The organism is Legionella navarrensis (assembly GCF_052527415.1).
This window is the reverse complement of sequence record NZ_JBNVZR010000011.1, coordinates 57672-101057: the sequence shown is the minus strand read 5'-3', so window position 1 is coordinate 101057 and position 43386 is coordinate 57672. Positions and strand designations below refer to the sequence as shown.

Sequence of the window (43386 nt, the reverse complement as noted above, 5' to 3'; positions counted from 1 at the left end):
GAGTGTGTGAGTGTTGATGCGTAGCCCGGATTAGCGCAGCGTAATCCGGGGTTGGGCAAGATCTGTTGTTACCACGCTGATGAGTGGTATCATGGTTGTCAGGTTGTTAGAACAAAATAAAGGCTGTACGATGGATTTACTGGAAAAAGTATTTAATCTTGAGCGAGAAGCGGATAACTTTGGTTTTCGCTGGGAAAATACCAGCCAGATTATGGCCCAGATAACCAGCGAATGCGCGGAAATTGATGAGCATTTAACATCCGATCCGGCCTCCCTGTCCCGGGCGCATTTGCAGGAGGAAATCGGCGACTTGCTGCATGCCGCGTTCTCCCTGTGTGTGTTTTGTCAGTTTGATCCGACTGAAACACTGACGAAAACGCTGGGTAAATTTGAGCGGCGCCTTAAAGCGGTTAAAAGCCTGGCTGCCGAACGCGGTTTAAGCGACCTGAATGGGCATTCGTTTGAGGAACTGATGGCCATTTGGGCACAGGCCAAATCGATTGTCGGGTAGTGAAAGCTGCTGCGAGGCTAAAGGATTGGCTTAACCTGTTTGACTCATGGAAAGGAGCATACCATGCCTGTGTACCCTGTAACGAGTATCTGCAGTTCTCTCCTGGCTCTGGCCTACATTTATCTGTCGGTCAAGGTCGTTTCCCTTCGTCACAGACATCGCGTCTCTATTGGTGACAAAGGGCATCACGATCTGAACCTTGCTATCAGAGCACATGGAAATTTTGCTGAATATGTACCCATCACGCTGATCCTGCTGCTTTGCGCCGAGGCCAACAGCGTGAATGTCATATTGCTGTCTGTGCTGGCTCTGATCTTCATGTTGGGTCGTTTGTCCCATGCCTACACATTTCTGGCAGACAGGAAGGATTTTCTCTTCCGTGTTATTGGGATGATGCTCACATTCACGGCTATCACCGTCTTGTCTGCTTTAAATCTTATCAGCATGTTCTGGTAGACTGAGACTCGGCCCAACATGGAATTTGCATCCAGGCTGATTGTTGGGCCAAGGCCCAACCTACAGATTCCGGCAGAATTCGTGGATTCCGGCCAGCGGGATCATTTGAATGTCGTCGCTGTTACGCGCCTTGTATTCCAATGCGTCCTGCTGCAAATGGCGTTCGCTGACCACCAGCCGATGAGGAATGCCGATCAGTTCGTTATCCGCAAATAAGACGCCTGGACGCTCGTTACGATCGTCAAGCAGAACATCCATGCCCTGCGCCAGTAATTCCCTGTAAAGCGTTTCAGCAGCTTCCTGTACGGCAGGGCAGCGATGGCCATTGATGGGGATAATCACCAGTTGGAACGGGGCTATTGCCTGTGGCCAGAGAATACCGCGTTCATCGTGATGTTGTTCAATCGCGGCAGCAACCACCCGGCTGATGCCGAGCCCATAGCAGCCCATCAGCATGGTCTGCAGCTGGCCTTCTTCGTTAATGACCGCCGCACCCATGGCTTTGGCGTATTTGTCGCCCAGCTGGAAAACATGGCCGACTTCAATGCCGCGTGCCGACTGCAGATGCCCATGGCCGTCTGGACTGGGATCACCTTCTTTGACATTACGCAGGTCGAAGCTGTCCTGATAGTGCGCGTCACGATCCCAGACCACCTGAATAAAGTGCTTGTCAGCCAGATTGGCACCGCAGACGAAAGAGGGCATGGCGAGAGCGTGGTGGTCAGCGATAACCGGAATCGATAAACCAACCGGTCCCAAAGAACCAACCGGTGCGCCAAGACTTTTCAGAATGACCTCGTCTTTGGCAAAGGTCAGTGGCGAGCGCACCAGGGGATGTCTGGCAGCCTTTATTTCGTTCAGCTCATCGTCACCACGTAAGACCAAAGCGACCAGCGGGTGTTCACGACCTTCAACAATCAGGGTTTTGACCAGCCTGTCTTCGGCGATTCCCAGACCTTTGGCCACCTCTGAGATGGTTTTTTGATTAGGAGTTGCCACCAGAGCTTTCTCAGGCTGATTATGCTGACTGGATTTGGCCGGTATCAGACTGGTTGCCTGTTCAATGTTAGCTGCGTACTGGCTTTTATCGCTGAAGAAAATCAAATCTTCTCCAGATTCAGCCAGAACCTGAAATTCGTGTGAGGCGGAACCACCGATGGCGCCGGTGTCGGCTTCAACAGCACGGTAGCGCAGGCCCAGTCTGTCGAAAATACGGCAATAGGTCTGATACATCGTATCGTAGCCTGCCTGCAGGGATTCTTGAGTCAGATGGAAGGAATAGGCGTCTTTCATGAGGAATTCACGTGCCCGCATCACGCCGAAACGTGGACGGATTTCATCGCGGAATTTGGTCTGGATCTGATAAAAATTAACAGGCAGCTGCTTGTAGGAGCGCAACTCGTTGCGCATCAGGTCTGTGATGACCTCTTCGTGCGTAGGGCCAAAGCAATAATCACGTTTGTTGCTGTCAGTCATGGTGAGCAGCAGACCGCCAAAACTTTCCCAGCGACCCGTTTCCTGCCAGAGCTCAGCGGGCTGTACGGCGGGCATCAGGACTTCAAGCGCATGCGCTCTGTTCATTTCTTCGCGTACGATCTGCTCAACCTTGCGCAGTACCTTCAGGCCCAGTGGCAGCCAGGTATAAAGTCCAGAGCCCAGTTTACGGATAAGGCCTGCGCGCAGCATCAATTGATGCGAAACCACCTCAGCATCATTAGGAGTTTCTTTGAGGGTGGCAACAAACCATTGTGACGCGCGCATAATATATCCTGATGTTCAAAATATGGGAACCGGATTATATACCAGACTTCAGGTGGATGTAAGGAGGGGGAGGAGTAGGCCGGGACGGGATCAGGCGGGGATCTATGGTCAAATCAGGCGGGAAGCCAGCACCTGGCTGGCTCCCCGCCTCCTCTCGACCGCAGCGTTACCTGGGCGCCAGTTTATTCTGCTCCAGCAGGCCTGACAGCTTGGCAGACAGATTATTAACCGGGGTATGGTTGCACAACACCGCCAGATCATCCGAGTAATCATCAAACGCCACTTTACCACTTTCGACATTATATAATGCCCCCACCATGGCGATTTCATCCTGATCAAGCATGATTTTAAGAATCTCGCTGCGCTGATAAATCTGCTGCAGGGTGTTGGCCACGTTCAGCGACGTTACCCGCGAAACAAAGGATTCATTTTCGCCCGCACGCTTACCCTGAATGTTGATTTCCGCGTTAACAGCGGGCTTTATTTTTGCCAGCAACTGGGTGATATGACCTTTTTCCACGCCGTTACAGGCCGCCTGAATGGCGCCGCAGCGGGTATGACCCAGCACGACTATCAGCTTGGCGCCTACCACGTGACAGGCGTATTCAATACTGGCCAGCACGTCGTCGTTAACCACGTTACCGGCCACCCGAACACAGAAGAGATCACCAAAGCTCATGTCAAAAATCGTTTCAACCGGAACCCGGGAATCAATGCAACCCAGCACAACCGCAATCGGGTGTTGAGTCTGAGCTGTGTACTGGATGTCGATTTTCGGACTGCGATGAATGCGGGTATCGTTCAGAAAACGCTGATTTCCTTCACGCAGCACAGTCAATACTTCAGATGGTGTCAACGTGGTCTGCACATCGTAGGTAGTCACGTTGATGAAGTCTATATAGTTGTGGATGTCGTAATGATCCTTGAAACCAATCAGATTCAGAGCAATCTGTTTGTTTGGCGCCTGGTCCTGCTGGAACTCCTTGATTAACTCAACAATTTCCTTATCAATGTAATGCGAGTAGCGTGCATCAATAATCAACTGCGATTTAGGCGGTATGGAGTTTAATTCTGCTACCAGCGACGCTTTGTTCAAAAAGGTAATCTGTTGCGGCAGAACGAGGCGGTTGGTTGCACCATTGGGATAAATTTCCTTGATAATGTCCAGTCGCGCCTGGCTGTTGCTCTTCAGGATATAAAACAGACTGATAGCAAGCCCCAGCAGGATTCCAGCCAGCAGATTAAAGATGACAATGCTGATGACAGTCGCAATGAAGGGAATGAAGCGATCCAGACCCTGCTGATAGATGGACGTGTAAATCGAGGGCTTGGTTAATTTGTAACCTGTGTATATCAGGATGGCTGCCAGAGACGACAGGGGAATTTTATTTAACCACGAAGGAATAGTCAGTACCGCAAAAAACAGAAGCATGCCATGCAATATAGTGGACATTTTGCTGCGTGCGCCTGCCTGAATATTGACCGAGGTACGAACAATCACGGATGTAACGGGAATACCACCCAGCAGACCTGCTGTGAGGTTACCCATGCCCTGAGCAACCAGCTCCCTGTCTTTTGAGCAGTTGCGGTGTTTTTTATCCAGTTTTTCACCAGCCTTGACGTTCAGCAGACTCTCCAGTGAGGCCACGATGGCGATGATGGCGGCGTACAAATACACTTTGGGATTGGTCCATGAAGCCCAGTTCGGGAATTGGAACTGACCCAGAAAATCATTCCAGCCGTCATGCTCCGGAATATTGACGAGATGAGCCCCGTTTTGAGCGAACAGTGAATCAGCCCGGATAAATGATTCATTGATAACGATCCCTATCAATACGACCAGAATCGACGCAGGGATACCGCGCAGACGGGGAATATTGGTTTTATCGCAGAAAATAAGCAGAGAAAAAGACACCAGAGAAATAATGGTAGCACCTGCGTTGATATGCTGAGTAAAGGCATATAAGGGGGCAAAGGTGAAGCCTTCGGTTGTTTCGAGCAGGTGCGTCTGCAGCTCCTCGCTTGTGTACGACAGAGAGAATGCCAGCGGCAGCTGCTTAACTATCAGTAGAATCCCGATGGCACAGAGCAGACCCTGAACCACGTTCGATGGAACGTATTCAACGATAAACCCGGCGCGAAGGCTGCCAACCAGAATCTGTAACAAACCAGCCAGCGTCAGGGCAAGCAAAAATGTGTTGAAATCACCCAGCTGGCTGATTGCTGCGAGCACCACCGCCGCCATACCTGCGGCAGGTCCGCTGACGCTGACCGATGAGCCGCTGATAGACCCAACCACCACACCGCCGATAACACCACTTAATATACCTGAAAACAAAGGTGCGCCTGAAGCGAGGGCAATACCCAGACAGAGTGGGATGGCAACGAGAAAAACAACAACAGCAGCGACAAAATCAAATTTTAATTGTCTCTGTCGATAAATATTAAACTTGCGCAGGGCCTGTAAATAAGCTTCATTCATCGTTATTTCTCAAGTCAGCCGAATGTGGGTTTTATAATAGCGTATAATGTCCACTTTGTTAATCTTTACGACAAAGAAATATTTCTTAACGATATGAGGAGCTGTCCCGGCTCAGGCTGCGCTGATTCCGGGAGTGGTTATTTTTTAAATCGGGGCATCATCAAGACAGGGGATTTCGTTTTCATTTAAAATCGATTCGCTCTGGCCGTCATCCCGTCCTGTCAGCTGGCTTTCCAGATTTTTGAATTGCCATAAATCCTGATCCATAAGCTGACTGGGCTTGATGCTTTGCAGCGCATGCAACATGTTACTGGGGACTTTGGGATTTTCCTCAGCCAGCTGATCAATCAGCCTGCCAACGCGCTTGCGTGCCAGATTTTCCTGCGATCCACACAATGTGCAGGGGATAATGGGATATTCCTGCTCTTTGGCAAAGGCAATAATGTCTTTTTCCTGCACATAGCAGAGAGGGCGGATGACAATATGCTTTTTGTTGTCGCTCAACAGCTTGGGTGGCATGGAGCGTATATCGCCATTGTACAGGATGGACATCATCAGCGTTCGGATCAAATCATCGCGATGATGACCAAGGGCGATTTTTGTGAAGCCATTTTCTTCTGCATAACGATAAATAATGCCGCGACGCAGGCGTGAGCACAGGGAGCAGTAGGTTTTTCCTTCGGGGATTTTTTCCTTGACAATGCTGTAGGTATCGCGAGTCAGAATTTCATAGGGGATCTTTCGCTCCTTCAGCCATGCGTGCAGACGACTGTCATCCCAGCCAGGCTGTGCCTGATCCAGGGTGAAGGCGAAAATATCAAACTTATGGTTGGAGCGTTGTTTCAGGCTGTGCAGCAAGGTCAGCATGGTAAACGAATCCTTGCCACCTGACAGACAGACCATCACGCGATCGCCACGCTGAATCATATTAAAGTCGGCAATGGCCTTGCCGGTATAGTGCAGTAATTTTTTTTCCACAAGGGAAGGAGTGTTGGACATGTTACAACCTGTATAAAAAGTTATTTGGAGGAATCCGTCGGCGGGAAGCTGTTGACACGGGTGGTAGATAACCAGGAGTTAACTTCTTCAATGTCGTTGACATTCAGTGTTCCGGCCAGATATTTCAATGTCAGCAGAGCGTTGATCAGATTATACTGATCGTTTGCCAGCTGAGTCTGTGACTCAAAAAGTCGTTGCTGTGCATTCACTACGTCCACCATGGTCCGTGTTCCCACCTGGAACTGGGCTTCCGTGCTTTCCAGTGAGTTGACGCGTGATATAACCGTCTGGCGATCCGCTTTAACCTTGCTGATGCCGTCAATAATGTTGTTAAAGGCAATGGTGCTGTTAACCACGACGTCACGGTAGGTTTTTTCCAGCTGCTCGCTCGAGCTTTGGAAATCAAACTGCGCCTGACGGGTCTGCGACTGCACCAGGCCACCCTGCATCACCGGGAAATTAAGAGCCAGGGCAACATTGGAAAGGGTTTGCTTGGTTGGGACGAAAAAAGATCCGTTCGTCACATTATTACGGGTCTGGCTGCTGTTGCCCTGTACGGCGAGCGTTGGCCAGCCGCCAGCGGATTGCGACTTTATGTTGTCACGTGCTGCCTGCAGGCTGTATTTGGCGGCATACAGATTGTAATTTTGCTTAAGCCCGGTATCGATCCATTCGTCTACGTTGTTGGGCTCGGGCGTAATCAGTGGAATACGGCTGTCTCGCAAGGGCGCCAGGTAGTCATATACATGGTTGGTCAGCTTGCGCAGATTTTCGTATTGATTAATCTGACTGTTTTTCGCTGAAATCACTTCAGCAATCGACTGGTCATAGGCCGCTTTGGCTTCGTAAACGGATGTAATGGCATCCAGACCTACCTTAAAGCGCTCCTGAGCCTGGTCAAGCGAGCGTTTGTTGGCACGCTTTTTTGCTTCAGCGAAGCTGAGTGTGTCACGGGCGAACAGCACGTCGAAGTACGCTTTGCTGGTACGTAGAATCAAATTCTGAGCGGCATCGTTAAATGTTGCCTGGGCGGCTTTTACCGAGGCCTTGGCCTGTTGTACCCTGGCCCATGCCTGGTAATTAAACACAGCCTGTGACGCGGCAACGCTCCATTGCGTACTGCCATAGGTTTGGGCGATGCGTACGCCGGAGGCGTTGACGTCCTGAACATTACGGGCAGCCTGACTGCCAATGTTAAGCTGAGGATAGAGTGCTGCCCGTGCCTGGGGTATGGATTCAGCTGTTGACATGTAGGTGCTGTAGGCTTCCTTGAAAACCGTGTCATTCTCGAGAGCCTGACGGTAGATATCCATCAAATCAGTAGCATTTGAAACAGAGGGTAAAACAGCAGCAGTCATCAAAAGGCAAACAAGCAGTTTCTTCATGCTAACAGGTCCTAGAATATGAACTCTTTGCGTTTCAGTTTATCGATCAGGGAGGGAACGCAGGTTTCAAACAGCACGTCTTCTGTCCAGTTGCCGTCGTGATCCAGTGTCATCAGCAGGCATTGCATAACGGGAGCCTCGCCAACGATAGCGCACAGCTTTCCGCCGGGCAGGATCTGCAGACGATGCGTTTCAGTGATGGCATCGACGGCACCGGTCATGACGATAACGTCATAAGGCGCCTTGTCCAGCCAGCCGCGACAGCCGTCACCCGTGATAAGCTCTACGTTATCGCACTGCTGCTGTTCCAGTCTGCGTTTCGCGGCTTCAGTGAAATCTGCAAAGTAGTCAATGCTGATAACCTTTTTACACAGGCGACTGAGTAAGGCTGTGAAAAAGCCGGTGCCGGTGCCTACTTCCAGTACTGTTTCGTGGCCCTGCAGGTTAAGGCTCTGAAGAATTCGTCCTTCTTCGAGGGGTGTCAGCATGCGTTGATCATGTGCCAGAGGCAGCTGTTTATCTGACCAGGCAAAATTACGCATTGACTCGGGAACAAATTCGTCTCTCGGAATCTCGCTGTACAGTTCGAGAATCCGGTCGTTGAGAACATCGCCGGTTCTAAGCTGTTGTTTGATCATATTAATGCGTGCAATTTGATTTGTCATAAGAACGTCACCACTACATGAATCGGTTAGGTTAAAGCGTTGGGACGATTTTAGCAAGAAATGAAGGAAGGTGCGACTGGTTCCGCAGGATAATTATGAGCAAATCGCAGCCTTGTCGGGATTTTATTTTTTATCGACGACAGTTTTTATCATTTTTTGATCATTAACATAGTGCCCTGTCCCGTGATTTGGTATGATTTCGTTTTTTGCATGATGAGGGAGAGTCACGTGTCCAGTGCGTTTACGGATTATTTGCTATCTGAGATAGAAAGTATCAAACAACAGGGTTTATATAAGTCCGAGCGTTTGATTGCCAGTCAGCAGCAGGCGCTGGTGACCGTCAATAATCAGGAATTTGTCAATCTGTGTGCGAATAATTATCTGGGGCTGGCCAATGATCCTGAGCTGATTCGGACAGGGCAGGAGGCGCTGGCAACCTGGGGTTATGGCATGGCCTCCGTACGGTTTATCTGTGGTACGCAAAGCCTGCATAAGGCACTGGAAAATCGAATCAGCCGTTTTCTCGGCAAGGAGGATACCATTCTGTATTCTTCCTGTTTCGACGCCAATACCGGTTTGTTTGAAACCCTGCTGGGCGAAGAAGATGCCATCATCAGCGATGCCCTGAATCATGCCAGTATTATTGACGGGGTGCGTCTGTGCAAAGCGGCCCGCTATCGTTATGCCAATAATGATATGAAGGATCTGGAGCAGCAGCTGATCGCCGCAAAGGGCGCGCGTTTTCGTCTGATTGCGACCGATGGCGTGTTTTCGATGGACGGTATTATTGCCAATCTGCCGGCCATCTGTGAACTGGCCGACCGCTACGATGCCATGGTGATGGTCGATGACTCCCACGCGGTGGGTTTTATGGGCGAGACGGGGCGGGGTACGCCGGAATACTGCGGTGTTACCGACAGGATTGATATACTCACTGGCACGCTCGGCAAGGCTCTCGGTGGTGCGTCGGGTGGCTACACCTCGGGTTCGGCGGTGATGATAGACTGGCTGCGCCAACGCTCCAGGCCCTATCTTTTCTCTAACAGCCTTGCGCCGGTGATTGCCCAGACATCCATTGCAGTGCTGGACAGGCTGGACAAGAGCCAGGAACTGGCCCGCAGGCTGAAGGACAACAGTCAGTATTTTCGCAAAGGCATGAGCGATCTGGGGTTTGACCTTGTGCCCGGAGAGCATCCTATTATTCCGGTGATGCTGGGCGATGCGGCCCTGGCTGGAAAAATGGCGGAACTGCTGCTGGCCGAGGGTGTTTACGTGGTCGGTTTTTCCTATCCGGTTGTTCCCAAGGGGCGTGCAAGAATCCGCACGCAGATGTCGGCGGCACATGAGCGCCGTCATCTGGATCTGGCGATTGCGGCTTTCGCCCGCGTAGGGCGTCAACTGGGCGTCATTAAATAAAGGACTGAAAATGAAAGCACTGGTGAAAGCCAAAGCCGAGCCTGGAATCTGGCTGGAAGAGCGGGCGATACCGGAATACGGAACGCACGAAGTTTTGATAAAAATCCACAAAACGGCGATTTGTGGTACGGATATTCACATTTATAACTGGGATGCCTGGGCTCAGGCGACCATTTCAGTGCCGATGACCATTGGGCATGAGTATTATGGTGAAATCGTCGCGATGGGCGATGAAGTCGAGGGCCTGACTATCGGGCAACGGGTGTCCGGAGAGGGGCATATAACCTGCGGAATCTGTCGAAACTGCCGTGCCGGGAAGCGTCATTTGTGCCGCAATACCAAGGGCCTGGGTGTCAACCGTACGGGCTGCTTTGCCGAGTTCGTATGTATGCCGGCCAGTAATGTGATTGCCTTGCCCGATGATATCTCTGCTGATCAGGCCGCTGTTCTTGATCCACTGGGTAACGCAGCTCACTGCGCCCTGTCTTTCAGCCTGGTGGGCGAGGATGTGTTGATTACGGGCGCCGGCCCGGTTGGTGTGATGGCTACTGCCATAGCGAGGCACATTGGCGCACGCCATGTGGTTGTAACAGACGTTAACGAATATCGTCTGGATATGGCGCGCAGGATGGGGGCCACGCTCGCTGTCAATACCCGGGAACGATCGCTTGAGCAGGTGATGGGCGATCTGGGGATGAAGGAGGGCTTTGATGTTGGCCTGGAAATGTCGGGCAATGCTTCGGCATTTAATGAGATGCTGCGGGTGATGGATCATGGCGGACACATCGCTCTGCTGGGTATTTTGCCACCGCAGACGGCCATTGACTGGAATCATGTTATTTTCAAGAGCCTGGTTATCAAGGGAATTTATGGCCGTGAGATGTTTGAAACCTGGTATAAAATGATCACCATGTTACAGAGTGGTCTGGATGTTTCGCCGGTGATGACTCATCATTTTCCGGTTGATGATTATCAGGAAGCCTTTCGGATCATGGCCTCAGGCCAGTCAGGCAAGGTTATCCTGGACTGGCAAGGTTGATTGCTTAATTTAAAATAGAAATACGGAGTACTGATGTCGCAATATATTTTTACCATGAATCGCGTGTCGAAATTCGTCGAGAACCAGCGCGCCATTTTGAAAGACATATCCCTGAGTTTTTTCCCCGGCGCCAAGATTGGCGTGCTGGGTCTGAACGGTTCCGGTAAATCAACCCTGCTGCGGATCATGGCCGGTGTCGACCAGCAGTTCGACGGTGAAGCCAGACCACAGCCCGGTATTAAAATCGGTTATCTGGAACAGGAGCCCAGTCTCGATTTGACCAAAACCGTACGGGCAGTAGTGGAAGAGGGCGTTGCAGAAATCAAGGACAAACTGAGGCAATACGACGAAATTAACATGCGCTTTGCCGAGCCAATGAGCGATGATGAAATGAACGCGCTCTTTGAGAAACAGGGTGAGTTACAGAATGCCATCGAAGCCTGTGGCGGCTGGGATCTGGATCGGCAGCTCGATATCGCGGCCGACGCGCTGCGCCTGCCAGACTGGGACAGTATCGTGGGTCAATTGTCGGGAGGGGAGCGTCGTCGCGTTGCACTTTGCCGTTTGCTGCTGTCCAGTCCTGACATGCTGCTGCTCGATGAGCCAACCAACCATCTGGACGCAGAAAGTGTGGCCTGGCTGGAGCGTTATCTGGAGGAGTTCAAGGGTACTGTGGTCGCCATTACTCACGATCGCTATTTCCTTGATAACGCGGCTGAATGGATCCTTGAGCTGGATCGCGGCGAAGGCTACCCCTATAAAGGCAATTACACCGCCTGGCTGGAGCAGAAAGAAGCCCGTCTCGCTCTTGAAGAGAAGCAGCAGGCTTCCCATGAGCGCGCGATCAAAGCTGAACTGGAGTGGGTTAAGGCATCACCCAAAGGCCGTCACGCCAAGAGTAAGGCGCGTCTTGATCGCTTTGAAGACCTCGTCTCTAAGGAATTCCAGAAGCGTAATGAAACCAATGAGCTGTATATTCCACCGGGTGAACGCCTGGGCGATCTGGTTATTGAGGGCAATGACATACGCAAGTCATTTGGCGATCGCCTGTTGATTGATAATCTGAGCTTCAAGCTTCCTAAAGGCGGCATTATGGGGATCATCGGTCCCAACGGCGCAGGTAAGTCCACCTTCCTGAAAATGATCACCGGCCAGGAAAAACCAGACAGTGGTGAGATTCGCATTGGTGAGACGGTTGATATGGCCTACGTTGATCAGATGCGCGATCACCTCGACGATAACAAAACCGTGTGGCAGGAAATTTCAGACGGCCATGATATTATGCAGGTTGGTGCGTTTCAAATGCCATCACGGGCTTATGTCGGCCGCTTTAATTTTAAAGGAGCCGATCAGCAGAAGAAACTATCGCAGTTATCCGGTGGGGAGCGCAATCGCGTTCATCTGGCCAAGTTGTTGAAGCGGGGCGGTAACGTACTGCTGCTTGACGAGCCAAGTAATGATCTCGATGTGGAAACCCTGCGTTCACTGGAGGAGGCGATTTTAACCTTCCCCGGCTGTGCTATCGTTATTTCGCATGATCGCTGGTTTCTTGACCGAGTGTGCACCCACTTGATGGCCTTTGAAGGCGATTCGCAGGTGGTGTTCATTGAAGGTAACTACAGCGATTACGAGGCCGATAGGAAACGACGTCTGGGCGATGATGCCGACAGGCCGCACCGTATTAAATACAGACGTCTGGCCGACTGAAACGCAGCCAGTCATCTCCCTTAACCAGGGCGATGACTGGCGCCTGATCGGCCACTGGTAATTTTTATAAACATAGTTAAGGAACAGGTAATGAAGAAGTTGTTTTGGGTAAGCCTCGTGTTGTGCGTCGGGCTTTCAGGATGCGTTGAGCTTGATGAGTCAACGTTAATCACGGACGATGCCGGTTATGTGCACCGAACAACGCATTATTTAAAAGACAAACGTGGTCGTGAGCATTTCCCGGAGAAGGCTCCTGCCACCGGTAAAAAGCAGTTTATCTTTGATCCCAAAGCCTATGCATGGGCCGCTTACGATCCGGAAGGAAACCGTGTGATGACCGGCAGCGCGTCGGGTGGAAAGGATTTCTGTGAAGACGTAGGACAGCCCTGCCGAACAGTAACCGGTACGTTCCGCGTGTACAACAAGCGTGGTCTGGAATGCCGTTCGGGCGAATATCCGGTAGAAACCACCGGTGGCGCCAAAATGCCTTACTGTATGTATTTCTTCCAGGGCTATACGGTGCATGCGGCCTACGAAGTACCCTACGCCAACACCAGTCATGGATGCATACGCGTACTGCCTTCTGCAGCCAAATGGCTGAACGAGGAATTTTTAAGCGTCGGTACTCAGGTAACGGTTTTGCCTTATGCTGATGAAGAAGGACACGTGGTGAATAAATCGAATTGAATCACATCGTTCCTACACTGGCAGGTCCTTCCAGTCAGTCTGAATTTCTTCTTGACACCCTCAGACGCCAACGTACCGCGGCTTGTCCGCGGTATCCAGTGGTTCAGCGTAAGAAGTCAGCCACCTATGGATACCGCGGACAAGCCGCGGTACGTAGGCAGTACGGAAAATCAAGAAAAATTTACGGCTGACTGGAAGGACCTGCCAGTGTAGGAACGACATCTTTAAAGAGCGGTCTATACTAAATCAAATTCTCCGAGCTCTTCCTCTTCTCTTAAGCGTTTTTGTTCAAAAAGATCTTCAATGCGTCGGCGTCTTTCCAGTTTGGTGCCGGGGCTGGCTTCAGTCGTGCTGTCCAGTTCATCGCCTGTGTTGATGCTGTCGGATTCGGTATTTCCTGCGTGCTGACTACTCATTGCAATTCTCCTTTGCCTGGGGGTAATATCCATTTAAAACGCAACAAAAATAGCAGAATTCCACTGCGATGAACAGTGGAATTTTTTAGTCAGACTGCTATGAGCTTATCAGGGCGCCGGGCTTGAACCGGGCTCCGGGGCTGGAGGTGTCGCCTCCATTTCCTGACGTTTTGCCTGAATAATGCCTTTCATGGCCTGGATGGACTGAGGTGTGGCGGCCCCTGTTAATCTTTTCTCCATTTCCTTGCCATCGTGGTATTTCTGCATGATTTTCTTATACATCTCGGAGTGTTTTGCAAACAGCTCCTGTTGTGGGTTTTCAATTTTTTTACCATTCACCACAATAGCGATAGCGCAGCGTGTTTTCTTGGGATCCTTAGGATCGGGCTTTGATTCGGGATTAAATCCCGCAGCAACGCAGGCTTCGAACTGTTTGCGGGCAATCATCATGGCGCGCTCAGGATCGTTGTTATCGGTCACGCTCATTACAATGCCTTTATGTCCACAGGCTCGAGTTGCCATGGCCAGCGAAAGCAAATCCATTTCCATTTTGTTGGAGCGATAATACAAAAAACCGTATTTGGGCATTTTCATTTCAAACGAGTCCTCAGCCGGAGTCGCACCAGGGGTTATATTGATTTTGGTGCCGGTAATCGTTTCGATAATTCCCATATCACGGACACTGATATTCTTGAAGCGTGCTGTGCCGGTGTCACTGTCATAATCTATTTCCAGTGGGCCGTTGTTTTCATTGGCTTCGGCCAGCTCGCGCATTTTACGGCGCATCAGGGTGCTTTCTTTCCACATGGTGGCCAGGTAGGCAATGCGCTGGGCTTCATCAGCATTGTTTCGCAGTAGTTTATTGGCTTCTTCGCTGACTGTGCTGTCCAGCTTTTGAAGTTCTTTTTCCTGAGATTTTTTCAGGGCATCCAGGGTATCCTGTTTAAATTTTTCTACTTCGCCAGCGGCCAGTCCCATGGCTTTTGAAAAGTCCGGCCTGCTGAATAACTCGGTGACACGTGTGGTTTCCGCCTGATGCTGTGTACTGATGTCGGCTTTCGCCTTTGCTTTCAGTTCCTGTAGATAAGTCGCCATGGCAGCTAAATGAACTGAAGAGTCATCATTTAATACCGCATTGATGGCGGCAATGTTTTTGGCAAATTCAGCTTTGGCAGCCTGTGTACCAGCGTCTTCGGCCAGTGCCGTATCAAACGCTGTTCTGATGGCAGTCAGCTCGTCAGATGGCGTTTTCAGTTTTTCCGCCAGAGAGCTGGCAAAGGGCAGTGGCTTGCCGTCATCGCTTTTCAGTCTGCAAAAATCCTCCAGGCTGGATAGGCGCTCTTTTGACCAGGTTTCAAAGGGGTTGCTGGCTCTGGCATCTTTGGCAACGGTTATGCTGGCCAGGTTTTCCAGATATTCACGTTCCTGATTGACTGGCGAAAACAGACTTTCGATGGCTTTTCGGCCAATTTTTCCGTCGGTTTCACCCGTGAAGATAAATTTTCGATAAAAATCGTAAGTTCCGTCAATGGTTCCGGTTACCGCACGTGAAATCAGCTGAGAAATTTGACCTGGCATGTTGCACCTCATAATATGGGTTTCATGAGCTAAGTATATCACGCCTTAATTAACAAAAGCTTAAGCTGATATGACGAAAAAACTTTCGGGATGATTTCATCACAGTTTAAAAACAGCCATTATTTCCCCGGATTACGCTGGCGCTAATCCGGGCTACGTATCTGTCCTCCCCGCGCAGGCGGGGAACTATGGTCAAATCAGGCTCAGGACCATCTCCAGATAATCTTCTCAGGTTCAAAATCAAGAATGTGTCTGAATGCTGATTGTAACTGCTTAAACTTAGTATGCGAATCCCATTTAATATCAATTTGCCTGCTTGCAGTGCTTTATACACAGCATCCGGGCGTGCTTGAATCGAGTTCCGCGCTGGATTACGCGCATAAAGTGCGGAACCTGGGCAGGCTGAGTTGATGAAGGTGTTCTCTTTGATCAGTTTGATTGTTCGGTGGTATTGTCTACACTGAAATCAGAAGCATAAACAAGTACGGAGGCATGTATGGTGCCTGATCCATTCTCATATTCCAGTTCCTCGTCAGAATCGCTGAGCAGGTCAGTCGAGCGCTATCTGTCTGTTCCCAGGCCAGGTATACAGGAAGCCTTTGCGAGTATTCCCCGGCACGCCTGCGCTTTCGCAGAATTTCAGGGTGAGCGTGACGAGCAGGAAGATGCCTTGCTCATCGAGTTTTTTTCCGAGGAAAATATGACGCCTCTCGGAGACAGCGCTCGTCTAAGTGCGGATGAAATCGGACACCGCCTGAGGACCGCATTCCACGTTCTGCAGCAGATGGCCGATAAACAGGGAGGGGCAGTTGCTTCCACCACCATTTACAACGGTGATGACCGGTTCATAACGGCCACGCTGGGAGACTCTCTCTCCTTTGCCGCGGTTTACGATCGGAATAATACGCTGTTGAAGGTGGTCAGACTGAATCGACGTATCCATAACCTGGATGATGTGGACGAGCGCAGGCGTGTTCTTGCCGCCGGAGGAATTATTGAGGGTAATCGGGTGCTCAGCGCAAACGGTATGGGACTGGCTGTAACCCGTGCACTGGGTGACAAAAATTTTCCTGGCGTCTGTGCCGATGCTGACATCGATATAATCAGCATGAAGGAGTTAGCGGATTCCTGTCAGTGCAGCATTGACGAAATAGGCTGTGTCAGACTGATCATCACCTGCGATGGCTATTCAGAGCCTTGCCCGGCTGATACCAGAGCGGCGCATGAAGCGTGGCTGAAAACAGATCTGGAAGAAATTCAGCGTCATTCCCCGGTACCGCTGTCGGAAGGCGACCTGGCAATGGCGTTGGCAAAAAGTGCCTTGCATAAAGGATCGGAAGATAACGTGTCAGTTATTGTCTACACCATTAAGCCGAACTCGACCCAGGCGGTTCTGGCTGGCGTTTTCGATGGCCATGCCAGTGCGTCGATAGCTACCATGGCAGCGGAATCACTGGGCAATGTCTTTCTGAACCTCTGCGCTATGACACGTTCAGACTATGCGCAACATGCACTCAGCATGGAGAAAGGTCGTTCTCGTCACAGACCCCGTCACAACACGCCCGCGTCAGCGGCATCGAGCTCGACCCGCGTATCTCCGCGCAGGTTGTTACGCGAAGATGTTTTAGCGCAGCTTGCCAGCCAGTTTTCGGACGAGTCGATCCTGTTGAATGCCATGTGCCAGGTCGTAGTGAAAAAAATGATAACAGAACGAATGACACTGAAAAATGCCCTGGCGTTTCTGGCCACAACAGATGATGTTTCCTCCGCCGTGCTTGAGTCTGTGGCACAGGTCTTTATGGAACTGAAAGGTCAGAATCCTGAATTCAGACTGTTATGTGCTCAGGATGACTTATACCAGGTTATCGTGGATAAACGTGGTCAAGGCAGCACTTTTTCCATGACCAGCTTCATGAGCGGCCAACGCACGATCGATCAGGCAGTAAACATGCTGGCTGAATTACGAAAGTATCCGGGAGCCGATTTTAATGATGTGTCATGGTTTTGTGAAAACCCATCGGAGGTGCTGGCTCTGATTGAGCGAACCGCGCCGGACGAGTTTCTGGCTGTGCTGGGTACAGAGCCTGATACTTCCTCGCGGCCCGGGCCACATTGAGTGAGCCTGGTTTTACCAGGCCGGTATAGCTGCGTCGCCAAACAATTCTTTTGCCTTTTCCTGGACGGCTGGAGAGTTCAGTGCCTTGACAAACAAAGCCAGCTGGGCTTTTTTATCGCTGTTGCTTCGAATCACAACGAGGTTGGCGTAAGGAGAATCCTTTCCTTCGAGAAAAAGCGTGTCTTTTGTAGGGCTCAGACCAGCCGGAATGGCGAAGTTGGTGTTGATGACCGCTGCGTCTACGTCGCTTAAAACTCTGGGTAACTGCGCCGCATCCAGCTCTTTGATTTGTAATTGTCTGGGATTGCTGCTGATGTCTGCCAGCGTGGCGTTACGTGTGCTTTTCAAACGGATCAAACCAGCCTTTTGCAGTAGAAGCAGTGCGCGGGCTTCGTTGCTGGGATCGTTGGGGATGGCGATGGTGGCCTTGTCACCGAGCTCTTTCAGAGATTTCAGCTTGCTGGAATACAGGCCGGCAGGATAAACAAAGGTTTTCCCGATGGCTTCAAACTGATACCCATGCGCGGCTTCAGCCGCTTCAAGGTAGGGTTGGTGCTGATAAACATTGGCATCCAGGCTGCCGTCTTCCAGGGCTTCGTTAGGCAGGTTGTAGTCGTTAAACTCAACAACCTTGATGTGCAGGCCGTAATCTTTATAAGCCACGTCCCGGGCCACATCAATCAGATCCGTTTCCGGGCCGGATATGGTGCCGACCACCAGTGTGTTGGGTGAGGGCTTGTGGCAGCCAAGCAGGCACAGAGCCAGTAATATCGAGATAAAAAACCGCATGGAACAAACTCCTTAAAATAATGGATTTAATGCTGATAATGCCTGGCCAGCCTGTCGCCGCCAGCCTGCAGCAGCTGCACCAGGACAACCAGCACGATAACCGTTCCCAGCATGATGCTGACGTCAAAGCGCTGATAACCGTAACGAATAGCCAGATCTCCAAGGCCGCCACCACCGACCGTGCCTGCCATGGCGGAATAGTTGACCAGCGTAATCGCTGTAACTGTTATAGCCTGAATCAGAGCTGGCGTGGCTTCAGGCAGCAGAATATGACGAATCATCTGCCAGGTGCTGGCACCCATGGCGTTACCGGTTTCAATCAGTCCACGCGGCAGGTTCTGATAGGCGTTATCAACCAGGCGGGCGAAGAACGGCGCGGCACCCAGGGTGAGCGGCACGATGGCGGCGTTGATGCCGATTGACGTTCCGACCAGCAGACGGGTCAGAGGAATAAGCGCTACCAGCAGAATAATAAAGGGTATGGAGCGACAGAAATTAATGAACCCAGCCAGGCTGCGATTCAGCAGGGGATGAGGCTTAATACGACGACTGCTGAAGAGCAGGGTGCCCATGGGCAAACCAATCAATGTGGCCAGCACGGTGCTGAGAGCAACCATGTACAGGGTTTCAAGGCTGGCCTGCAGCAGACTGGAATACAGCGACCAGCTGGTTAAGGCATCATACAGTGCGGTCAGTGACATAACCCAGAACCTCCACGGTTAAATTGGCGTTGTTGCAGCGTTCGATAAAACTGGCCAGCAGAGCGGCATCGGCATGGAGCTGGACGACGAGTACACCGCAGGTCAGGGTATCGAACTGGTCGATATTGGCCAGTAGAATATTGATGTCCAGATGCAGCTCGCGGCTGCTTTGGCTGATAAAGGGTACCGTTGCTGTTTCTCCCTGAAAAAACAGGCGCAGCAGGGGCTGATCGTTGGGTATCTGGCTGAGCTGGCTGCTGAGATAGGCAGGAAGATGTGGACTGAGCTGGGCATACAGCAGGTTGCGCGCCTGGCTGTCGGTTGATTGAAACACATCGGCCAGCGCAATCAATTCAACGATCCTGCCGCTCTCCATTAAGGCCAGCCGATGGCAGATGCGTTTGATGACATCCATTTCGTGTGTAATGAGAACAATGGTGATGCCATAAACCTGATTGATTTTCTTTAACAGAGCCAGAATAGAATCGGTTGTTTCCGGGTCAAGAGCGGAGGTTGCCTCGTCGCAGAGCAGAATTTTAGGCGAGCAGGTGAGCGCACGGGCAATTGCGACGCGCTGTTTCTGGCCTCCGCTGAGCTGAGATGGATAGGCATCGCGCTTTTCATCGAGTTCAACCAGTTTCAGCAGCTCGTCAATTTTTTCTGCAATGTCTTCTTCAGAAAAGCCCTGAATGCGCATGGGCAGGGCAATATTGTCGTAAACCGTCTTGGATTGCAGCAGGTTGAACTGCTGAAAAATCATGGCCATTTTGTGGCGCGCAATGCGCAGTGCTTTGCCATGAAGGCCGGTAATGTCGTTGTTATCGATGAGAACGTCACCGCTGTCTGGTCTTTCGAGCAGATTAATGACGCGCAGCAGGGTGGATTTCCCGGCGCCGCTTTTGCCAATAATGCCAAAAATCTCGCCTTCCTGGATGAACAGATTAATGTCCTGCAGGGCCGGGATGTCAGCAAAGGATTTGTTTAATCCGATGAGTTCAATCATATCTTAAACCTGGTTTGTGGCTAAGGATTGCACTCGGATGAGGGGAACCGCTTTAGCCGAATTTACGGGAGAAGATTTCTCCTGAGCGCCCGCAAGCTATGTGTTCAAATCGGCGCAGGCTGCATGTTACAACACACAAAGCGGATTTTCCAGAAGAAAATCATCAATTGCAGCCCGGATCCCCCCTGCGCGGGGAAGACAAATGATGATCTGACGGTCACGGTTCGGTAATGATTGCGCCTTTGGGATTAAGGCACTATAATTCGCTGTTTTTCTTAATATAGAACTAAATAAGTACTATATTTAATAGTAGGGCGCAGTTGATTTTATGTGGCTGGTTTTTAATTGGTACTGATTTGGTACTGGATCATCCGATGTGAGAATGGTATGCTACGCATAAGCAAACTGGCTGATTATGGAACAGTGGTCATGGTGTATCTGGCAAAGCGGACCCAAACGCTTTGCAATGCGCGCGATATCGCGATGCATACCCATATTACAGTTCCCATGGTCAGCAAGTTATTAAAAAAACTGACGGCAGCCGGCCTGTTGACGTCTGTTCGCGGTGTCAATGGCGGTTATCGGTTGCAGAGAGACGCTACGGCTATTTCTGTGGCATCGATTATCTATGCACTGGAAGACAATCGCGGCGTGACCGAATGCAGTCTTCAGCCCAACGAATGTTCCCTGCAGGGCGTCTGTCACGTGCAGGGTAACTGGCAGCTAATCAGTCGGGCCATTGAAACCGCTCTGGACAGCGTAAGTCTGGACATGTTGGCCAGACCCTCGTTACCGGCTGGGGAAATCGAGCGTATCAGACACATCGCGAGCAGTGGAGTAAGTCGTGGCTAAAAGCAATGAACAAATCACCTCTCTTCTGGAAAGAGAGTATGAACACGGTTTTGTAACCGACATCGACGTGGAGACGTTTGCTCCCGGTCTTGACGAGGACGTGATTCGTCGCCTGTCCGCCATCAAGGGTGAGCCGGATTTTATTCTGGAATGGCGTCTGAAAGCGTACGCCCACTGGCTGACTATGCCTCATCCCGAGTGGTCCAGCGTTCATTATCCGCCGATTGATTATCAGGCGCTTTCTTACTATTCCGCGCCTAAAAAGGCCAAAGACGCACCCAAAAGCCTGGATGAAGTGGATCCCGAATTACTGCGCACCTACGATAAGCTGGGTATCTCTCTGCGTGAGCAGGAAATGCTGGCCGGTGTGGCGGTAGATGCGGTATTTGACAGCGTATCGGTTGCAACCACCTTCAAAGCCCGACTGGCGGAAGACGGCGTGATTTTCTGCCCCTTTTCCGAAGCCGTGCACAAATACCCGGATTTGATTCGTAAATATCTTGGTTCGGTGGTTCCATACCGGGATAATTTTTATGCTGCGCTGAATTCGGCGGTGTTCAGTGACGGTTCGTTTGTCTACATTCCCAAAGGTGTACGCTGCCCTATGGAACTGTCAACCTATTTCCGTATCAACGCGGCTTCAACAGGCCAGTTTGAGCGAACCCTGATTGTGGCCGATGACGACAGTTACGTGTCCTATCTGGAAGGCTGCACAGCACCTATGCGCGACGAGAATCAACTGCACGCGGCAGTGGTGGAGCTGGTTGCCTTGAACGGTGCGCAGATCAAATACTCCACGGTACAGAACTGGTACCCAGGTGACAAGGAAGGCAAAGGCGGTATTTATAATTTCGTAACCAAACGGGGTGCCTGCCGTGGTAAGCGCTCAAAGATTTCCTGGACCCAGATAGAAACCGGCTCAGCCATCACCTGGAAATATCCCAGCGTGGTCTTACTCGGTGACGATTCCGTGGGCGAGTTCTATTCGGTTGCCCTGACTAATAATTATCAGCAGGCTGACACCGGCACCAAAATGATTCATATTGGCAAAAATACCAAGTCGACCATTATTTCTAAAGGTATCAGTGCCGGCAAATCGCACAATGCCTATCGCGGTCTGGTGCGTATTGCGCCAACCGCGTCCAATGCACGTAATTTTACCCAGTGTGATTCTCTGTTGATGGGCGATCAGTGTTCGGCTCACACCTTCCCGTATATTGAGGTCAAAAACTCAGGTGCGCAGCTGGAACATGAAGCAACTACGTCGAAAATCAGTGAAGATCAACTGTTTTATTGCCAGCAGCGCGGCATCGATACCGAGGACGCGGTATCCATGATAGTCAACGGATTTTGTAAACAGGTACTGAAAGAGTTACCGATGGAATTCGCGGTGGAAGCCACCAAATTATTAGGTATTAGTCTCGAAGGGGCGGTAGGTTAATTATGTTGGAAATTAAAGAGTTAAACGTCGATATTAATGCGCAGCCAATTTTAAAGGGCATTAACCTGTCGATTAAACCGGGTGAAATTCACGCTATCATGGGGCCGAACGGTTCGGGTAAAAGCACGCTGTCCAAAGTGCTGACCGGTCATCCGGCTTATACCGTGACCAGTGGCGAGGTGATTTATAACGGTCAGGATCTGTTACCTCTGTTGCCGGAAGAACGCGCTCAGGCCGGTATTTTCATGTCCTTTCAATACCCGGTTGAAATTCCCGGTGTGACCAACATCAATTTTCTTAAGGCTTCGGTCAATGCTGTACGCAAGGGTATGGGCAAGGAAGCGCTGGACGCCATTGAGTTTCTGGGCTTTATCCGCGAAAAATGTCAACTGCTGGATATGGACGAAAGTTTCCTGTATCGCAGCATCAATGAAGGCTTTTCCGGCGGCGAGAAAAAGCGCAACGAAATTCTGCAAATGCTGGCGCTGGAGCCAAAACTGGCCATTCTTGATGAAACCGATTCCGGTCTCGATATCGATGCTCTGCGTGTGATTGCTCAGGGTGTTAACGCCATGCGTTCACCTGAGCGTTCGATTATTATGGTGACGCATTACCAGCGTTTGCTGGACTATATTGAGCCTGATTTTATACATGTGCTGGCCAATGGCCGGATTGTGAAGTCCGGCGATAAATCTCTGGCTCTGGAGCTGGAGAAGAAAGGTTACAGCTGGCTTGAAGATACGGAGCAGGCATGAGCGAACTTCTGGATTTTTACCAGGAACAGGCGGTTTCTGTCAGATCAAATCTGCCCTGGCTGGCTGAACGTCAGGTCAGTGCTCTGGATGATTTCAGGCGTTATGGGTTTCCCGGACGCCGGGATGAAGACTGGAAATACACCGCCACGGACAGCTTTCTGCAGCAGATGTTTCATCAGCCTGTGGGCCTGAACGAAACATCCACTGGCAGCCCGAAAAAAGGTGCAGAAGACTTACCAGCGGGCTGGACGGTGAGCCTGTCTAATGGTCAGGTAACTCCCATTGAAACGGGTGCGGGCAGTCTGCCCTCTGGTGTTATCGTGCAGCCCCTGTTACAGGCCCTGAACGAGCACCCCGAGCTCGTCAAACCCTATCTTGCCAGTATTCTACAGCACGAACACGGTTTTCACGCCCTGAATACCGCGGCCTGGCACAGCGGTGTTCTGGTGTATCTGCCTGCCGGTGCGCGGGTGGACACGCCGATTGTCCTCGCTCACTGGCAGGACAGAGAGCATCAGGCGCAGCACATCCGCCACCTGATCATTGCCGGGCCGGGCAGCCAGGCGACCATTATCGAGGCCTATCATGGGGAAGCAGACGCCTGTTACCTGACCAACGTGGTCACGGAGGTTCACGCTGCGGCCCGGGCTTCCCTGACGCATTACAAAATACAGTGCGAAAGCAATGCGGCGTTTCACATTGGTCATATGACCGTATCACAGGATGAAGCCAGTCAGTTTGACAGCCATTCGCTCAGTCTCGGCGGCCGACTCGTGCGCAGCGACTTAACATTTAATCTGCAGGCTGCCAAAGCCGCCTGTCTGATGAACGGCATGTACATGCCCGCCGACAGACAGCACGTTGATCATCACACAACGGTGCATCACCTGGTACCAGACTGCCAGAGTATTCAGGATTACAAAGGCGTGATGACAGGGCAGTCGCGGGCCGTGTTTAACGGCAGGGTTGTCGTGGCCAAAAACGCACAGCATACCTGCGCGCAACAGCAGAACAAGAATATTCTACTGTCTGATCAGGCGGAAATTGACACCAAGCCGCAATTGGAAATTTTTGCTGACGACGTGAGCTGTTCGCACGGTGCCACCGTGGGGCAGCTCGACGAAGATGCCTTGTTTTACATGACGGCCCGCGGTATCGATCGCATTGACGCGGTGCGTCATCTGATTCATGCCTTTGCCGCCGACAATCTACGCCTGATAGCCCACGCTGAAGTGGCAGCCTGGATGGCTAATCTGATTAATCAGCAGTTGAGGTAATGACATGACGACAGAATTCAACGTAATGTTGCCCAGCAGTGTCGAGGCGATACGCAGGGAATTTCCCATTCTTCACCAGTCCGTTAATGGTCATCCGCTGGTTTACTTTGACAACGCGGCCACCACGCAGAAGCCGCGCGCTGTGATTGAGGCCATTGATAGCTATTACACACATGACAACGCCAATGTTCATCGCGGTGTACATGCTCTGAGCGCGCGCGCCACCCTGCATTACGAACAGGCCCGCAGTAAGGTGCAGCGCTTTATTAATGCCAAAAGCGCCAGCGAATGTATTTTTGTGCGCGGCACCACCGAAGGCATTAATCTGGTCGCTCAGAGTCTGGTTGCCAATCAGGTGATGCCGGGCGATGAAATCCTTATCACGACCATGGAGCATCATTCCAACATTGTGCCCTGGCAAATGGTCTGTCAAAAAACCGGCGCTGTGTTGAAAGTGGCCCCCATCTCGTATTCCGGTGAAGTACAGATGGATGAGTTTGAGCGCCTGCTCAACAGTAAAACGCGATTTGTTTCAATTGGCTATGCCTCCAATGCCCTGGGTACGATTAATCCCGTTAAAAAAATGATCGAAATGGCCCATGCCCACGGTGCACGGGTACTGGTAGACGGCGCCCAGGCTGCGCCGCACTTATCCATTGATGTTCAGGATCTCGGTTGCGATTTTCTGGCCTTCTCAGCGCATAAAATGTACGGACCAACCGGCATTGGCGTGCTCTGGGGCAAACAGGAGCTGCTCGAATCCATGCCTCCTTACCAGGGCGGGGGTGAGATGATTAATCATGTCAGTTTCACCGAGACGGTATATGCGCCCCTGCCACATAAATTTGAAGCGGGTACGCCGGATATTTCCGGAGTGATTGGTCTCGGCGCTGCCATCGACTTCTTATTGTCCATGGATCTGGGTGTTATTGCTGCTTATGAGGATCACCTGCTGCAATACGCAACCGATGCACTGGCGTCTATCAAAGGCTTTCGTGTGATTGGTACGGCGAAGCATAAAGTGCCGGTTCTGTCCTTTATCCACGGCAGTATTCATGCACATGATCTGGGCACCATACTGGACAGTGAGGGCATTGCTATTCGCAGTGGCCATCATTGCGCCATGCCCGTGATGGATTTTTATGATGTAGCGGCAACCACGCGAATTTCTCTGTCGTTTTATAATACGACCCAGGAAATTGATCGTTGCATGCAGACGCTGCTCAAAGCGCAAGAGGTGTTCGCATGAGTATGGATTTACGTGAGTTGTATCAGGAAATTATCATTGATCACAACCGTAACCCAAGAAACCACCATATGATGGAGGATGCCACCGCGGTTGCAAATGGCTTTAACCCTCTGTGTGGCGACAAATTGACGGTGTATCTGAAGGTACAGAACAATGTGCTCAGCGAGATAAGCTTTGTAGGCTGTGGCTGCGCCATCTCTCAGGCTTCGGCTTCACTGATGACTCAGGCACTGCAGGGCAAGGCTATTGAGGAAGCGCGCACTCTGTACGAGCGTTTTCATGTTTTATTGACCAGCAGCGAAGAGGGCGACTGGCGTTCTCTCGATAAACTCGCCGTTCTGGCTGGTGTGCGGGCGTATCCGGCGCGTGTCAAATGCGCAACTCTCGCCTGGCATACCTTTAATGCGGCTTTAAACAAGCCGGACAGCGTTGTCAGTACGGAGTGATGTCATTATGTTTGGCTTGAAGAAAAAACCGGTGGATAAAGACGCTCTGAAAGAGCAGGTGATTGTTGGCCTGAAAACGGTCTTTGATCCGGAAATTCCGGTGAATATTTATGATTTGGGTTTGATTTACAACATCGATATTAACGACGAGCAGCTTGTCCATATTCAAATGACACTGACCAGCCCTGGCTGCCCGGTGGCTCAGACCTTTCCTGGTACCGTGGAACAGGCCGTGAACCTTGTAGAAGGCGTGAACGACTGCACGGTTGAGCTGGTCTGGGATCCGCCATGGACTCAGGAGCGGATGTCGGAAGTAGCGCGTCTGGAACTGGGTATGTTTTACTGATGTCCTGGCAGCCTTCGGCCACACTCGCCAACCTGCGTCAGCGCGCCACATTAATAGCAACGATTCGTCGCTTTTTTACAGAACGTCATTATCTGGAAGTGGAAACGCCAGTGATGGCGCGTCATGGCGTGACGGACGTGTATCTGAGCAATATGACCGCCGGGTTTCGCGGTCAGTCTTACTGCCTGCAGACCTCGCCGGAATACCATATGAAACGCCTGCTGGCGGCCGGCAGCGGTGCGATTTTTCAGCTGGCGCGCGTGTTTCGTGATGACGAGCTGGGTCGCTGGCATAATCCTGAATTTACCCTGCTGGAGTGGTATCAGCCGGGGATTGATCATCATGCCCTGATGGACGAAATGGACGCCTTGCTGCGCACGGTCTTGTCCTGTCCGCCCTTATTGAGAAAAACCTATCAGCAGGCTTTTGTGGAAACCTGCCAGCTGGATCCGTTTACAGCCAGTCTGTCTGACCTGCGGCAGTGTGTATCGCGTTTTGAACTGGCGAATGTGTTGCCGCCTGATGAGCCGGATCGTGATCAGTATTTGTTTCTGCTGATGAGTCATGTTGTTGAGCCGGCGTATGCCAGTCTCGATGCCCCTCTGGCGGTGTATCATTTTCCTGCGTCTCAGGCGGCACTGGCTCAGGTCAATCATGGTGTGGCTGAGCGTTTTGAAATTTATTACCGTGGTGTCGAGCTGGCGAACGGTTTTCATGAGTTGACCGACGCCGAGGCACAGGCGCAGCGTTTTGCAGATGATAATTGGAAACGACAGGAAAAAGGCCTGCCTCAGGTTGCAGCGGATCAGTATCTGCTGGATGCCCTGGCTCAGGGTCTGCCGGCCTGCAGCGGGGTGGCTTTAGGCGTTGATCGCCTGATGGCGCTGGCGCTGGGAGTTGAATCGATAGCAGAAACCCAGGCTTTTGATTTTTCCAGAGCCTGATCGCGGGCCATCATACATACTCCCTTCTCCCTTAACCAGAGAGAAGGGAACCATATCAATTCAGCAGTGCATCCACCTTGGCCGCGCAGATGAAGTCATTCAGAGACAGTCCCTTCAAGGCATGTGTCATGAAGCGGACATGGCAGTAATTATATCCAACTTCCAAATCGGGGTGATGATTCTCTCCATTGGCTATCCATGCGATAGCGTTCACAAAGGCCATGGTTTCGTAGAAATCGGCAAAGGAAAACGAACGCCTGATTTCCCGGCTGTCGTTGATAATTTCCCAGCCTTTATCCAGCTGCGGCATCAGATTACGTACCTGCTCTGCGTTCAGAGCCTGGCCGATTCCCTCGCAGGATTCACAATGTTTATGCTGTAAGTCACTCATGTTGTTTCCTTAATGTTGAAGACAAAGCGGCAGCCTGTCGAGAAAGCGTTTCGTATGCTCTGGCTTCCCGATGCTGACCCGCAAATGATTGGGCATGCCGTATGCAGCCAGTGGTCGCACAATGATACCGTGTTGCTGCAGTTTCTGGTACACCGGCATGGCATTCATGCCACAGTCAAAACTGATAAAATTACAGGCCGATGGAATCTGCTTAAGCTTAAGAGCGGCCAGCCCTTCGCGCATTTGCTGCATTCCTTCTCTGTTAAGCGCCAGCGTTTCCCTTACAAAGGCCTGATCCTGCAGGGCGGTGACTGCCGCAGCCATGGCCACCTGATTGACCGTAAAGGGCAGCTGGATGCGTTTCAGCAGTTCACTGATGCTCTGCTGGGCAATGGCATAGCCCAGACGCAGACCGGCCAGCCCATACACCTTGGAGAAGGTGCGGGTAATGACCAGATTGGGATGATCATTCAGCAGGGGCAGTGCTCCGGCATCGTTTTCAGGATAGGCAAACTCATAATACGCTTCGTCAACCACCACAAGCGTTGACTCCGGGACACTTTTCAGCAGACGCCGGATCTCGCTCTCCGGAACCAAAACACCGGTGGGATTGTTGGGATTGGCCAGAAACACAATGGCCGTGTCTGGACGACAGGCCTCAATCATGGCTGAAATATCAACACTCCAGTCCTCTTTCAAGGGGCTGAGTCGAAAAGGAATACCAAGGGTCTGCGCCTGAATCTGGTAGGTGAGAAATGCCTTGTCATGCGTCAGAATGTGTTTATCCTGTTGCAGGGCGAACAGCATCATTAAGAGGGTATAAATAAAATCCGATCCGTTACTCAGGGTCAGCTGAGACTCGCTGATATCGAGAAACTGGCTCAGCTGTTTCGTTAAGGGATGCAGGGAAGGGCTGGGGTAGGTCGCGATATAATGCCCGGATATATTGGCCAGCATGTCCAGCACCATCGGACTGCATCCCAGCGGATTTTCATTGCTGGCGAGCTTAATGATGTCTGAAATACCCTGCTCCCGTGCCAGTTCTTCAACGGATTTGCCCGGTATATACGGCTGCAGGGTTTTAATCCCTGTGTGTGGTAACTCACTGTAATTGCACGACAAAGTCATCTCCTGATATAGGTGTCAGATTTATTTTACCCTGCCGGGCCAGGAAACAGAAATCCTTTATGCAGGGCAGGATTATCTCAATTTTCACACGTAATCCATCCGAATTTCCGCTTCTGTTTTACGAGGCCTTTACTCTGTCGTATACTAGCCGATTATCAAAAAGAGATGCGTATGTCTGTAATTCAAAAAATAATGGCCCTGGCCATTCTCGTTTTATCTGTAAACAGCAGTTTTGCCGCCAAACGGGAAATTGCCTTGACCATCGACGATTTACCCTTTGTCGGGGAAAGTAAAAATTTTCACCTGAACATGATCATCGACACCTTGAAAGAGCATGAAGTGACGGCAACTGGTTTTATTATTGCCGGAAATGTGCATAAGGAAAACTGGCCTGTCTTGCAACGCTTCAAGGAAGCCGGATTTGCTCTGGGCAATCATACCCTGACACATAAGAATTTAAACCAGGCAAAAACAGCGGAATACATTTATGAAATTGAAGAGTCCGACAAACGACTGCAACCGGTTTTAACCGAGCCCAGGTTTTTCCGTTATCCCTATCTGGCCATCGGAACCGGGGAAAAACGCGATACAATCAGGCAGGTTCTGGCTGAAAAAAACTACCGCAACGCACCTATTACCATTGACAGCAATGATTTTGTATTTAACAAACTGCTGTTGACGGTTCCCGAGAAAGGGCGGCGCAAATTCATTGAGACCCTGAAACTGGCCTATATTGATTTTATCTGGCAACAGACCCTGCTGGCCGAAGAAAAAAGCCATTACTCCAAAAAAAGTGATCAGGCGCAGATTTTGCTGATTCACGCCAATTTGCTCAATGCCTATGTACTGCCAGATATTATCAATCTGTACCAGCAAAATGGCTACACCTTCGTCAGCCTCGACGAAGCATTGAAAACACGTAACCTGGCGGAACAGGATCAACACGTCAGAAAAAAATCTGTTGCGCTTGCACAAGGACGCAAATAAGACAGGAAAACACGGAAGCCAGTGCCCGGATTACGCTGCTGCTCATCGGGCCTGAAGCGCAATCGAACAGCCAACCGATTCAGGCGACACCTTCACTACATGTGTTTCTAATGCATCTATATTGAATTAATATCCATCAAAATGGCCGTAGGTTGGGCCTTGGCCCAACAAAGAATATCTCACCAGCTCCATTGTTGGGCCAAGGCCCAACCTACTGCTTAAGTTTGTGTTCATTGTTAAATTATTAGTCTCAATGTCCAGCAATCCTGACTTCATAGTGACCCATGCGACAAGCCTTGCAGATTGCTTTCCTCATTAATTTAACTATGCTTAAAACGAAGAGCAGGATATCGGCGAGCTAATGAAGCAGTCTGAGACAGATAGTTGTGGGTTTGGATTACTAGTCAATCTTAACAATAAAAAATCATCCAGTCTCATAAAAACAGCATTATCAGGTCTTGCGCGTTTAAGCCATCGTGGTGCGGTGGGTGAGGACGGACTGTCCGGTGACGGTTGCGGGATTTTGATTCAACTTGATAAGCCCTTTTTTCAGAAGCTGGCCGATGAAATCGGTGTGCCTTTGAAAAAATCCTTTGCGGTGGGTATGTGTTTTTTAAATCGCTCAGATGTTGAAAGCAACAGACAGGCGCTCGAAACCGCGCTGACACAACTGGGATGTCAGGTAGCCGGATGGCGCCCTGTACCGCTTGATCTTCGTTACGTCAGCATAAGCCAGCAACAGAGCATGCCCTGTGTTGCGCAAATCTTTGTAAATTACCCTGATAGCTGGTCCTTACAACAGATAGAGCGCACACTTTTTGTGGCCAAAAATCTGGCGTCGCACGCACTTGAAGACGATCCCTCGTTTACCGTCTGTTCCTTATCGACTCAAACCATCGTCTACAAGGCAACAGTGCTGACTCAGAATCTGCCTTTATTTTATCCGGATTTGCATGACAGACGCATGCGTTCCGCCCTGGCTCTGTTTCACCAGCGTTTTTCGACCAATACCCTGCCGTCCTGGCGTCTGGCGCAGCCCTTTGCCATTCTGGCGCATAACGGTGAAATTAATACCATCCAGGGCAATCGCCATTACGCACAGCAAATCAGTCACCTCATGGTTGCGGAACACTTCCCTGAACTAAGCGGACTGACCTGTCTTGTGAATCAGCAGGGATCGGACTCTCTGAGCATGGATAACATGCTCGAAAGTCTCGTTCAGGCCGGGATGTCAGGGCCAGAAGCCCTGCGGCTTATGGTGCCTGAAGTATGGGAAAAGCCATCGTCGATGAGCCCGGACGATAAGGAATATTATCGATACCATGCACATCATTTACCTCCCTGGGAAGGCCCCGCAGGCCTTGCGTTTTTTGATGGCCGCTATGCCGGTTGCCTGCTCGACCGCAACGGTTTTCGCCCGGCACGTGTGGTATTCAATAAAAACGGCTGGATAGGGATAGGCTCAGAAGTGGGTATTTTCGACTTTAAGGAAGACGATATTACGCATCTGTCGCGACTGCAATCCGGGGAAATGGTAATAATCGACATGCAGGAGAAGACGTTGCTCGATGCCGCCGTGTTTAAGGCACGCACGTCACGGGCACACCCCTATGCCGACTGGATGAGTCAGTTCGCCACGCGCCTTGACGATCAGGAGTCGCCGACGGTCGCTGAGCGTCACGTATCCGTTTCAGACACCCTCTGTAATCGCTTTGACGTAAGCTTTGAAGAACAGGAGCAGGTGCTGCGTTACATGAGTGAGACCGCCGAGGAGCCAACCAGCTCGATGGGAGACGACACACCGATGGCCGCCTTGTCTGCGCAGACGCGGCAGCTGTTTGATTTTTTTCGCCAGCAGTTTGCCCAGGTCACCAATCCACCCATTGATTCGCTGCGGGAAAGCTGCGTGATGTCGGCCGGCATCAGTCTGGGAACCCGCGCTCTGATTACAAGACCACAGCCCGGCATGGCCAGACAGATAGAGTTGCCCAGCCCTCTGCTGAGCAATGAACAGATGAAGGTTCTGAGCAACGATTGCCTCCCTGGTTTTGTGGTCACACCTGTTTCTCTTGCCTTTGAGCAGAACCTTAGCCTGAAACAGGCGCTGGACAGGCTCTGCGACACAGTACAGGCTTTACCTGACCGGGACCATCAATTGATTATTCTGAGCGATGAAACATCGATTGAAGAGCAGAACAGCATTCATCCGACCCTGGCTGCCGGCGCCTTGCATCATGCTTTGATAAAAACACAGCAGCGTGGGCGCTTCTCGATTGTCGTTCGTTCGGGCTGGGTACGCGATGCGCATCACCTGGCGATATTGATCGCCTGCGGTGCGGATGCGGTGAATCCCTGGCTGGGTTTTGCTCTGGTCATGGATATCGCGCGGCAGAATCAAAAGAATCCTGTGACATCCCTGAATAATTACCGTAAGGCCTTGAACAAGGGACTGCTGAAAATTGCGTCCAAAATGGGGGTGTGCACCCTCAATGCGTACCGGGGGTCGCAGCTGTTTCATGTGATTGGCCTTGACCGGGAAGTGACCGCACACTGTTTCAGTAAAAGCTCGTGCTGGCTGGAAAAATACGATTGGCAGAGTCTGGATGCGCATCAGAAAATATTTTATCAACACGGTCGTGATCCAGGCCGCGATCGCAGGCGAGGCGGTCTGTATAAGTTCCTGCACAACAGCGAATACCACGATTATAACCCCGATGTGGTGACCAGCCTGCTGCGGGCGGTGACTGAAAATGATGCACGTTATTTTCAGCAGTTCAAAGAACTGGTTAACTGCCGACCACCGGTGATGGTGCGTGATTTCCTGTCTCTGTCGGCTGAGCAACGGCCTGTCAGTCTTAACCTGGTTGAAGATATTTCGACGCTTATGACCCGCTTTGATACCGCGGCCATGTCGCTGGGTGCCTTGTCTCCCGAAGCGCACGAAGCACTGGCCGTTGCCATGAATCGTCTCGGCGGCCGTTCCAATTCGGGCGAGGGTGGGGAGGCCAGACACCGTCAGGGGCAGATAAACCAGTCCAAAATCAGACAGGTTGCTTCAGCCCGTTTTGGCGTGACAGCCGAGTATTTGATGCATGCAGAGGTCTTGCAGATTAAAATAGCGCAAGGGGCTAAGCCCGGAGAGGGTGGCCAGTTACCGGGCACGAAAGTAAATGCCCTGATTGCCGGCCTGCGTTACTGCTCGCCGGGCGTGACTCTGATTTCACCGCCGCCGCATCATGATATTTATTCGATAGAAGATCTGGCTCAGCTGATTTTCGATTTGAAGCAAATCAACCCCAAAGCACGGGTTTCTGTGAAGCTGGTGTCAGCGCCTGGTATCGGCACCATCGCGGCGGGCGTGGTCAAAGCCTATGCGGACATGATTACCATTTCAGGCTACGACGGCGGTACCGGAGCCAGTCCCTTAAGCTCCATTCGTTACACAGGCTGCCCCTGGGAATTTGGCTTAAGCGAGGTACAGCGCGTGCTAATGGAGAATAATCTGCGTCATCGTGTCACTCTGCAGGTGGATGGTGGCCTGAAGACCGGACTGGACGTGATCAAGGCCGCTATTCTCGGGGCAGAGAGCTTTGGCTTTGGTACGGCTCCCATGATTGCGCTGGGCTGTAAATATCTGCGCATCTGTCACTTAAATAATTGCGCAACAGGCGTTGCCACCCAGGATGAACGCCTGCGCAGCGAATTTTTTCATGGTCTGCCAGAGCGGGTCATGCGTTATTTTCGCTGGCTTGCTGAGGACGTTCGCGAGTTACTGGCTTCCCTTGGCCTGACCCGCCTTGAAGATGCCATCGGTCGCCTGGATTTGCTCGCACCGCTTGAGAAAAATGGCGTGGATGTGAGCCTGCTGCTGCGCCAGCCAGAGTTCAAGGCAGAATACCGGCAAAGGCTTTATCAACAGCGACCCAATGTGCCTTTTGATCAGGGTCTGTATGCTGAAAAAATTCTGGACGATGTCCTGCCGGCTATACAGGGTCAGTCCGATTTTACGGCCCATTACCTCATTTCTAACGACAAGCGCAGCATTGGCGCCAACGTAGCTGGCGTTATTGCCAGACAATATGGCAATCAGGATTTTCCCGCCCGAATCCGCTTGAATTTTCATGGCATAGCCGGCCAGAGTTTTGGCGCCTGGCTGGTACAGGGACTGTCTCTGTACCTGGAAGGCGCTGCGAACGATTACGTCGCCAAGGGCATGAGCGGTGGCGAGTTAATCATCACGCCGTTCCGAAACGGTCATTTGAGTCCAGCGTCTACCTGCCTGGCTGGCAACACCTGTCTGTATGGCGCAACGGGCGGAATATGTTATCTGGATGGTCTGGCAGGCCAGCGTTTCGCCGTGCGTAATTCCGGCGCGACTGCGATTGTTCTGGGCGTGGGCGATCACGCCTGTGAATATATGACCGCAGGCAGCGTCGCGATTCTCAGTTCACCGGGTAATAATTTCGCGGCCGGGATGACCGGTGGTGTCGCTTTTGTGTATGATGATCAGTCTGTGCTGACACAACGCTGTAATCAACAATCAGTTGGTATACATTTGCTGGATAACGCGAACCTGCTGGTCTGGCAAGAGCAGCTCATGCAATTGCTGCAGGATTTTCATGATAAAACTCACAGCGTCAGCGCAGCGTCATTGTTGTCAGCGCGGGAAGAAAACTGGAACCAGTGGTATCTTGTTTTACCGAAGAACGTGTCGCCGTATGCTCAAGGCGAAGGGAGTGGCGAATGAAAGAAACCATTATCCCGTTGTTCGCGTTTCTGGAACAAGTCCGCAAAGAGCCTGACAAGCAAAGTGTGGATGAACGCATGCGGCACTTCGCTAAAATTTACAGCCAGTACACACAAGAGGAAGCCCGCCGGCAAAGCGAACGCTGTCTTGACTGCGGCAACCCTTATTGCCAGTGGCAATGCCCGGTACACAACAATATTCCCCAGTGGCTGCATCTGGTTGCAGAAGGAAAAATAATGGAGGCGGCCGATCTGGCGCATGAAACCAACAGCCTGCCCGAGGTCTGCGGACAGGTCTGTCCGCAGGAAAAACTGTGTGAGGGGGCATGCACTCTGCAGGGTATACCAGGGGCGGTTACCATTGGCGCCATTGAAAACTATCTGACAGAAACGGCCCTGGCCATGGGCTGGAAACCGGATTTGTCACGTGTGATTCCAAAACCTTTCCGGGTCGCTGTTATTGGCGCGGGTCCTGCCGGTCTGGCCTGTGCTGACCGGCTGACGAGGCAGGGCATTGCTGTAACAGTTTATGATAAGCATCCGGAAATTGGCGGCCTGCTGACCTTTGGTATTCCTTCATTCAAACTGGAAAAAAGCATCATGCTGCGCCGTCGAGCCCTGCTTGAAGGCATGGGCATTCGTTTTCAGCTGAATACCGCGATTGACAGCAGCCTGCAGGCACGGCAATTGCTGGACGATTACGACGCCTTGTTTCTGGCCACGGGAGCCGATAAAGGGATCAAGGCGGGTATCCCCGGGGAAGGGCTGCCCGGCGTGCATTCCGCCCTGCCTTTTTTGATTCAACAGATTTATTTTCAGCTGGGGCTTATTCCCACGGCGCCCTTTGATTTTAGGGGAAAACAGGTTGTGGTTCTGGGGGTGGGAGATACGGCGATGGACTGCTGTCGTACCGCGCTGCGTTTGAATGCGTCATCCGTGACCTGTGTATCACGACGGCGCATGGATGAGCGGCAGGGCACGATAAAAGATTTCCATCATGCCAGGGAGGAAGGGGTTAACTTTATCTGGCAGCAACAGGCGGTAGCATTTCATGGAAACAAAAGCCTGCAGACCATAGCATTTTCTCACACCGGTCCTGGTATGGAAGCGAATCTGGACATTCCCTCGGACGTGGCCATTATTGCCTATGGCTTTGAAGCCAGACCCGAATCCTGGTTCACGGAACTCAATATCCAGACTCATGCTAACGGCTTAATCCGCCTGGAAGAGCAGCCGGTTTTTCCCATGCAGACCTCTTCTGAAAAGGTATTTGCCGGTGGAGATATGGTGTCTGGCGCCAATCTGGTGGTCAACGCTATTGCTCAGGGGCAGACGGCAGCCCACTCGATTGTTCGATACCTGACACGGAAACAGTAAAAACGGCCTTAGGGAGAAGGGAGTCTGTTTCGTGCCAGACCGTAGTCCCGATGTTGCATTTTCACACCGTACCGCTCCCTTCTCCCTGTGTTTAGGGAGAAGGGCTGGGGATGAGGGTGAGGCTGACTGATAACCGGGAGCCCTATTATGAAACCCATATAAAAAAAATAACGCTCGCTTCGAAGCCCTGGTGTATCTGATGAGATGACCCTCATCCCCAACCCTTCTCCCTTAACCAGGGCGAAGGGAGCCTGTTTTGTGCCAGATTGTAGTCCTGATGTTGCATTTTCAAACCGTACCGCTCCCTTCTCCCTGTGTTTAGGGAGAAGGGAGTCTGTTTCGTGCCAGACCGTAGTCCAGGTTAAGGAAGGAATACCAGGATATCTGTTTAAAATTATTGCAAAATGATCTTAAATAAATTAAAATGGGGGCTACTAACGTCTTAAGCAGGTGTAATGATGAGCGGAAAAGGTGCGAGATATTGGTCGGATATGATGGAGAGAGAGCTGAAAAGCTACCGTGATGCTTACGACATCGGAACTGCTGGTGGTGGGGTAAACTGGTGGCCCGAGGCCGTCGATATCAGGTCTGCGGAAGCGAGTTCCCATACTTTACATGGTCAGGTGGCACTCAGTCTTCTTTCTGCCTATACGAGTCAGTCATTCACGTCATACGGAAGCGATGTGGCATGGAATCTAGGGCCGTCATCGGTTTATTATTACACAGTTAATGATGTAATGCAGTGTGTGATAGATGCGTTGGGAAACCGTCCGCTTTTTCGCGATGGAGATTTGTATAACATCGTGCGTGCCATTTCAAGCATGACCGGGAAAGATTATTTGCCTTATTTTGAAGTTCGTAACAAACCTTCAGGACTCTGGTCTTTCTTTTGCTGCTCTGTCACACCTCGCGTGACGCACAGGAAAATACCGGGAACTGACTCATTTAGCATCGAAAAAAAAATTGGCAAGGACATGATCGATATTGATTTAACCTTTCATACTGTGGAACAGCTTGAATCTTTTTTGGATACGGGGATTATTCTCAAACCCTACATGAAGAGTGCCAATCAACCAGGCGAGCGAAAAATGCGCGAAATTCCAATGAGCGAAAAAGACAGGGATAGTATTGAAGCGCGGATAGTTCATTTGCGGGCTAAAGAAACGATGTCTGATGAAATGACGCCATTACTTGATAATCATTCCCAGAGATTCTCTCTGTAAGTCAAACAGGGGTTTGGTCCGAGTGAACGGGCCGTTTGACTCAGCCCGAACCCCTTATCAGGCCACCGTCGATTGCCGGTTCTGGATGGAAGCGACGCGTTTCAACAGGTTCATTTTATTCGCTGCCATTTGATACACAGCCAGCAGGGTTGCCTGGTACATCGCGTCAAATTGTCGCTGCATCGCTTTGATTTGCCGCTCGTCGGGCAGATCGGCCTCGGTTCGTTCGAGAATATGGCACATGGAGGTCAAGTCGAAACTGTTGCAGAGGTAGTAAATATTGTTTTCATACACTTGTTCCGGGAACAGACGTTTTCTGCTGATGTCGCTTATTGAGACCTGAGTTAACCCTGGACGGCGGTTTTCGCGTGGTCTTTTTTTGATAAAATTAATTTTGTTTAAATAAAAAAACTCCTGAAAAACACCGGATATCAACCCACTGACCAGGGAGCAGTTGATCAAGGGAAGGCCAAGGCCAACGCTGTTTAAAAACAGGAGGTCGAACAGGTTTTTAACGTATGTTTCCAGCTCATTTTCTTTGTGATGAAGCAGCGAATGCATAATAAAATTAAAATCCAGCCCCCGCTTGCAATGGCCCATGCGCCGATGCGAGTACCATACAACATATAAAAGACCTTCCCACGGTGATTTAAAGTAATTTTCGGCCAGTGTGTTTTGAACGTGGCGGATTTCATTGACCAGAGAAGGGGTTATGACATCGGGGAGATGTGGTTTTAAGCAAATGGAAACCCCGTGCGAGTCGAACTCATTGACGACTAAAAGCTCTACGTGATTCATGCTCATACACCATCCATTTTTTGACGAGTGAATTTATTTTATAGTCAAAAAAATGGCGTTTGTCCAATTTTTATGCAGTCAGTGGTGACGGATTCGCGTCGCGCGCTCTGTTTCAATCTAAATCAACATCCTGATAAACATGACAATCCAGATCATCAGAGCATTCAGGATGGCGATAAAAACAGCCGCTGATCCCAGATCTTTAGCCAGACCGGATAATTCGTTTCGCTCCATACTGATGCGATTCACGGTGGTTTCAACAGCCGAGTTGAGCAGCTCCATCATCATCAATAGAAGAATAGAGCCAAGCAGCAGAATATAATCCACCACAGAATGACTCAATGCAAAAGCGCAGGGAATGGCTGCCAGCAGGACAATCAGCTCCACGCGAAACGCCCATTCGTTCTGCCAGGCGTAGCGCAGGCCATTGATGGAATAAGTACCTGCCCGGTACAGTTTTTGGAAAAATCGGATCATGATTTGCCTCGTTCCAAAAATTTAACATGGTATCTGGGTCACAGTGGATTGTAAAACGGTCGCGGTTTAGAAGGATAGTCTGTAACGCAATGCATAAACCCATTGATAAATCTGTAAAACCTGATTTAATACGCGCCACAATTCAAGGGACTAATCAGGGAGTTTAAAAATGACGCATGGCAAACAGACAGAAAAACAGGAATCATCCATATTGACTACTATAAAAGCAGTGTCTATCAGCGCGTCCTGCGAAGTGATTTTGTGGCATCCCATTGATACCGCCAAGTTACGTTGGATGGCTCTGAAAGGCAATGATGCAAGAATCAAATACCCGAGCGAATTTCCAAATAATGCCGCCTTCAAAGAGTACTACGGTCGAATCATTTTTCATGAAGCATATAATCTGTCGGCAGCATCCAAATATCTATCACTTACCAACGGTATGACGACAGCCCTGTTTTACAGGGTATATCAGAGACTTATTGTTAATACGATGGGTCTGTATGGCGCTCCAAAAATGACAGAAGCAAGTCTGGCTGCACTGCCAGAGCATTATCGTACAGCCTGGGCTAAAGGTGGCTTGACGGTGACGTTTAGTGCCATGACGGGTCTCTTAGAGGCTGCACTGGTTCATCCGGTTGATACCATCAAAAACCAGAAGCAGGTAGCAAAGGCCGGCAGCGCCTGGCAGATCGTTAAGAGCGATGGTTTTGGACTCTGGAAAGCCTGGGAGGCCGCAGCAGTCAGGAATATGCTCGGTGCATCGATACACTGGAGTACTTTTGCTGCGTTGAAATCGTTTTTGCTTCGAGATGATCCGGATCGCAAACTGACTCCATTCGAAGCCACGCTTGTTTCAACTGCCTCTGTGTCAGCAAGTATTATTGGAACCAATCCTCTGAATCTGGCTAAGCTGCGTGTGCAGACTGCAAAAAAACTAGGGCATGCGGACACCACGGTGAAGGCCGAGCTGGTGGATGTGCTTTTGAAGCGAACCTTCATGCATGGTGTTATTCCTAACCTGGTCAGCTCGGTGCCCAGAAAATCGTCTGCCCTGGCCTTAACGGTTATACTCATGAACTGGTTAGAAGAGCTTGCGCCTGATCGGGATCCGGCTGTATTAGATGTGACAGAAAAAGAATCAGTGGAGTCCGTGCTCGTGCACGAAGCTACAGAAGAGCCCGTTTCTGATGATCCCTTGTTTGATCCCTGGAACGGTTATAGTGGGCGATATTCTTTTTTTCATCCAGAACGCACAGCGAAGCTGTCTCGTCGCGTCATTGAACATGATGAGACGCCGGGACCCGGGCTGTAAAAACAGAAAGACCTGGTCTGCCGGCCTCATTTTAATAACGGAGCCGGGCAGGCTATTGCAAACAATCCCCTCCAGCGCTATCCTTGCGCCCGCAATCCAACTCACGGACATGGACTATTATGAACACTCTTCAAGGGTTTACCCTGTTTGATCTGCTGCTGACCCTGGTATTTATCTCGGGCACAGCCATTGGCCTGTTAACACAACAGGGCCAGACAAGCCATTTGCTCAATGCCGGCCTTTACGACGCCAATACACTAAACAGCCATACCAACTACGGTGAGCGGCATGCCGCTTTCCGGGTGTAGGCAATCCGGTCTCAGCCTGATTGAGCTGATGCTGAGCGCAGCTCTCTCCTGCCTGTTGATCTCGGTATTAATACACATGTTTCTCAGCAGTAAAAATCAGTATGCATTCACCCAGAAACGACTGACGCGTGAATTTGAGCTGATGCAGGTCAGTGAGCTGCTGCGTGACAGCAGCCGTCGTGCCGGCTTTACTCCCTGTGGCAACATCAGGCGTCTTATCAGCAAAGATCGCCGTAATCCTGACCATCGCCTGAGCGGCATCGAAACCCGGGTGGGGCCATATCACGCCCTGCAGATAGCATATGTGAGCGATGAGTTCTTCCCAGTGCAGAGCTGGCTTTCGTCAACGCGGCTGCGAGTAGCGGGCAGGGCTGCTTTTGCTCCCGGACAGGCACTGGTGCTGGCTGATTGTTTTTATGCGGAGGTACTGACGGTGGCCAGCAGTCGAGTCCAGGGGAAAGACACATTGATTACGCTTGACAGGGCCTGGCGCTTCCCCTATTCGCAGCCCACGTATGTGGGGGCCTGGGTGGAAGAGCGTTTTTATGCAAAACCAGGCAGCCCAGGCCTCTTTTATGATGCCAGGCAGCCAGAGCAGTTAACGAATCATATTGTCGGTCTGGTGGCCGACCAGAGCCAGGATCAGTTACTGCGCGTGCACCTTAAGGCAGATGACGGGAAAACACTGATGCTGGAAACCAGACCCAGAACCCCATGACATCACGTCAGCAAGGCAGCATGATGCTGATAACTCTGATGCTGACAGGACTGCTGTCATTGCTGATTTTGTCGCAGATGCAGTTGCTTATATTGCATGTTAAGGCCGTGAATCAGGTCAAGGCGCGCTACAGTATACGTGTGGATCTCGAGCTGGCGGCGGCACAGTTGATAAGGACAAATGCCGGGGGCTGTGTACGAAAACAGGATGCACCCAACACCGTTATCAGAGAATTGCAGGGAGGCGGCGGCTGTCAGTTTTCGTTTAAGGGGTATCATTTTCGTTACCAGATTGAAGACCTGGGTGTCATTCCCTGTCTGAGCACCCTTATCAATGGGCAGCGATTCAGCACCCATCACTGGCGTTTAAGCATGGCCCGTGATCCATCACTGTGGCTGCAGATACGTTATGCCCGGGCAGCAAATCCGGAACCCTGCCTGCATCACGCTGAATCAAGCATCAAAACTGGCATTTTAAGCTGGCGGAGTTTAGGATAGAAGATGACTGAACATAAGGATAATGTACTGAATGAGGTTTATCTCTCGAGAACGCCTGGCGTCGTTTCAATACTGGCCACAGGTGATCACCTTGCTGATCATTGTGCTCGGCTTTGCCGCCTACCGCTATTTCGCCTATTACGATACGCGTTCAGACGACTCCTATGTTTCGGCTAATTTCATCAATATGGCAGCCCAGGTTTCAGGACCCATCAGCCATATCTACGTGCGGGAAAATCAGGCCGTAAAGCGCGGCGACAAGCTGATAGAAATCGATCCCCGGCCCTATCTATACGCGCTGCGTAAAGCCGAAGCTGATCTGAAACTGGCGAGAATCAGCTACGAAAATGACAAATATAACGTGGTTATCGCTGAAGAACGGCTGAAACAGAGTCAATCCGCTCTCACCCTCAGCCTCCAGCATTTAAAACGATACCAGAAACTGACCACTGAGGGCGCGATGCCCGAAATCAAACTGCTGGATATCGAAGCAAAAGTCAAGGAACAGGAAGCCCAGCTGCTGGCCGCCAACCAGGCACTGAACATTGCACAGCGCAACCTCGATGACAACGAAGTGCTGGCAGCCATGGCCGTACGCGATAAAGCCCGCTACGATTATGATCACAGCACGGTGTATGCACCAACAGATGGCTTCGTGACCAATTTTAATCTGCGTCACGGTCAATATATTGCGGTAGGGCAGGGCCTGTTTGCTCTGATTGAAAAAAAACACTGGTGGGTGGTGACCCGCTACCGGGAAACGGCCATTCGCCTGATAAAACCTGGTGATCCTGCCAAAATCATGCTGGATATGTACCCAGGCAAAGTATTTAAAGGACACGTGGAAAGCGTGGGCTGGGGCATTAATCGTGTGCAGTCCGGTAACGTCGCTCAGTCTACGCTCGTTTATCTGGAAGCCACCGAAGACTGGATTAAAATCGCGCAGCGATTTCCAGTCCGCATTGTGTTTGATGAACTGGATCCGGCCTACCCGCTGAGAATAGGCGCTACCGCTACCACCATCACGTATCGGTGACCAGGTGTTGCTCCTGCCGAAAACACTGGAAAACCGCGCGGCTCTGCGCACTGCACTGGCTGCGATCACGGCGATTTTAATTGCCTTTGCCCTGCACACAGATAAGCCCTACTGGGCCGGAATGACCGTAGTAGTTGTCGCCAATTTATACACCGGCAGCATCATCGACAAGGCCATTATGCGCGTATTGGGCACCATTATCGGTGCCTGGTTCGGATTTTTTATCGCCAAATACATTGCGAACAGCTTTCTTCTGTATTTTCTTATAAGCTTTTTCCTGGTTGCCATCGCGGTTTATTATTACAACTTCAGCCAATACGCCTATGCCTGGCTGCTGGGTGCCATCGGTGGATTTATTGTCATCGCTGAGCTGGCGATAGATCCCAGCCAGTCTTTCTGGGTAGCCGTCTGGCGTCCGATCGAGATTTGCCTGGGGGTTGTGGTATCCGCTGCCTTTGCGTTCTGCGTCTTCCCCAATCGAATAGAAGACAGCGTTGTTAAAGAGGTTAACAGCATTTTCAAGGCAATAGACGCCTTGCTGCTCAAGTTACAGGCCTTACTGGTGAACGGTGACACGAGTGTGTTACCCGCCATGACTAAGGACAATCTACAGCTGAAAAAAAGCGTGCGCAAAGCCCAGGATATGGTTGGATTTATGCGACACGAAGTGGCCTATAATCGGGATATCATGGAGCGGCATCGTTTTTTGCTGGATTCCTGCTATAACGCCAGTCGCGCCATCGGCTATTTTCTGTCATCCAACACTGTTGCGGCGATCGGTGCTCCGGATAATCGTTTGCCGCTGGCGTCTTGTCTGACTCTGATTCGTCAGGATTTTGCCGACGTGAAAGCGCTTTTTTATCGAGAGTCTCTTACTGCGCCGGCTTCGCGAAGCGGTGTGGCGCTGGCCGATTTTGACGAACAACTGGCGCAGCTGCGCGATTTGTCGGTCAGCGAGCAGCAAAACAGTTTATTGGTTGCTCATTTTTTGCGGCAGATGACGGCTTTGCTATGCCACCTGCGCAATCGTTTGATGACTGGGATCAAGCCTGCACCGATTCGGCAGGCGATCTCAGCGCAACAGCAGCTGCGCATGGATCCGGATGTGATTATTCACAGCATTAAAGCCGGGTTAGCCGCGATTCTTGCTCTGGCCTTCTGGCTGCTGAGCAACTGGCCAGGTGGCTTGAATGGCATCGTCAGCAGCATCGTTATTTCCATTCGTAAAAATCTATATGAAATGCACAATATCAGTGCCTTTCGTTTGCTCGGTTGTATTCTCGGCGGCGGCGTGGCGTTTGTTACCCTGTTTTTCTTTCCGCTGAATTTGTATTTATTTCTTTTGGTTATTTTTCTGTCTGTCT

The 43386-nt window shown here is 51.0% G+C and carries 39 protein-coding genes (1 of these 39 cut by a window edge); 25 read left to right on the top strand and 14 right to left on the bottom strand.

What is annotated here, in order from left to right:
* Positions 1–103 precede the first annotated feature (103 nt).
* Both ACQUTA_RS08240 and ACQUTA_RS08235 read left to right on the top strand, forming a co-directional pair.
* On the top strand, positions 104–511 hold the full coding sequence (locus ACQUTA_RS08240) for a MazG nucleotide pyrophosphohydrolase domain-containing protein (RefSeq protein WP_444987759.1): 408 nt from the start codon (positions 104–106) through the stop codon (positions 509–511).
* 63 nt (positions 512–574) lie between these two features.
* Positions 575–967: an MAPEG family protein gene (locus ACQUTA_RS08235; protein WP_444987758.1), complete on the top strand. Its 393-nt coding sequence runs from the start codon at positions 575–577 to the stop codon at positions 965–967.
* A 60-nt stretch (positions 968–1027) separates the two neighbouring features.
* On the opposite strand, the gene ACQUTA_RS08230 is transcribed toward ACQUTA_RS08235, so the two are convergent.
* The 5 genes from ACQUTA_RS08230 to ACQUTA_RS08210 form a co-directional block, all read right to left on the bottom strand.
* Entirely contained in the window at positions 1028–2728 is a 1701-nt protein-coding gene (locus ACQUTA_RS08230; protein ID WP_444987757.1) for a proline--tRNA ligase, read from the bottom strand.
* 166 nt (positions 2729–2894) lie between these two features.
* Positions 2895–5210: a bifunctional SulP family inorganic anion transporter/carbonic anhydrase gene (locus ACQUTA_RS08225; protein WP_444987756.1), complete on the bottom strand. Its 2316-nt coding sequence runs from the start codon at positions 5208–5210 to the stop codon at positions 2895–2897.
* 144 nt (positions 5211–5354) lie between these two features.
* On the bottom strand, positions 5355–6209 hold the full coding sequence (gene ttcA, locus ACQUTA_RS08220) for a tRNA 2-thiocytidine(32) synthetase TtcA (protein WP_444987755.1): 855 nt from the start codon (positions 6207–6209) through the stop codon (positions 5355–5357).
* A 20-nt stretch (positions 6210–6229) separates the two neighbouring features.
* Entirely contained in the window at positions 6230–7594 is a 1365-nt protein-coding gene (locus tag ACQUTA_RS08215; RefSeq protein WP_444987754.1) for a TolC family outer membrane protein, read from the bottom strand.
* Positions 7595–7605: 11 nt separating this feature from the next.
* Positions 7606–8259, bottom strand: coding sequence for a protein-L-isoaspartate O-methyltransferase family protein (locus ACQUTA_RS08210; RefSeq protein WP_444987753.1), 654 nt, complete (start codon positions 8257–8259; stop codon positions 7606–7608).
* Between the two features lie 228 nt (positions 8260–8487).
* Here ACQUTA_RS08210 and ACQUTA_RS08205 point away from each other — a divergent pair, with 228 nt between their 5' ends.
* The 4 genes from ACQUTA_RS08205 (at position 8488) to ACQUTA_RS08190 (ending at position 13108) form a co-directional block, all read left to right on the top strand.
* Positions 8488–9675 (top strand): glycine C-acetyltransferase, encoded by a 1188-nt coding sequence (locus ACQUTA_RS08205; protein ID WP_444987751.1) that lies wholly within the window; start codon positions 8488–8490, stop codon positions 9673–9675.
* A 10-nt stretch (positions 9676–9685) separates the two neighbouring features.
* On the top strand, positions 9686–10714 hold the full coding sequence (gene tdh / locus ACQUTA_RS08200; protein WP_444987750.1) for an L-threonine 3-dehydrogenase: 1029 nt from the start codon (positions 9686–9688) through the stop codon (positions 10712–10714).
* Positions 10715–10747: 33 nt separating this feature from the next.
* Entirely contained in the window at positions 10748–12421 is a 1674-nt protein-coding gene (ettA, locus tag ACQUTA_RS08195) for an energy-dependent translational throttle protein EttA (RefSeq protein WP_444987749.1), read from the top strand.
* A gap of 90 nt (positions 12422–12511) precedes the next feature.
* A complete protein-coding gene (locus ACQUTA_RS08190; RefSeq protein WP_444987748.1) occupies positions 12512–13108 on the top strand; it encodes a L,D-transpeptidase in 597 nt (198 codons plus the stop codon).
* 236 nt (positions 13109–13344) lie between these two features.
* Here the strand turns inward: ACQUTA_RS08190 and ACQUTA_RS08185 are convergent, their stop codons facing one another.
* Together ACQUTA_RS08185 and ACQUTA_RS08180 are read right to left on the bottom strand one after the other, a co-directional pair.
* Positions 13345–13524, bottom strand: a complete 180-nt coding sequence (locus ACQUTA_RS08185) for a PA3496 family putative envelope integrity protein (RefSeq protein ID WP_444987747.1) — start codon at positions 13522–13524, stop codon at positions 13345–13347.
* 108 nt (positions 13525–13632) lie between these two features.
* Positions 13633–15102 carry a hypothetical protein gene (locus tag ACQUTA_RS08180; protein ID WP_444987746.1) on the bottom strand — a complete coding sequence of 490 codons (1470 nt, stop codon included), beginning with the start codon at positions 15100–15102 and terminating at the stop codon, positions 13633–13635.
* Between the two features lie 496 nt (positions 15103–15598).
* Between ACQUTA_RS08180 and ACQUTA_RS08175 the strand changes: the two genes are divergently transcribed.
* A complete protein-coding gene (locus ACQUTA_RS08175) occupies positions 15599–17218 on the top strand; it encodes a PP2C family serine/threonine-protein phosphatase (protein WP_444987745.1) in 1620 nt (539 codons plus the stop codon).
* A gap of 12 nt (positions 17219–17230) precedes the next feature.
* Here ACQUTA_RS08175 and ACQUTA_RS08170 read toward each other — a convergent pair whose 3' ends face one another.
* The 3 genes from ACQUTA_RS08170 to ACQUTA_RS08160 are packed head-to-tail and all read right to left on the bottom strand — an operon-like array spanning position 17231 to position 19711.
* Positions 17231–18007 (bottom strand): MetQ/NlpA family ABC transporter substrate-binding protein, encoded by a 777-nt coding sequence (locus ACQUTA_RS08170; RefSeq protein ID WP_444987744.1) that lies wholly within the window; start codon positions 18005–18007, stop codon positions 17231–17233.
* Positions 18008–18033: 26 nt separating this feature from the next.
* Positions 18034–18708, bottom strand: a complete 675-nt coding sequence (locus tag ACQUTA_RS08165; protein ID WP_444987743.1) for a methionine ABC transporter permease — start codon at positions 18706–18708, stop codon at positions 18034–18036.
* Complete coding sequence (locus ACQUTA_RS08160; RefSeq protein ID WP_444987742.1) at positions 18686–19711, bottom strand: methionine ABC transporter ATP-binding protein; 1026 nt, start codon at positions 19709–19711, stop codon at positions 18686–18688. The genes ACQUTA_RS08165 and ACQUTA_RS08160 overlap by 23 nt, the downstream gene beginning before the upstream one ends.
* A 387-nt stretch (positions 19712–20098) precedes the next feature.
* On the opposite strand from ACQUTA_RS08160, the gene ACQUTA_RS08155 reads away from it, so the two are divergent.
* Genes ACQUTA_RS08155 through epmA form a run of 8 tightly spaced genes read left to right on the top strand, consistent with a single transcriptional unit; the run spans position 20099 to position 27021 of the window.
* The gene (locus tag ACQUTA_RS08155; RefSeq protein ID WP_444987741.1) at positions 20099–20563 is read left to right on the top strand and encodes an SUF system Fe-S cluster assembly regulator; all 465 of its coding nucleotides are present in this window, start codon (positions 20099–20101) and stop codon (positions 20561–20563) included.
* Positions 20556–22004, top strand: a complete 1449-nt coding sequence (gene sufB, locus ACQUTA_RS08150) for a Fe-S cluster assembly protein SufB (RefSeq protein ID WP_444987740.1) — start codon at positions 20556–20558, stop codon at positions 22002–22004. The genes ACQUTA_RS08155 and sufB overlap by 8 nt, the downstream gene beginning before the upstream one ends.
* A gap of 2 nt (positions 22005–22006) precedes the next feature.
* On the top strand, positions 22007–22759 hold the full coding sequence (sufC, locus tag ACQUTA_RS08145; RefSeq protein WP_444987739.1) for a Fe-S cluster assembly ATPase SufC: 753 nt from the start codon (positions 22007–22009) through the stop codon (positions 22757–22759).
* On the top strand, positions 22756–24036 hold the full coding sequence (gene sufD, locus ACQUTA_RS08140; protein WP_444987738.1) for a Fe-S cluster assembly protein SufD: 1281 nt from the start codon (positions 22756–22758) through the stop codon (positions 24034–24036). Before sufC ends, sufD begins: the two co-directional genes overlap by 4 nt.
* A 4-nt stretch (positions 24037–24040) precedes the next feature.
* Positions 24041–25285 (top strand): SufS family cysteine desulfurase, encoded by a 1245-nt coding sequence (locus ACQUTA_RS08135; protein ID WP_444987737.1) that lies wholly within the window; start codon positions 24041–24043, stop codon positions 25283–25285.
* On the top strand, positions 25282–25731 hold the full coding sequence (sufU, locus tag ACQUTA_RS08130) for a Fe-S cluster assembly sulfur transfer protein SufU (RefSeq protein ID WP_444987736.1): 450 nt from the start codon (positions 25282–25284) through the stop codon (positions 25729–25731). Before ACQUTA_RS08135 ends, sufU begins: the two co-directional genes overlap by 4 nt.
* Before the next feature lie 7 nt (positions 25732–25738).
* On the top strand, positions 25739–26077 hold the full coding sequence (locus ACQUTA_RS08125; RefSeq protein WP_444987735.1) for an SUF system Fe-S cluster assembly protein: 339 nt from the start codon (positions 25739–25741) through the stop codon (positions 26075–26077).
* Positions 26077–27021, top strand: a complete 945-nt coding sequence (gene epmA, locus ACQUTA_RS08120) for an elongation factor P--(R)-beta-lysine ligase (protein WP_444987734.1) — start codon at positions 26077–26079, stop codon at positions 27019–27021. The genes ACQUTA_RS08125 and epmA overlap by 1 nt, the downstream gene beginning before the upstream one ends.
* Before the next feature lie 55 nt (positions 27022–27076).
* Here the strand turns inward: epmA and ACQUTA_RS08115 are convergent, their stop codons facing one another.
* Positions 27077–27412 carry a 4a-hydroxytetrahydrobiopterin dehydratase gene (locus tag ACQUTA_RS08115; RefSeq protein ID WP_444987733.1) on the bottom strand — a complete coding sequence of 112 codons (336 nt, stop codon included), beginning with the start codon at positions 27410–27412 and terminating at the stop codon, positions 27077–27079.
* A 9-nt stretch (positions 27413–27421) separates the two neighbouring features.
* Entirely contained in the window at positions 27422–28534 is a 1113-nt protein-coding gene (hisC, locus tag ACQUTA_RS08110; protein WP_444987732.1) for a histidinol-phosphate transaminase, read from the bottom strand.
* A 177-nt stretch (positions 28535–28711) separates the two neighbouring features.
* Between hisC and ACQUTA_RS08105 the strand changes: the two genes are divergently transcribed.
* The 4 genes from ACQUTA_RS08105 (at position 28712) to ACQUTA_RS08090 (ending at position 36873) form a co-directional block, all read left to right on the top strand.
* Positions 28712–29527, top strand: a complete 816-nt coding sequence (locus ACQUTA_RS08105; RefSeq protein ID WP_444987731.1) for a polysaccharide deacetylase family protein — start codon at positions 28712–28714, stop codon at positions 29525–29527.
* 361 nt (positions 29528–29888) lie between these two features.
* Positions 29889–34274, top strand: a complete 4386-nt coding sequence (gene gltB / locus ACQUTA_RS08100) for a glutamate synthase large subunit (protein ID WP_444987730.1) — start codon at positions 29889–29891, stop codon at positions 34272–34274.
* Positions 34271–35650: a glutamate synthase small subunit GltD family protein gene (locus ACQUTA_RS08095; RefSeq protein ID WP_444987729.1), complete on the top strand. Its 1380-nt coding sequence runs from the start codon at positions 34271–34273 to the stop codon at positions 35648–35650. The genes gltB and ACQUTA_RS08095 overlap by 4 nt, the downstream gene beginning before the upstream one ends.
* Positions 35651–36105: 455 nt before the next feature.
* Complete coding sequence (locus tag ACQUTA_RS08090; protein WP_444987728.1) at positions 36106–36873, top strand: hypothetical protein; 768 nt, start codon at positions 36106–36108, stop codon at positions 36871–36873.
* 57 nt (positions 36874–36930) lie between these two features.
* Here ACQUTA_RS08090 and ACQUTA_RS08085 read toward each other — a convergent pair whose 3' ends face one another.
* Positions 36931–37677, bottom strand: a complete 747-nt coding sequence (locus ACQUTA_RS08085; RefSeq protein WP_444987727.1) for a hypothetical protein — start codon at positions 37675–37677, stop codon at positions 36931–36933.
* Between the two features lie 111 nt (positions 37678–37788).
* Positions 37789–38148: a diacylglycerol kinase gene (locus ACQUTA_RS08080; protein WP_444987726.1), complete on the bottom strand. Its 360-nt coding sequence runs from the start codon at positions 38146–38148 to the stop codon at positions 37789–37791.
* Positions 38149–38317: 169 nt separating this feature from the next.
* Here ACQUTA_RS08080 and ACQUTA_RS08075 point away from each other — a divergent pair, with 169 nt between their 5' ends.
* The 6 genes from ACQUTA_RS08075 to ACQUTA_RS08050 form a co-directional block, all read left to right on the top strand.
* A complete protein-coding gene (locus tag ACQUTA_RS08075; protein ID WP_444987725.1) occupies positions 38318–39463 on the top strand; it encodes an MC/SLC25 family protein in 1146 nt (381 codons plus the stop codon).
* 119 nt (positions 39464–39582) lie between these two features.
* Positions 39583–39771 carry a hypothetical protein gene (locus tag ACQUTA_RS08070; RefSeq protein WP_444987724.1) on the top strand — a complete coding sequence of 63 codons (189 nt, stop codon included), beginning with the start codon at positions 39583–39585 and terminating at the stop codon, positions 39769–39771.
* A complete protein-coding gene (locus ACQUTA_RS08065) occupies positions 39752–40489 on the top strand; it encodes a PilW family protein (RefSeq protein WP_444987723.1) in 738 nt (245 codons plus the stop codon). Before ACQUTA_RS08070 ends, ACQUTA_RS08065 begins: the two co-directional genes overlap by 20 nt.
* The gene (locus tag ACQUTA_RS08060; protein WP_444987722.1) at positions 40486–40986 is read left to right on the top strand and encodes a hypothetical protein; all 501 of its coding nucleotides are present in this window, start codon (positions 40486–40488) and stop codon (positions 40984–40986) included. Before ACQUTA_RS08065 ends, ACQUTA_RS08060 begins: the two co-directional genes overlap by 4 nt.
* A gap of 31 nt (positions 40987–41017) precedes the next feature.
* Entirely contained in the window at positions 41018–42022 is a 1005-nt protein-coding gene (locus ACQUTA_RS08055; protein ID WP_444987721.1) for an HlyD family secretion protein, read from the top strand.
* Between the two features lie 4 nt (positions 42023–42026).
* On the top strand, positions 42027–43386 hold the 5' portion of the coding sequence (locus ACQUTA_RS08050; protein ID WP_444987720.1) for an FUSC family protein. It continues 713 nt past the right edge of the window; only the first 1360 of its 2073 coding nucleotides appear in the window; the start codon lies at positions 42027–42029; its stop codon lies beyond the right edge, outside the window.

Bases quoted from the DNA above. Each gene is read 5' to 3' on its own strand.
- ACQUTA_RS08070 (WP_444987724.1), top strand. From the start codon at position 39,583: ATGAACACTCTTCAAGGGTTTACCCTGTTTGATCTGCTGCTGACCCTG.
- ACQUTA_RS08085 (WP_444987727.1), bottom strand. From the start codon at position 37,677: ATGAGCATGAATCACGTAGAGCTTTTAGTCGTCAATGAGTTCGACTCG.
- ACQUTA_RS08160 (WP_444987742.1), bottom strand. From the start codon at position 19,711: ATGATTGAACTCATCGGATTAAACAAATCCTTTGCTGACATCCCGGCC.
- ACQUTA_RS08235 (WP_444987758.1), top strand. From the start codon at position 575: ATGCCTGTGTACCCTGTAACGAGTATCTGCAGTTCTCTCCTGGCTCTG.
- sufC (WP_444987739.1), top strand. From the start codon at position 22,007: ATGTTGGAAATTAAAGAGTTAAACGTCGATATTAATGCGCAGCCAATT.
- ettA (WP_444987749.1), top strand. From the start codon at position 10,748: ATGTCGCAATATATTTTTACCATGAATCGCGTGTCGAAATTCGTCGAG.
- ACQUTA_RS08080 (WP_444987726.1), bottom strand. From the start codon at position 38,148: ATGATCCGATTTTTCCAAAAACTGTACCGGGCAGGTACTTATTCCATC.
- ACQUTA_RS08185 (WP_444987747.1), bottom strand. From the start codon at position 13,524: ATGAGTAGTCAGCACGCAGGAAATACCGAATCCGACAGCATCAACACA.
- sufD (WP_444987738.1), top strand. From the start codon at position 22,756: ATGAGCGAACTTCTGGATTTTTACCAGGAACAGGCGGTTTCTGTCAGA.
- ACQUTA_RS08155 (WP_444987741.1), top strand. From the start codon at position 20,099: ATGCTACGCATAAGCAAACTGGCTGATTATGGAACAGTGGTCATGGTG.
- ACQUTA_RS08055 (WP_444987721.1), top strand. From the start codon at position 41,018: ATGAGGTTTATCTCTCGAGAACGCCTGGCGTCGTTTCAATACTGGCCA.
- ACQUTA_RS08210 (WP_444987753.1), bottom strand. From the start codon at position 8,259: ATGACAAATCAAATTGCACGCATTAATATGATCAAACAACAGCTTAGA.
- ACQUTA_RS08095 (WP_444987729.1), top strand. From the start codon at position 34,271: ATGAAAGAAACCATTATCCCGTTGTTCGCGTTTCTGGAACAAGTCCGC.
- sufU (WP_444987736.1), top strand. From the start codon at position 25,282: ATGAGTATGGATTTACGTGAGTTGTATCAGGAAATTATCATTGATCAC.
- ACQUTA_RS08190 (WP_444987748.1), top strand. From the start codon at position 12,512: ATGAAGAAGTTGTTTTGGGTAAGCCTCGTGTTGTGCGTCGGGCTTTCA.
- tdh (WP_444987750.1), top strand. From the start codon at position 9,686: ATGAAAGCACTGGTGAAAGCCAAAGCCGAGCCTGGAATCTGGCTGGAA.
- epmA (WP_444987734.1), top strand. From the start codon at position 26,077: ATGTCCTGGCAGCCTTCGGCCACACTCGCCAACCTGCGTCAGCGCGCC.
- ACQUTA_RS08090 (WP_444987728.1), top strand. From the start codon at position 36,106: ATGATGAGCGGAAAAGGTGCGAGATATTGGTCGGATATGATGGAGAGA.
- ACQUTA_RS08125 (WP_444987735.1), top strand. From the start codon at position 25,739: ATGTTTGGCTTGAAGAAAAAACCGGTGGATAAAGACGCTCTGAAAGAG.
- ACQUTA_RS08065 (WP_444987723.1), top strand. From the start codon at position 39,752: ATGCCGCTTTCCGGGTGTAGGCAATCCGGTCTCAGCCTGATTGAGCTG.
- ACQUTA_RS08165 (WP_444987743.1), bottom strand. From the start codon at position 18,708: ATGTCACTGACCGCACTGTATGATGCCTTAACCAGCTGGTCGCTGTAT.
- ACQUTA_RS08060 (WP_444987722.1), top strand. From the start codon at position 40,486: ATGACATCACGTCAGCAAGGCAGCATGATGCTGATAACTCTGATGCTG.
- ACQUTA_RS08115 (WP_444987733.1), bottom strand. From the start codon at position 27,412: ATGAGTGACTTACAGCATAAACATTGTGAATCCTGCGAGGGAATCGGC.
- ACQUTA_RS08135 (WP_444987737.1), top strand. From the start codon at position 24,041: ATGACGACAGAATTCAACGTAATGTTGCCCAGCAGTGTCGAGGCGATA.
- gltB (WP_444987730.1), top strand. From the start codon at position 29,889: ATGAAGCAGTCTGAGACAGATAGTTGTGGGTTTGGATTACTAGTCAAT.
- ACQUTA_RS08175 (WP_444987745.1), top strand. From the start codon at position 15,599: ATGGTGCCTGATCCATTCTCATATTCCAGTTCCTCGTCAGAATCGCTG.
- ACQUTA_RS08215 (WP_444987754.1), bottom strand. From the start codon at position 7,594: ATGAAGAAACTGCTTGTTTGCCTTTTGATGACTGCTGCTGTTTTACCC.
- ACQUTA_RS08170 (WP_444987744.1), bottom strand. From the start codon at position 18,007: ATGCGGTTTTTTATCTCGATATTACTGGCTCTGTGCCTGCTTGGCTGC.
- ACQUTA_RS08180 (WP_444987746.1), bottom strand. From the start codon at position 15,102: ATGCCAGGTCAAATTTCTCAGCTGATTTCACGTGCGGTAACCGGAACC.
- ACQUTA_RS08225 (WP_444987756.1), bottom strand. From the start codon at position 5,210: ATGAATGAAGCTTATTTACAGGCCCTGCGCAAGTTTAATATTTATCGA.
- ACQUTA_RS08230 (WP_444987757.1), bottom strand. From the start codon at position 2,728: ATGCGCGCGTCACAATGGTTTGTTGCCACCCTCAAAGAAACTCCTAAT.
- ttcA (WP_444987755.1), bottom strand. From the start codon at position 6,209: ATGTCCAACACTCCTTCCCTTGTGGAAAAAAAATTACTGCACTATACC.
- ACQUTA_RS08105 (WP_444987731.1), top strand. From the start codon at position 28,712: ATGTCTGTAATTCAAAAAATAATGGCCCTGGCCATTCTCGTTTTATCT.
- ACQUTA_RS08075 (WP_444987725.1), top strand. From the start codon at position 38,318: ATGACGCATGGCAAACAGACAGAAAAACAGGAATCATCCATATTGACT.